The organism is Cupriavidus sp. FW305-F7 (assembly GCF_058782875.1).
The window spans coordinates 55,096-110,440 of the sequence record NZ_JBYSYC010000009.1 but is presented as its reverse complement, the minus strand read 5'-3'; the positions used below and the strand labels follow the sequence as shown (position 1 = coordinate 110,440).

Here is a 55,345-nt window from a genome sequence, read left to right as displayed (position 1 = left end):
GTGAGCGAGGGCGGGGCGCAGATGCTCGGCCAGATCGCCGCCGAACTCGCGTACGGCGAAGGCCTGCAGGCCCACGCCCGCAGCGCGGAATATCGTTTCAACAAACGCAGTTGATCTACTGACCCACGCTGCCTGATAACGCAGCCAACTTTGGAGTTCCCATGTCAGCCGTAGAGCCCTCCCTGATCGAACGCATCATCCGTGACGACGTACGCGCCATGGGCGCCTACCACGTGCCGGATTCGCACGGTCTGGTCAAGCTTGACGCGATGGAGAACCCGTACCGGCTGCCGCCCGATCTGCGCCGCGAACTGGCCGAGCGCCTGGGCGAGGTTGCGCTGAACCGCTACCCGGTGCCCAGCAGCGAAGCGCTGCGCGCGAAGCTGAAGACCGTGATGCAGGTGCCCGCCGGCATGGATGTGTTGCTCGGCAATGGCTCGGACGAGATCATCAGCATGCTGGCGCTGGCCGCGGCCAAGCCCGGCGCCAAGGTGATGGCGCCGGTGCCGGGCTTCGTCATGTACGCGATGTCGGCGCAGTTCGCCGGCCTGCAGTTCGTCGGCGTGCCGCTGCGCGCGGACTTCACGCTCGACCGCGCCGTCATGCTGGCGGCGATGGCCGAGCACCAGCCCGCCATCATTTACCTGGCCTACCCGAACAACCCGACCGGCAACCTGTTCGATGCCGCCGACATGGAGGCCATCGTCCGCGCCGCCCAGGGCGAGGTCTGCAACAGCCTGGTGGTGGTCGACGAGGCCTACCAGCCGTTCGCGCAGCACAGCTGGATGCCGCGCCTGACGGAATTCGGCAACCTGCTGGTGATGCGAACCGTATCCAAGCTGGGCCTGGCCGGCATCCGGCTGGGCTACCTGGCCGGCGCGCCGGAATGGCTGTCGCAGCTCGACAAGGTGCGCCCGCCCTACAACGTCAATGTGCTGACCGAAGCGACAGCGCTGTTCGCGCTGGAGCATGTGTCGGTGCTGGACGAACAGGCCGCGCAGCTGCGCGCCGAACGCACCCGCGTGGCCGACGGCATGGCCGCCCACGCGGGGGTGACGGTGTTCCCCAGCGCCGCCAACTTCCTGCTGGCGCGCGTGCCGGATGCTGCACAGACGTTCGACCGGCTGCTGGCCCGCAAGGTATTGATCAAGAACGTGAGTAAAATGCACCCGTTGCTGGCCAATTGTCTGCGCGTCACGGTCAGCACCCCCGAAGAAAACGCGCAGTTCCTTGAGGCATTCGCAGCGTCGCTGCAGGATTAACACCATGCGTGTTGCAGAGGTCACCCGCAATACTTCGGAAACGCAAATTCGCGTTTCCCTGAATCTCGACGGCAGCGGCCGCCAGAAACTGGCGTCCGGCGTGCCGTTCCTTGACCACATGCTGGACCAGATCGCCCGGCATGGCATGTTCGACCTGGAGGTCGAAGCCACCGGCGACACGCATATCGACGACCACCACACGGTGGAAGACGTGGGCATCACGCTCGGCCAGGCCGTGGCAAAAGCCATCGGCGACAAGAAGGGCATCACCCGCTACGGCCACAGCTATGTGCCGCTGGACGAATGCCTGTCGCGCGTGGTGATCGATTTCTCCGGCCGCCCCGGCCTGGAATTCCACGTGCCGTTCACGCGTGCGCGCGTGGGCAGCTTCGATGTGGACCTGACCATCGAGTTCTTCCGCGGCTTCGTCAACCATGCGGGCGTGACCCTGCATATCGACAACCTGCGCGGCATCAATGCCCACCATCAGTGCGAGACCGTGTTCAAGGCCTTTGGCCGGGCACTGCGCATGGCGGTGGAGCTGGACCCGCGCGCGGCGAACACGATCCCGTCGACCAAGGGTACGCTCTGACCTTTCCACCACGGTAGGCGTGCCGGCTGGTTGCGGCGCCCGCTGACCTTCCAAGCCTGAACCTGGCCAGCGATGCTGGCGACCCGCAACCGATGGATACGCTCAAGTCGTTTATTTCGCTGCTGGCGCTGATCAACCCGATCGGGGCGATCCCGTTCTTCATCAGCCTGACCAGCCTGCAGACGGAAGCGGAAAAGCTGCGTACCATCAAGATCGCATCGGTTTCGGTGGCGATCGTGGTGGCGGTGTCGGCCTTGCTGGGGCAGCAGATCATCGAGTTCTTCAATATCTCGGTGGCGTCGCTGCAGGTGGGTGGCGGGCTCATCATGATCATGATGGCCATGAACATGCTGAACGCGCAGACCAGCCGCACCAAGGCCACGCCGGAAGAAGAGGACGAGGCCGAGGTAAAGTCCAGCATCGCGGTGGTGCCGCTGGCGCTGCCGCTGCTGACCGGGCCGGGCTCGATCAGCACGGTGATCGTCTATGCCGGCAAGACCCAGCACTGGTACCAGTTGCTGATCCTGGTCGGCCTGGGCGTGGTGATCGGTGCGGTGGTGTACCTGGTGTTTCGCGCGGCCGACCCGATTGCCCGGGTCATCGGCCGCACCGGCATCAATATCGGCACGCGCCTGATGGGGCTGATCCTGTCGGCGCTGGCCGTGGAATTCATTGTGGACGGGCTGAAGACATTGTTGCCTGTTTTGAAATCATGACTACCATAGCAATTGTGGATTACGGCATGGGCAACCTGCGCTCGGTGGCGCAGGCGCTGCGTGCCGCGGCGCCGGAAGCGGACGTGCGCGTGGTGAATGCCCCCGAAGGCATCCGCTCGGCCGACCGCGTGGTGCTGCCCGGCCAGGGCGCGATGCCCGACTGCATGTCGGCGCTGGGCGCGTCCGGGCTGCAGGAGGCGGTGGTGCAGGCCGCCGCCAGCAAGCCGATGCTGGGCGTGTGCGTGGGCGAGCAGATGCTGTTCCAGTTCAGCACCGAAAGCCGGGCCGGCGTGGACCGTACGCCGGCGCTGGGCCTGATGCCCGGCCAGGTGGTGCGCTTTGCGCTGGACGGCATGACGCAGCCCGACGGCTCGCGCTACAAGGTGCCGCAGATGGGTTGGAACCGGGTTCGCCAGGCCAGGCCGCACCCGCTGTGGGACGGTATCCCGGACGACAGCTGGTTCTATTTCGTCCACAGTTACTATGTGCAGGCGCAGGACCCGGCCCATGTTGCCGGTGAAACGGAATACGGAGTCGTATTTACCAGCGCGGTAGCGCGCGATAATATTTTCGCGACGCAGTTCCACCCCGAGAAGAGCGCGGCCCTGGGCCTGCAGCTGTACCGGAACTTCGTCCACTGGAATCCCTGACCCGATTCGTTTTTTTACCGATCATCGACCGCTAACTCGACCCGTCACCCGACCTGTTTCCGATCGACTATCGACCCGACCTGACCGGCAGCGCCGGTCTCGCTCAATCTCTATCACTCAACCACGCTCGTCACGCATATGTTGCTCATTCCGGCCATCGACCTGAAGGACGGTCAGTGTGTACGCCTCAAACAAGGCGACATGGACCAGGCCACCGTCTTTTCCGAAGATCCCGCCGCCATGGCACGGCACTGGGTGGAGCAGGGCGCCCGCCGCCTGCACCTGGTGGACCTGAACGGCGCGTTCGTGGGCAAGCCCCGCAACGAGGAGGCCATCAAGGCCATCATCGCCGAGGTCGGCGACGAGATCCCGGTGCAGCTGGGGGGCGGCATCCGCGACCTGAACACCATCGAACGCTGGCTGGATGACGGCCTGTCGTACGTCATCATCGGCACGGCCGCGGTGAAAAACCCCGGTTTCCTGAAGGACGCCTGCTCGGCCTTCGGCGGCCATATCATCGTCGGCCTGGATGCCAGGGACGGCAAGGTGGCGACCGACGGCTGGAGCAAGCTGACCGGCCACGAGGTGGCGGACCTGGCACGCAAGTATGAAGACTACGGCGTCGAGGCCATCATCTACACGGATATTGGCCGCGACGGCATGCTGCAGGGGATCAATATCGATGCCACCGTCAAGCTGGCGCAATCGATGTCGATTCCGGTGATCGCCAGCGGCGGGCTGTCCAACCTGGCCGACATCAACAACCTCTGCGCCGTCGAGGGCGAAGGTGTCGAAGGCGTCATTTGCGGCCGAGCGATCTACTCCGGGGATCTCAACTTTGCCGCCGCGCAGGCACTGGCGGACAAGCTGCGCGACGGGCAATAAGGCAACGCGCCGCGGGCGCAGCCGCCGCCAGGCCGGAACTGGCGGCGGACAAGGAATCTCATGCTAGCCAAACGTATCATCCCCTGCCTGGACGTGACCAACGGGCGGGTGGTCAAGGGCGTCAACTTTGTCGAGCTGCGCGACGCGGGCGATCCCGTGGAAATCGCGCGCCGCTATGATGAGCAGGGCGCCGATGAAATCACATTCCTGGACATCACCGCGACCAGCGACGGGCGTGACCTGATGCTGCACATCATCGAGGATGTGGCGTCGCAGGTCTTTATCCCGCTGACGGTGGGCGGCGGCGTGCGCACGGTCGAAGACGTGCGGCGCCTGCTCAATGCCGGCGCGGACAAGATCAGCGTCAACTCGTCAGCCATCGCCAATCCGCAGCTGGTGTCGGACGCGACCGCAAAGTACGGCTCGCAGTGCATCGTGGTGGCGATCGACGCCAAGCGCAGTTCCGCCCCGGGCGAAGCGCCGCGCTGGGAAGTCTTCACCCACGGCGGGCGCAAGGCCACCGGCCTGGATGCGGTCGAATGGGCGCGAGAGATGGCCGCGCGCGGCGCCGGCGAGATCCTGCTGACCAGCATGGACCGCGATGGCACCAAGAGTGGTTTCGACCTGGAACTGACCCGCGCCGTCAGCGACGCCGTGCCGGTGCCGGTGATCGCCTCGGGCGGCGTCGGCGGCCTGCAGGACCTGGCCGACGGCATCACCCAGGGCCGCGCCGACGCGGTGCTGGCCGCCAGCATCTTCCACTACGGCCAACACACCGTAGGCGAAGCCAAGGCATTCATGGCCCGCGAGGGCATTCCCGTGCGGATCTGATCATGGCAAAGAAGTGGCTCAACAAGGTCAAATGGGACGATAACGGCCTGGTGCCGGTGATCGTGCAGGAAGTCGGCTCGAATGACGTGCTGATGTTCGCCTTCATGAACCGCGACGCGCTCCAGCGCACCGTGGAGCTGGGCGAGGCCGTATTCTGGTCGCGCTCGCGCAAGCGCCTGTGGCACAAGGGCGAAGAGTCCGGCCACGTGCAGAAAGTGCATGAGATCCGCCTGGACTGCGATGAAGACGTGGTGCTGCTCAAGGTGACCCAGATCGACAATATCGCCTGCCATACCGGACGCCATTCCTGCTTCTTCCAGAAGTTCGAGGGCGATGTGGAAGCCGGCGACTGGCACACGGTCGAGCCGGTGCTGAAGGACCCTGCCCAGATCTACACCAAGCCATGAGCGACACCCAACTCAGCAGCAATGATGTCCTGGCGCGCCTGGCCGAAGTGCTGGAATCGCGCAAGCCCGCCAACGGCGGCGACCCTGACAAGTCCTACGTGGCGCGCCTGTTCAGCAAGGGCGACGATGCCATCCTGAAGAAGATCGGCGAGGAAGCCACCGAGACCGTGATGGCCGCCAAGGACGCGCGCGCCGCCGGGCAGAGCGGCGCCGAGGCCGGCAAGGTGGTCTATGAAGTGGCCGACCTGTGGTTCCACAGCATGGTATTGCTGGCCAACTTCGGTCTGACCCCGGCGGATGTGGTCAACGAGCTCGCGCGGCGCGAGGGGCTGTCTGGCCTCGAGGAAAAGGCCCGGCGCAAGGACTAGCTGGCGCAGGCGCCGGCCGGTCTTCCGCCTGCCCGCAAGGCAGGTTTCCAACCAAGGGCAATGATGGCGAACGACTACACCGGGCAAGTCACCACTCCAAGCGGCGAACAGTTGAGCAGCCTGCGCAAGCTGCTGCACATCCTGTATGCCCTGTATGCGATCTTCTGGCTGACCGGCGGCATCACCGCGCTGATCGCCATCGTGATCGACTACGTCAAGCGCGACGACGCGCGCGGTTCGCTCTATGCCTCGCACTTCGCCTGGCAGATCCGCTCGTTCTGGTGGTCGGTGGTGTGGGGCGTGCTGGGCGGGGTGCTGTTTGCGACAGTTGTGCTGATACCGCTGGCCTTTGCGGTCTGGGGCGTGCTGTCGCTGTGGATGCTGTATCGTATCGTCAAGGGCTGGCTGTACCTGAATGACAGCAAGCCGATGTACCCGGATCAGCAGTTCTGATGCCGGGCAGGCCGGGCGCGCGAAAGTGACAGTGGGTGCCGCGGCCGTCGCAATGAAATCTTCATGAACGCTCAGGATAATTGCATCTTCTGCAAGATCGTGGCCGGCCAGCTACCGTCGCGCAAGGTCTATGAAGACGACGACATGGTGGCCTTCCACGATATCCATCCCAAGGCCCCGGTACACTTTCTGGTTATTCCCAGGTTGCATGTCGACTCGCTGGCCGATTGCGGCGCCGGCGAAGGGGCGGTGCTTGCTAGAATGATGCTGAAGGTGCCTGAACTGGCGCGCGCGGCAGGCTGTGCCAACGGTTTTCGGACGGTGATCAATACCGGCCCGGACGGTGGGCAAGAGGTCTACCACCTGCACCTGCATGTGCTGGGTGGGCCGCGCCACGCGTGGAAGGCACCGCTGCCCTGACCGGGCAGCCTTGGCATGGGAGCGCCCGCGGCGGAAACGCCCCGGGCAGAAGCTGCGCCGGCAACCGTCGCCCGGCGCGGCCATAACGGGACGGAACAACGGGTCCGGGCATATCTGATTGCGCCCGCGGCTTCATCAGGAGCAAGAAATGGGTTCGTTTAGCATTTGGCACTGGCTGATCGTGCTGGTGATCGTCATGCTCGTGTTCGGCACCAAGAAACTGCGCAATATCGGCCAGGACCTGGGCGGCGCGGTTAAGGGCTTCAAGGATGGCATGAAGGAAGGCGAAGGCAAGGCGGCCGCCGATCCTGCCCAGTCCAAGGAACTGCGCGACTCCAACACCATCGACGTCGAAGCCAAGGAAAAGACCCGCCAGCAGTAATCCGGCGGTGTGCCATCCCTTCTACGCAAACCTCGCTGCCCGCGTGTCGTCCCGCGCCTGCGCTTTTCCGCATATTGTCCGCATGATGTGTCCGCATGATTGATCTCGGCATTTCCAAGCTGGCGCTGATCGGCGCCGTGGCACTGATCGTGATCGGTCCCGAACGGCTGCCCAAGGTTGCGCGCACGGTGGGCGCGCTGGTCGGCCGGGCGCAGCGCTACATCAACGACGTCAAGGCCGAGGTCAGCCGCGAGGTTGAACTGGAAGAACTGCGCAAGATGCGCACGGAATTCGAGGACGCCGCGCGCGATGTCGAGCGCACCATCCACAAGGAAGTCAGCGAGCAGACCCAGGCGCTGAACGAAGCCCTGGGTGGTGCCGAGGGAACCAGCGGCGGCAGCGCCGACGCCAGTGGCGGCTTTGTGCCAAGCTGGGATGCGGCCCACAAGGCGCACAACGGGCGCAAGAGCTGGCGCGTCAAGCAGGGCGCCCGCCCACTCTGGTTCAAGCGCCAGCACAATGTCCGCGTCTGGGTGCAGTCAGGCGCGGCGCGGGTCAAGCGCCACCGGCCGGTCACCCGGCCATCCCGATCCTTCTTCGAGTGAGCATGCGCCGCGGCAACACCTTGCCGGCCGTCGTTCCGGCCGCTGCCGTCGTGGCCGCAGTCCTGGTCGCACTCGCGCGCCGCCGCGTTGCGGCCCCATCGATCCCCCTTGCCAGCCCCCGCGGCTGAGCGGTTCACGCCATGAGCGACACCCGGTCCCCAGATCCCCAAGACCCGCAAGACGAGTCGCAGCAGGAAACCTTTATTTCCCACCTGGTCGAGCTGCGCCAACGCCTGGTCAAGGCGGTGGCCGGCATCATCCTGGTCTTCGTCAGCCTGGTCTACTGGGCGCCGCTCATCTTCAACCTGTTTGCCGCGCCGCTGATGGAGTCGCTGCCCAAGGGCGGCAAGATGATCGTGACCGATGTCACCGGCTCGTTCTTCGTGCCGATGAAAGTCACCTTGCTGGTGGCCTTCCTGATCGCATTGCCGTGGGTGCTGTACCAGATCTGGCAGTTTGTCGCGCCCGGCCTGTACCAGCATGAGAAGCGCCTGATCCTGCCGCTGGTATCGAGCAGCTATTTCCTGTTCCTGTGCGGCGTGGCATTCGCGTATTTCCTGGTGTTCCCCACGGTGTTCCATTTCATGGCGCACTACAACGCCCCGTTGGGGGCGGAGATGTCGACCGACATCGACAAGTACCTCAGCTTTGCCATGACCACCTTCCTGGCCTTCGGCATTACCTTCGAAGTGCCGGTGGTGGTGATCGTGCTGGTGCGCTTTGGCGTGGTGGAACTGGAAAAGCTCAAGCAGATCCGCCCCTATGTAATCGTGGGGGCGTTCATCATCGCGGCCATCGTGACCCCGCCCGATGTGCTGTCGCAGCTGCTGCTGGCCGTGCCGCTGGTGGCGCTTTATGAACTGGGACTACTGCTGGCGCGCTTTGTGGGCCGCCCGGCACCTGAAGCCACCGCTTCAGGGGAAACGCAGCCGGACTAATTCGGCTGAGGTAGGAGATCTTGTCGGCCTGCCATCCCTGTTTTGCACCAAAACGGGGATTTTTCTACCCATTCCTGTTGCTCCCCGACAACAAAAACCGCCAGTGGGCATGGTTTACGCCGAAAAAGCCTTCTGACGGCCGGGGGGGCTGGCACATAATACGCAACAGACGTGAACGTTAATGCGTCGCCCAAGTACTTGGGCAACCAAGATTTCCCAATCAGTTGACAAGGAAAGTGTCGATATGAAGATGAAACTGTTTGCTGCTGCCGTCGCCGCTCTGGCCGCTGGTGGCGCCTATGCCCAATCGAGCGTAACCCTGTACGGCGTGGTCGATGCCGGTATCGAATACCAGCAAAACCAACCGAATGGCCACGACGTGGTTCGCATGACCTCGGGTAACCTGTCGGGCAGCCGTTGGGGCCTGCGTGGCGTGGAAGACCTGGGCGGCGGCCTGAAGGGCGTCTTCGTGCTGGAAAGCGGTTTCAACCTGGACGACGGCAAGTCGGGTAACGACAACCGCCTGTTCGGCCGCCAAGCCTACGTCGGTCTGGCTAGCCAATATGGCCAGCTGAGCCTGGGTCGTCACCAGACCCCGTTCTATGACTTCGGTCTGCAGTTCGACCCGATGGCCATTTCGAACAAGTACTCGATCACCGCTCAGGACGCCGCTTTCGCCAGCCGTGCTGACAACTCGGTCAAGTACATTGGCACGTTCGGTGGCCTGACCGCCAGCGCCCTGTACAGCGCTGGTGCAAACACCGGCGCCGGCGCCCTGGGCGAAGTCCCGGGTTCGGCCAAGCTCGGCCGTGAATTCGGCGCGAACCTGACCTACGCTGCTGGTCCGTTCGCGGTCGGTGCTGCCTATGACGAAGTCAACCTGGCTTCGGCAAACGCCGTGGGCACGGTCGTGAACCCGGACGCTACGATCCGCCGCGCTTCGGTGGCTGGCTCGTACGGCTTCGGCCCGGCTAAGGTCTACGCTGGCTACCGTTGGGCAAAGGGTGTGGATCTGGGCGCGCTGCCGTTCCAGGGCCAGAACATCCAGGCTATCACCGGTGCCAAGGCATCGTCGAACCTGTACTGGCTGGGCGTTGGCTACCAAGTGACCCCGGCTCTGTCGCTGACCGGCGCTGCTTACTACCAAGACTTCCGCGGCCAGAAGGGCGATCCGTGGAGCTTCGTGGCTTCGGCTGACTACGCTTTCTCGAAGCGTACCGATGCCTACCTGAGCCTGGGTTACGTTCTGAACAAGAACAACTCCAACCTGGGCCTGGACGGCTTCGGCAAGGTTAGCACCAACGCCAGCGGCGAAGGTGACAACCAGTTCGGCGCCGTGGTTGGTCTGCGCCACAAGTTCTAATCTGACGCGAGCGTAAGCTCGCTTAGGATTGGCTTGAACCAAGAGGCCGGCATCCGTAAGGATGCCGGCCTCTTGTCTTGTGGGGCTGCCAAGAGCAGGCACAGGCCGGGTTGTGCATGTTGCCGTGCTTCGCGTGTCATGTTGCGCATCGGCAGCCGGGCAGGGAGGGGGAGCGGGTGGCTCGCGGCGCGCAGGGAATTCTGCTTCGTCTTGCTGACGATCGGGAAGGCGTTGCCGGCGCGGATTGCGGCCCGCCAGCACGTGGACAGGATTCGAGGGGCTGCCCTGCCTACGACCCTCACGGGCATTGATGTGGGCCGCCATGCCATCGAGGCGCGGTGTCTGCCGCTCAGGTCCATTGTTTCCCGTCGCATCACCGTGACGCGGCGGGCTGCCTGGCCACCGGGCACAAAAAACCCCGCCAAGGCGGCGGGGTTCTTTCTTCAGGCCCGTGTCGTGCCGAGCCTCACTCTTCCTCTTCAAACGGCAGTGCGCGGCGCGGCGGCGGAGGCCGTTTGCCGATCGTCACCGTCAGGTCCGTTGCCTTGCCGCGGCGGATCACGGTCATCTTGATGTCCACGCCTGGCTTGAGTTGGGCAATCGCATTGAGCAGCGCGGTCGTGTCCGTGATCGACAAGCCATCCACCTTGGTCAGCACATCGCCGGGCTTCACGCCTGCCTTGTCGGCCGGCCCGCCCTGGACCACTGCGGCGATCAGTGCGCCTTCCTTGGCATCGAGGCCGAACGATTCGGCGATCTCGGGCGTCATGTCCTGCGGCTCGACCCCGATCCAGCCGCGCGTCACGCTGCCGGTGGAGATGATCGATTCCATCACCTGCTTGGCGGTCGACACGGGAATGGCAAAGCCGATCCCCAGCGAGCCGCCCGAACGCGAGTAGATCGCCGTATTGATGCCCAGCAGGTTGCCCTGCGCATCCACCAGCGCGCCACCCGAGTTGCCCGGGTTGATGGCCGCATCGGTCTGGATGAAGTTCTCGAAGGTATTGATGCCCAGGTGGCTGCGGCCCAGCGCCGAGACAATGCCCATCGTCACCGTCTGGCCGACGCCGAACGGGTTGCCGATGGCTAGCACCACGTCGCCGACCTTCACGTTCTCAAGCCGGCCCAGCGTGATCGCGGGCAGGTCCTTGAGCGTCACCTTGAGCACGGCCAGGTCGGTTTCCGGGTCGGAGCCCACCACCTTGGCGTTGGCCTTGCGGCCGTCGGTCAGCGCGATCTCGATTTCATCGGCGCCGTCGACTACGTGGTGGTTGGTTAGAATGTAACCCTCGGCGCTGACAATGACGCCAGACCCCAGGCTGGAGACCGGCTCCTGCCGCTCAGGCAGGCGGTCGCCAAAGAAGAAGCGGAACCACGGATCCTCGGCCTGCGGGTTGGGCGAGCGCTTGTTGCCGTTCTTGCTGGTAAAGATATTGACCACCGCCGGCATGGCCACCTGGGCGGCTTCGCTGTAAGACCCTTCGGCCGCAGGACCGGACACGTTGGGCACGACTTCCTTGAGCGCCACGATGGGCGAACCGGACTGGACCGCGACGCGCCCCCTCTGCAGCCAATCAGGCTTGAGCGTTGCCACGACGAACCAGACCGCCAGCACGACGGTGACAGCCTGGGCAAAGAACAGCCAAAAGCGCCGCAACATATTGGAGTTTTGAGCAGAAAATGAAAACAAAAGAGCTTGAATTGTACTTGAACGACCTGTTGGAAGTTTCCCGCTACAAGGACTATTGTCCCAACGGGCTGCAAGTGCAAGGTCGCTCGGAAGTCACACACGTCGTGACGGGAGTGACGGCAAGCCTGGCATTGGTCGATGCCGCGATCGAAGCGGGGGCCGACGCCATCCTCGTCCATCACGGCTACTTCTGGAAAAACGAAGATGCGCGCGTGGTCGGGCAGAAGCACGCGCGTCTGAAGCGCCTGCTGGGCGCGGACGTCAACTTGTTCGCCTTCCACCTGCCCCTGGATAACCACCCTGAGTTCGGCAACAACGCCCAGCTCGGCCTGCAGCTCGGCTTTACGCCGACCGGCCGCTTCAGCGACGACCAGCTCGGCTGGACCGGCACGCTGCCCGCGCCGATGCCGCTCTCTGCGCTGGCCGCGCACGTTGGTGGCGTGCTGGGGCGCGAGCCGCTGGCCATCGGCGAGCCGGACCAGATGATCCGCACCGTCGGCTGGTGCACGGGCGGGGCGCAAGGTTATTTCGATGCCGCGGTGGCCGCGGGTGTCGATGCCTATCTGAGCGGCGAAGTCTCGGAGCAGACCACGCACCTGGCGCGCGAAAGCGGCGTGGCGTATCTTGCCGCCGGTCATCACGCCACCGAGCGCTACGGCATCCGCTCGCTTGGCGAGCATGTGGCCGAACGCTTTGGCCTGCGCCACACGTTTATCGATATTCCTAATCCCGTCTGATCTGACGCAAAACAAAACGGCCCCATCGGGGCCGTTTTATCTTCCGGGTTCGGCGCGCATATGGCGCACCAATCAGCGGGTCTTCAGGCTGTCGCGGATTTCACGAAGCAACACGACTTCCTCAGGCGGTGCGGCGGGCGCTGCTTCCGGTTCCGCGGCGCGCATCCTGTTAAAGGCACGCACCATCAGGAAGATGATGAAGGCCAGGATCAGGAAGTTGACAACGATGGTCAGGAAATTGCCGTAGGCAAAGACGGGCACGCCGGCCTTCTTCAGGGCATCGAACGTAGTGGGTGTTCCCGGTGGGGGATCCGCCAGCACGATGAACATACTGGAGAAGTCCAGCTTGCCGATCACGCGGCCCACCAACGGCATGATCAGGTCGTTGACCACTGAATCCACGATCTTGCCGAATGCCGCGCCGATGATCACACCGACCGCAAGGTCGATCACGTTGCCGCGTACGGCGAAGGTTCTGAATTCCGAGATCATGCCCATGGGGGGTTCTCCTTCTTGTCACTAGCGATGAACGGTTTCAAGCTCGAAGCCTGCCGCATCACTCACCGGAAAGCAAGCACCGAAGCCGCTTTCCGGGTTGCACGTCCGATAATCGCGCATGGCCGTGGCATTTTCTGCCTATCTAGTGCGCTGGTGTCTAAGGTACACTTTATGGTTGACGCAAAATCTAAATTGACTTCCCCTGGGGTTTGGAATGAGTGACCAGCAAGACGTGAAGAGCGTGGATAAAGGTCGCCGCAATTGGTTGATCGCGACATCCGTCGCTGGCGGCGTCGGAGGCGTAGCGGTAGCGGTTCCTTTCGTCAGTACTTTTGCACCATCGGAGAAGGCCAAAGCCGCGGGTGCTCCAGTCGAGGCGGATATTGGCGCGCTGAAGCCAGGCGAGATGATGACTGTCGAATGGCGCGGCAAGCCAGTCTGGATCATGCGGCGCACGGACGAACAACTGGCGTCGCTGAAGAAGACGGACGGCGAGGTGGCCGATCCCAATTCCGACGTGCCATTCACCATGAAAACGCCTGAGTACTGCAAGAACGAAACCCGTTCGCGCGCAGACCACAAGGACGTCCTGGTCGTGGTGGGTATCTGTTCCCACCTGGGCTGCTCGCCTTCGGGCCCCTTCGGCCCCGGTGCCAATTCTCAGCTCGGCACTGATCCCGGTTTCCTTTGCCCCTGCCACGGGTCGACCTTCGACCTCGCCGGGCGCGTCTTCAAGAACAAGCCGGCTCCGCAGAATCTCGATGTTCCCCCCTACCAGTTCCTGACCGACAGCAAGATCGTGATCGGCAAGGACGAGAAAGGAGAAGCCTGATCATGGCGGCCGAAAAACAAGTCAAGACGACCGGCCTGCTGGGCTGGATCGACGCCCGCTTCCCCGCAACCCAACTGTGGGAAGACCACCTCTCCAAGTACTACGCGCCGAAGAACTTCAACTTCTGGTACTTCTTCGGTTCGCTGGCGCTGCTGGTGCTGGTGATCCAGATCGTCACCGGCATCTTCCTGGTGATGAACTACAAGCCCGACGCCACGCTGAACGCCGCCGGCATTCCCGTGGCCTTCGCCAGCGTGGAATACATCATGCGCGAAGTCCCCTGGGGCTGGCTGGTGCGCTACATGCACTCGACCGGCGCCTCGGCCTTCTTCGTCGTGGTCTACCTGCATATGTTCCGGGGCCTGCTGTACGGTTCGTACCGCAAGCCGCGCGAGCTGGTCTGGATCTTCGGCTGCCTGATCTTCCTGTGCCTGATGGCGGAAGCCTTCATGGGCTACCTGCTGCCATGGGGCCAGATGTCGTACTGGGGCGCCCAGGTGATCGTGAACCTGTTCTCGGCGATTCCCGTGATCGGCCAGGACCTGTCGCTGTTCATCCGTGGTGACTACGTGGTGAGCGATGCAACGCTGAACCGCTTCTTCTCGTTCCACGTCATCGCCGTGCCGCTGGTGCTGCTGGGCCTGGTCATTGCCCACATCATCGCGCTGCACGAAGTCGGTTCGAACAACCCGGACGGCGTCGAGATCAAGGCCAAGAAGGATGAGAAGGGCATCCCGCTGGACGGCATCCCGTTCCACCCCTACTACTCGGTGCACGACACGCTGGGCGTTGCCGGCTTCCTGCTGCTCTTCTCGGCCGTGATCTTCTTCTTCCCGGAAGTGGGCGGCTATTTCCTGGAACACAACAACTTCTTCCCGGCTGACCCGCTGAAGACCCCGCCGCATATCGCGCCGGTGTGGTACTTCACGCCGTTCTACTCGATGCTGCGCGCCACCACGTCGAACTTCCTGCCGATCCTGTGGGTGTTCTTCGCGCTGCTGCTCGGCATGGTGTTCCTGCGCAGCAAGGACGCACGCATCAAGGTCGGCGCGATCGCCATCGCGGTGATCCTGGCCGTGGGCTTCTACTTCATCGACGCCAAGTTCTGGGGCGTGCTGGTGATGGGCGGCTCGGTGGTGATCCTGTTCTTCCTGCCGTGGCTGGACTGCTCGCCGGTCAAGTCCATCCGCTATCGTCCTGCCTTCCACAAGACCATCCTGACCGTCTTCGTGGTGGTGTTCCTGGTGCTCGGCTATCTTGGCGTGCAACCGCCGTCGCCGGTCGGTGAGAAGGTGTCGCAGCTCGGTACGCTGCTGTACTTTGCCTTCTTCCTGACCATGCCGCTGTGGAGCCGTGTCGGCGAGTTCAAGCCGGTCCCGGAGCGTGTCACGTTCCACCCGCACTGAGCGAAGCGAACCCCGACAAGAGCACAAGGACACAAGATGAAAAAGCTGCTTTCGATCCTCGCGCTGGCCGGCGCCTGCTTTGCCGGCGCGCCTGCCATGGCATCCGAGGGGGGCTTCCCCCTTGAGCCGGCACCGGTGAACACTGCTGACCTGTCGTCGCTGCAGCGCGGCGCCAAGGTGTTCGTCAACTACTGCCTGAACTGTCACGGCGCATCGATGATGCGTTACAACCGGCTCAAGGACATCGGCCTGACCGACGACCAGATCCGCGAAAACCTGCTGTTCAGCGCGGACAAGGTCGGCGAGACCATGACCATCGCCATGCAGCCGAAGGAAGCCAAGGCCTTCTTCGGTGCGCAGCCGCCGGACCTGTCGGTGATCGCCCGCGCCCGCGGCGACGACTGGCTCTACACCTACCTGCGCACGTTCTACCGTGACGACAGCCGCGCCACCGGCTGGAACAACCTGGTGTTCCCGAGCGTCGGCATGCCGCACGTGCTGTGGGAACTGCAGGGCCAGCGCGCCGCCAAGTTCACGGAAGTGGAAGAGCACGGCGAGAAGGTGCACAAGTTCGCCGGCTTCGAGCAATTGAGCCAGGGCAAGCTGAGCAAGGTCGAGTACGACCAGGCCACCGCCGACCTGGTCGGCTTCCTGGACTGGATGGCCGAGCCCGCGCAGAACCACCGCAAGCGCCTGGGCGTCTGGGTGCTGCTGTTCCTGGGCGTGTTCACCGTCTTTGCCTGGCGCCTCAACGCCGCGTACTGGAAAGACGTGAAGTAAGGCATGCCAGGGGCCCGAATCCGGGCCCGGACAGGACAAAGGCCAGGGGTGGCCGCTGCGAAAGCAGCACCGCCCCTGGCCTTTTCCCTTGGAAAGCCTGCAGAAGCGCACCAGTAAAGTGCGCTATTTGCCACTAATTTGCTTTCTGGTGGCCGACTTTGGCAGAATGTCAGACCTTACTGTCCGACCCTGCTTCGGCTAAGCCCAAGGAATCCAACCATGATGGTGTTGTATTCGGGTACGACTTGCCCGTTTTCCCAACGTTGCCGCCTTGTCCTGTTTGAAAAGGGCATGGATTTTGAAATCCGCGACGTCGACCTGTTCAACAAGCCCGAAGATATTTCGGTGATGAACCCGTACGGCCAGGTCCCCATCCTGGTCGAGCGCGACCTCATTCTGTATGAGTCGAACATCATCAACGAATACATCGATGAGCGCTTCCCGCACCCGCAGCTGATGCCGGCTGACCCGGTGCAGCGTGCCCGCGCCCGCCTGTTCCTGTTCAACTTCGAAAAGGAACTGTTCACCCACGTCTACACGCTGGAGAACGAAAAGGGCAAGGCCGCGGAGAAGAACCACGAACGCGCCCGCGCCGCGATCCGCGACCGCCTGACGCAGCTTGCGCCGATCTTCGTCAAGAATAAGTACATGCTGGGCGAAGAGTTCTCGATGCTCGACGTCGCCATCGCGCCGCTGCTGTGGCGCCTGGATCACTACGGCATTGAGCTGTCGAAGAACGCCGCGCCGCTGCTGAAGTATGCTGAACGCATTTTCAGCCGTCCCGCGTACATCGAAGCGCTCACCCCGTCCGAGAAGGTGATGCGCCGCTAACCGGCACCGGCCCGAAAGCATCCGCCCTCGGGCCACCACGGCGCCATTGGAAGCACAATGCCTGAAACCTCCACCAAGCCCTACCTGATCCGCGCCATCTATGAATGGTGCACGGACAACGGCTTCACGCCGTACATCGCCGTCTTCGTCGACGCCAACACCAGCGTGCCGCGCGAGTTCGTCAAGAACAACGAGATCGTGCTCAACGTCAGCTTCGACGCCACCAGCGGCCTGGATATGGGCAACGAGTGGATCGCCTTCAGCGCACGCTTCGGCGGCGTTTCGCGCAAGATCGACGTCCCTGTCGAGAACGTGCTGGCCATCTACGCCCGTGAGAACGGGCAGGGCATGGCCTTCCCGGTCGAACGCAGCCTGCCGGAAACCCAGGCCGCCACCGAGCGCGAAAACAACCCGCCGCCCAAGCTGGCCCCGGTGGAAGCCGAGACCTCGGCAAGCACCGCCGACACCGGCCCCGGCGACGACGACACGCCGCCCCCGGTGCCCCGCATCGGCAGCAAGAAGCCCGCACTGAAAGTGGTGAAGTAAGCCACCCCAAAGCGGACCGCAATGCAGTAGAATCGCGGTCTGCACCAGATATGCCGGCTTAGCTCATCAGGTAGAGCAGTTGATTTGTAATCATCAGGTGGCGGGTTCGAGTCCTGCAGCCGGCACCAGAATTTGAAAACGGGCTACGCAATCTTGCGTAGCCCGTTTTGCTTTTGGCGTGATCTTGCACGAACGACTGAGCATTTCACTTCCCCTATTTCTGACGTTGGAAGAAAGCGATGCGGAGCAGGGCGGTCTGCCACCACAGTTTGCCCGGCGTCGAGAAATGACTTGTTTGCATAGTCATTTTGGCGTAAATTCCTGACTGGTAGCAATGACTGGGAGGCAATCCATGCCCGGCAACCAGATTTCCAAGACCGAGTTCAAGGCGCGCGCGCTCGAGTATTTCCGCCAGATCGAAGCCTCGGGCGATCCGGTCATTGTCACGGACCACGGCAAGCCCACACTCGAAGTGCGTCCCTATCGCGGGCTGGAGCGTGACCCCCTTCAGGTGTTGCGCGGCACCGTGCTGCGCTACGATGCACCAACGGAGCCAGTGGACGTTGAGTGGGAGGCCGGGCAGTGATCGTGCTGGATACCCATGCCTTGGTCTGGTGGGCAACTGGGAGCGACGAACTGAGCGACCCCGCGCGGGCGGCGATTGATCGCGAGCTACAGGATGGCCAGATTATCGTGTCGGCCATCTCCGCGTGGGAAGTCGCCATGCTGGTCGAGCGCGAGCGCCTGGTACTGGCCATGGACGTCGACACTTGGCTGGCGACGATCGCTGACATCGATGCGATCAGCTTTGTCCCCGTCGATACCGAGATTGCAACCAAATCGGTCCACCTGCCGGGGGACTTTCACAAGGATCCCGCGGATCGCATGATCGTTGCTACGGCGCGCAAGCTGGCCGTGCCGCTTGTTACCCGCGACGAGAAAATCCGCGCGTACTCGCACGTGAAGACGATCTGGTAGAAGACACCTCTAGGATCGCATAGACGGCGAGATACCATCTCGAATGCAACGCCATTGGACGGAGCTGAGCGCCCAGCTAGGCCGCCCCGAAACGCCAAGTTCCTTGCCGCTCGCTGCACGGAATTCCAGTGGGCCAACAAGCTACTGCTGCAGGCGCCCAACCGCGTCCCGCAGCTTCCCAACAAACCGCGACCCATCCCCAAACGTCATCACCAACTGCCGCGTAGCCCGCGTCATTGCCACATACATCAGCCGCGCTTCGTCTTCATCCGCCTCATCATGCTTATGCGGCATCCCCGTGGCCGGAATGCACACCAGCGGAAACTCAAGCCCCTTGCTGCTATGCATGGTGATCACCTTGACGCTGTCCGCGCCGGGCGTAAATCGCTTGGTGACTTGGGGGCATTCGAATGGAATACCCTTCCGGGTCAGCGCACTAGTGACGTGCCCGACCGTATCCCAATGGCGATAGAGCACTGCCATCTCTGACCAGGGCGTGCCTGCCCGGTTCTCGTCAGTCAGGATCTGCGCAATGCGCTCAGCTTCCGCCTCTACGTTTGGCAATTCGATTAGCAGCGGCTTGTTGCCGCGGCGGCCAGCACCGACAGGTTGCACGGTAGGCGCTTCGTCTTCGGCTGCCTCAGTCGGCCGCAGCAACTCATCCGCGAAGCTGCGTGCGACGGCCAGTATCTCCTGCGTATTGCGGTAGTTCAGCTTGAGGATGGTCGTACGGCCTCGGGCCTGGATGCCCACACTGGCAAAGGTCATCCCGCGCTTCCTGGCGCCGCCATAAATGGACTGCGCGTCATCGTAGAGCACCAGCAGCGAATTGCTCTCGGGATTCACCATCTGCACGACCAGCTTGAACCACTCCGGCCGGAAGTCGTGCCCCTCATCGATCAGCACAGCGTCGTACTGGCCGGCCGGGATCGCTTTCCGGTCCACGCCCTGGATGACCCGATTCACCATTTCCTCAAACAGCGCATCGCTGGGGCGCCCCTTCGGCCGGTCAATGTTGTAAGTCTCTAGTTGCCGCGAGCACCACGCGTGGAAGTTATAGACGTGGACCTTCTCTTCGATGCCTTTCTCGATCATCGTCGCCGCCAGCTTGGCCGCGAGGGTCTTGTTGTAGCAAAGCACGAGAACTGGCCGTGTGACGATCTTTGCCAGATGCTCAGCCCGGTAGCCGAGGATCATCGTCTTGCCAGAGCCGGCGACGCCATGAATGACCCGGTGGCCTTCGCCGAGACTGCGTGCCAGCTGCTCCTGCTGGAGATCCATGACGCGAAGGATGTCAGGCATATCCAGCGGCTCAGCGGCATCCTCCGGAAAGAGCGCGCGTTGCTCCGGCATGCGGATCTGCGGGAACAGGTGCCAGCGGATCCGCTCGATCTGCGGCAGGGAAAGCTTGAAGGTGAACTTGACCGGGAACATCTCCCACAGGCGCTGCTGGAAGTGTTCTGCGTCGACCGTCTCGTACATCTCGTCCTGGCAGATCACCAGGTGCGGCGGCAGGACGTCACCGAGGTTGGTCTTGTCGAACTGGGCACGCGTGATGTTGGACAGGACGACGCCGCAGCCGTAGGGAAAGAAGGGTTTGCCTTTCAGTGAGCCGCTGGGCCAGACCAGTTGCGGATCACGCTGCAGCAGGTTGGTGACATAGAACATGTACTGCCGGGCTTGCTCAAGGGGGGTCATCTCCCGCACCTGCCCGCGATCCGTCAGCAGCGTGACATCGCGCTGGTCGATCTCCCGGATGGTATCCAGCCGCCAGTCCTTGACCTCCAGCACCAGCAGACCCCGGCTGGGATGGAAGACGATGAAATCCGGATGCCTGGTCTTCTCTCCGATGGCGACGTCATACCAGCACAGGTAGTCGTCCTCCAGCTTTGTCTCCAGACGCTCGGCGAAGCGTCTCTCTCCACTGGTCATGCGCGAAGTGACCGAACCCAGCGCGGGAATCAGCGTGGCCATGCGTTGTTGCTCTTCTTATTGCCCGTTCAGGAGCTGCGCTGACCACGGTTGGTGCCGCGGACCCGGTGCGACGGCGGTCAGGCAGGTTTGTTATGGGGCAATTGTAGGCACAAAACGGTAACGGTGGCTATTTCGGTAGTTTTGGTGATTTGCTGGTTGGCGACACTGGCGAGCCGGCGGCTCCGGGGGGCTGCCAAGCGGTCTGCGCCTGCTTTCCGGCGATCCGCGCCGCCGATCCGTCGATTCCCGCCACCCCCATGTCAGAGCCCGGATCGCAGTGGTAACCTCCCGCTATCTCCGCCCCCAGCCACCCGCCCGTGCACTCCCCAGACTCCCGCATCTGGCGATCCGCCCCAGAGCAGCGCGCCTACGAAGACGCCCGCCGCCGCGTGCGCGCGCTGCGCTTCTTCTATATGCACGCCATGGTCTACGTGGCGGTCAATGCATTGCTGATCGGCTTCCATCTGGTGGGATCGCCGCATCGGCCGTGGTCCGGTGGGCCGCTCATGGGCTGGGGCATCGGCCTGGCGATTCACGGCGTGATGACCTGGGGGCGCGTCGGCCTGCTCGGGCGGCAGTGGGAAGAACGTAAGATCGCGCAATACATGGCGCAGGAACAGGTGCGCACGCTGTCGACGGAGAAGCAGCTGGTCGAAGCCCGCATGCGCCTGCTGCAGGCCCAGATCGAACCGCACTTCCTGTTCAACACGCTGGCCAACGTGGTCAGCCTGATCGAGCCAGCGCCGCAGAAGGCCACGCTCATGCTGGAGCATTTCATCGCCTACCTGCGTGCATCGCTTGCAGCCAGCCGCGCCACGCAAGGCACGGTGGCGCAGGAGGCGAAGCTGCTGCGAGACTATCTGGCGCTGATCCGCATCCGCATGGGGGACCGGCTGCACTACTCGGTCGATGTCGAACCCGAACTCGAATCGATGCCGCTGGCGCCGATGCTGCTGCAGCCCGTGGTCGAGAATGCGATCAAGCATGGGCTGGAGCCCAAGATCGAAGGCGGGCGGCTGCTGGTCCGGCTTGAGCGGCGCGGCCCGCGCATGCTCGCAACCATCGAGGACGATGGCATGGGCTTTCGCCCCTCGGCCGGCGCCGGCGTCGGGCTTTCGAACCTGCGTGAACGGCTGGCTGTGCTCTATGACGGTGACGCCCAGGTACGCATTGAAGAACGCTCGCCCGGCACCGCCGTGCTGATTGAAATCCCGCTGCCGCGTGCATCCTGAAACGGAGACGCCCTATGACGCCCACCGCCCTGATTGCCGACGATGAAGAGCACCTGCGCGCATATCTGCGCGGCAAGCTGGAACGCCTTTGGCCGGAACTGCAGATCGTTGCCGAGGCGACCAACGGCATCGAAGCTGCCGACGCCATCGCACGGTTGTCGCCGAGCGTAGCCTTCCTCGACATCAAGATGCCCGGCCTGTCCGGCCTGGAGGTGGCGCAAGGGATTGAAACCGATACGCGGCTGGTGTTCATCACGGCCTATGACGAGTTCGCGCTCGATGCGTTCGAGCGCGCGGCAGTTGACTACCTGGTCAAGCCGGTCAGCGAGGAACGGCTCGGCCGCACCATCGAGCGGCTGCGCAAGGCGTTGCAGGAAGCGGCGCCTTTGCCGGAACTGGCACAGCTACTGAACCAGCTCACGCGCGCCCAGCCGCGCGCGGAAACCGGTGGCCAGTTGCGCTGGGTACGCGCCAGCCGTGGCAATACCACCAGCCACGTGCCGATCCAGGAGGTGATGTATTTCCAGAGCGACGACAAGTATGTGGTCGTGCATACCCGCGATGGCGAACACCTGATCCGCACACCGCTGGCGGAGTTGATTGCCGGCCTCGATCCCGAGGTGTTCTGGCAGATCCACCGCTCGTCCATCGTCAACATGGAATACGTGGCCGGCACGCGCCGCGATGAGTCGGGACGGCTTTTTGTCCGGATGCGCGACAGCGAAGCCGAACTGCCGGTATCGCGCGCCTACATGCATCGTTTCCGGCAGATGTAAGGCAGCCAGCGGCGCCACTGCGCCGCCGGCTGAGGGATTCACTGGCGATCCATGAATTCCTGGATCTTGCGCTGTTCCCAGTCACGTCCGCGGCGTGACAGCCGCGTCCAGACCAGCAACCCATGCACCGCCAGCGCCAGGCCCCAGGCCAGGGTGGTGGTCAGCGGCCACGGCCAGCCGGTGCTGGCATAGTGCGACCACCGCGGCGAGGGAAAGTAGAAAAAGCGGAACCACAGCCAGCCATTGACGACAGCGTAGACCAGCAGGTGGATGTACCAGCCGCGCAGGGCACGCACCATGCGGCGCGCGCGCCAGTAGGCCATGGCGTTGGGGTCGTCGTTGGGCGGGAGGGCGTGGTGCATGGGATACCTCGTGATCACGATGGTTGGCTTGCCTCAGGTATAGGCCACTGCAAAGCGCCTCTCCAGCCCCATGGGCCGAATCGACGGATTTCGTTCGCCGGTGTGCGCCCGGATAGTGCGAATGTCGGCAGGTCCGACACCTCCATGTCCCCCGACATGCTGCGACCTGATCAGCTTTTCGCCCCGCCGCCGGGAATACCCGCATAGGAAAAGCCCAGTCCTTCACCATAATCATAGTAATTATGATCATAAATACGAAGCGATGGACTCCAAGCCCACTCCTCAGATAGAGGGCAGCAGACGCGTGAAGCGTTCGGACCAGGTAGTCAACGATATCAAGCGCTGGATCGTGCAGACGCACCAGAATGTCGGAGACAAGCTGCCGCAGGAAGCAGCGTTGATCGAACAGATGGGCGTCGCACGCGGGACGGTGCGTGAGGCGCTTGCCTCGCTGCAGGCGCAGGGGCTGGTCAAGGTCAGCACGGGGCCGAACGGCGGTGCCACTCTGACGCAGCCGCCTTATGAGCGATGCCTGGAGGCAGTGTCCAACTTCCTGTACTTCCAGTCGGTCGACATCGTCACGCTGTACGCCCTGCGCCGCGCGGTTGAGCCGGAGCTGGCAGCCAACGCCGCCTTGCGCCTGACCGATGCCGATATCGCCGATCTGGAAGCCCTGGTCGGGCTGAGCCACCCGGAACATGGCGGCAGCACGGACTGGAACGAGCGGCGCGAAGCCGACCTGCTGTTCCACGACCGCCTGGCCGACGCCTGCAGCAGCCCGATGCTGGCGTTGTTCTGCCGCCTGCTCAACGACATCATCCGCCGCGTCATCGTGGTACGGAATGCGCAGGATGATTTCGACGACTTTGATGAAGAGATCTTCCACAGCCACAACGCGCTGATCGAAGCCTTCCGGTCGCGCGACCCGGAGCGTGCGCGTGCCCTGATGCAGGAGCACATGGAGCATGCCGAATCCCTGGCCCTGGAGGCCGAATCCCGGGTGGACCGCGGGAGCTTGCTGATGAGCCCGGGCGACTGATCCCCTGACGCGCTAGCGTCCCCCCTTTTCTGCACACCCAACCGCCATCGTCGCATCCGACACGGCGGGTGGGATTCCTATTGCCTGAATCCTGGGAGCCTTGACGTGAAACCTGCTGATTTGCTTTGGCGCTGGAGCGCCGTCGATATTGCCGATGCCGTGCGGCGGCGCGAGATTTCCTGCCGCGAGGTCACGGCCAGCGTGCTGGCCCGCATCGACGCCCTTAACCTTCGTCTGAATGCGTTGCCGGAGGTGCTGGCAGAAGAGGCGCTGGCCAGCGCGGATGTTGCAGACCGCCAGGTCGCCGAGGGCGCAGAACTGGGGCCGCTCCATGGCGTGCCGGTCACGATCAAGATCAATGTCGACCAGGCGGGCCATGCCACCACCAACGGCGTGATCCCGCTGAAGCACAACATCGCGCGTGAGGATGCCCCCGTGGTCGCAAACCTGCGCAGTGCCGGGGCCATCATCGTCGGACGCAGCAATACGGCTACCTATTCCTCGCGCTGGTTTACCGACAACGGCCTGCATGGGCGCACGCTGAACCCGTGGGATGCGGATATCACGCCCGGTGGGTCCAGCGGCGGTGCCGCGTCCGCGGTCGCTTCCGGCATGGGAGCGCTGGCGCATGGCAATGATATCGGCGGCTCCATTCGCTATCCGGCCTATGCCTGCGGTGTCGTCGGCTTGCGGCCGACGACGGGGCGGGTGCCCGCGTACAACCCGTCGGCCACTGCCGAGCGCAGCATCACGCCACAACTCATGTCCGTGCAGGGGCCGCTTGCGCGCAGCATTGCCGACCTGCGGCTCGGCTACCACGCCATGGCCCGTTATGACGGGCGCGACCCGGCATGGGTGCCGGTGCCGCTGGAACTGCCGTTGCCGCCGGGACCGATACGCGTCGCGCTGTTCCGGCGTTGTCCGGGCATTCCCGTCGATCCCGCGGTCAGCGCAGCGCTGGACAGTGCCGCGCAATGGCTGCAGCAAGCGGGCTACGCCGTCGAGGAAGCCAGCCTGCCTGATTTCATGGAAGCGGCAGCGCTCTGGCGCACGCTGACGGTCGACGACAGCCGCCGCAACATCATCGCAGGCGTTGACCAGCATGGCGACGAGGCCATGCGGCAAAGCCAGCGCAACATGCTGGACGGGATGCAGGAAACCGATCGCGATGGCTTTCTGGATGCCCTGGCGCGGCGCCAGGCGATCGCACGAAGCTGGTCGCTGTTCATGCAAACCTATCCGCTGGTGCTGATGCCGGTGTCGTGGCAGCGCCCGAGCGTGCAAGACGCGGATATCCGCACGCCAGAAGAGAACCGGGCCTTGCTGGACGCACAGAGCCCCATGCTGGCAACGGCGATGCTCGGCATGCCGGGGCTGTCCGTGCCGACGGGCATGGCCGGCGGCGTGCCGGTCGGCGTGCAGCTGATGGCATGGCGCTTCCGGGAAGACCTGTTGCTGCGCGCCGGCCAGGCCATTGAAGACGCGACGCGTTTTACCCCTTTCACCGACGTGCAAACCGGCATCTAGTCCCAGGAGCTTCCCATGAACGAACGCAAACCTGCTTACGCCCCGCGGCTGTCGCGCCGCGCCATGCTGGCCGGCACCGCCGCCGCCCTGTGTACCGGTGGCCTGCTCTCCAGGACCGCATGGGGGCAGACCGTATCGCGCATCATCGTGCCGTTCCCGCCGGGAGGGCCGGCCGATTACATGGGCCGCCTGCTGTCCGAGAAGCTGAAAGACACAATGGGCCGCACCGTCATCGTCGACAACCGGCCCGGTGCCGGGACGCGCGTGGCGGCCGAATTCCTGAAGAACGCGCCGGCCGACGGCACCACCGTGCTGCTGGCCCCCGTCGATCCAATGTTCATCGGGCCGCTGATCTACAGCAATATGCGCTTCAACCCCGCCACCGATTTCACGGCGATCACCGATGTGACGGGCGTCCAGTTCGGTATCGCGGTCAGCGCCAGCTCACCCATCAAGACACTGGCCGACTTCGTCAAGGCCGCCAGGGCCAAGCCGGCTGACTATTCGATCGGCATCAGCACGGTTGGCTCGCTGCTGCATTTCCTTGCCGTGGAGTTCGTCAGCCAGTCCCGCACCGGCAGTACGCTGGTGCCGTATCGCGGTGGCGCGGCGATGGTGACGGAAATAATGGGTAACCAGGTCGCGGCGGGCATGGACGCCATTACGACCTTCACCGAGCTGCATCGCGGCGGCAAGCTTCGCGTGCTGGCCGTGGCAGGGGAAAAGCGCGCCGATGCCTTGCCGGATGTGCCTACCTTTGCGGAGTCTGGCTTTCCCAACCTGGTGACGTCGTCGCGCTATCTGCTTTACGTCCGCGCCAACACGCCGCCCGACGTGACAACGCAGTGGTATCAGGCCGTGCGCAAGGTGCTGGCCATGCCGGATGTGCGCGAGAAGCTGGCGCGCGCTGGCTATGACATCTTGCCGGGCGGCACTTCTGATGAGGTTGCCAGGTATGCGAGCGCGCTCTCGGCACGGTGGACCCCGGTGATCAAGGCGTCGGGTTTCAAGGGGGATTGAGCGGAATTCCGTAGCCGCAGCCAGACTCGGCTGGAGACGATTTCTATTTGTGTTAGCTTGCTGGAGAATTCCCGCGGCACCCTCCTCCTGTAGGGTGCCGCCTTGTATTAAGCATGTCCGCCCCAGTGTCGTAATTAGCCTCAGAAGACAACCCGGCCGGCGCCAAGGGAAAGTGCCAATGGCGCCGCATCGTGCCGACTGGCGCAATTGCTGTGGGGCGCAGCCACACAGGCTGCGAGCCATACACCCGAGGGTTCCAGCCATGACCGCCTTCTCTTTCCGCGCCCGCCGCCTGTGGCTCGCCACAGGCTTTAGCCTGGCACTCTCCGCCTGCGCCCCAATGATCGCGACCACCCCGGCAACGGTGGAGCTCATGCAGCCAGCCGCCACGGCCAAGCGCGTTCAGCTTCTGGCGCCGGCACAGGTCAAGCTCGACACCGGCTATTCCCGAGACCTCGCTGCCAAGTCGACCTGGTCGCAGGTCGGGCGCCTCCCGCAAGGCGATGTCTACCGCCCCGTCGGCACCATTCTCACAATCGAGGGCCGCCATGTTCACGAGGCCTACCTGGTCGTTCGCAACAAGACGCTGGTGGGCTTCTATCTGCCTGGGGAGCAGAACTACTCCCCGCTAACGACAGCAGTACCTTTGAACTTGGGAGAATCGGAATGAAACGGATTGCGCGCATGCTGATCGCCGGACTGGCGGTGTCGTCGCTGCTGGCGGGATGCGCTTCGGGCGTGAAGCACGCCGAGATGGCGGCATCGATGCCCACGCTGAAGCCGGGCGAGGGCCGGATCTATTTCCTGCGTTCGGCGTCGATGTTCGGGGCGGCCATCCAGCCAGATATTCGCCTGAATAGCCAGGTCGTGGGCGAATCCAAGCCCGGCGGTTTCTTCTTCGTGGACCGCACGGCTGGCAAGTATGTCGCGGCGGCTTCGACCGAAACCGAGAAGACGCTCAGCTTCATGCTGGATGCCGGCGAGACGAAGTACGTGCGCAGCTCCCCGTCGCTGGGGCTGATGGTGGGCCGCGTGGTGCTGGAGCTGGAAACGCCTGAGAAGGCGAAGGAAGAGCTGGCGTCGCTGAGCTATACCGGTGATCAGGTGAAGGCTGCGGCAAAGTAAGCATTACAAGCTTGCTCAGGTTGACGACGCAATGCGTCGTCAACCGAAGGCGTCCGGATCAAGCGGCTGAATCCTCTGCCAACAAACTCTCCAGCTGCGCCTTCACCAACCCCAACAAACAAAACGCACTAAAGCAGGCCTCCGACTGCTCGCTATGCTGTTCCAGCAGCACAAGCACCCCTTCCATACCTGTTGCCACCGTCTCAAGACTGTACCGCGCCGTGGATAGATCGACTTCCGACATAGGACCTCCTACCGTTGGATGAAGGTCCGCCGCGCGACATAAGAGGAGGGCGGCGGGCCTGACAGCGAGGGTGGAAAACCGGTGCCAAAGCCAATGCCGGTCAGCCTTGCGGCTACCTCGCCCGGCCCGCCATTGCAGGATGGCTTGCTCGTATGGGCGGGACCGATCGTCAAGTACGACCGGTCCGGCTTTGGCCTTCGAGTTTCCACACTCGGTCACCGTTGTTCGATGACAGCCCCAGTCTCCCGCGTCGTGGCGCTCGACTCGATAAGACACTTCGCATTCCAATACGGACGCCGCATCCTGCCCGACCTCCGCCCGCCAGCAAATAGCCAAACGCCTAAACCACCCTCAATCCACCAGCGTCACCAATGCCTCCCGAGCCTCCCGACGCAGCTTCTCCAGATCCAGTCCCACGATCGCGCCATCGCGCACGACCTGACGCCCGCGCACCAGCACGTCCCGCACCGGCGTAGGCTCGCCAGCCGCCACCGGTGCCGTGCCGATGTCGTGGAAGCCATGGAACCGCAGCCCGCTGACGTCATAGATCGCGAGGTCGGCCGACTGCCCCGTCGCGAGCGTGCCGATCCCTGGCAGCCCCAGGACCTGCGCACCGCCTGCGGTGCCCCAGTGGATGACCTCTTCCACGCGGGTTTGCGCGGCCCCGCCCAGCGCCCGGTGCACCAGCCACGCGAAGTTGGCTTCATGCACCATGCTGCCCGACTCGTTGGATGCCACCCCATCCACGCCCAGTGAGATCGGCACGCCCGCATCGGCCATCGCGCGCACTGGCGCAATACCGCTGCCGAGCCGCGCATTGCTGACGGGGCAGTGCGCCATGCCGGTGTTGGTCACGGCGAGCATGCGGATCTCTTCGGGATTCACGGTGACCAGGTGCGCGAACCAGACGTCAGGCCCCAGCCAGTCGTGGTCGGCCACGAACTGCACCGGCGTGCACTGGTACTTCTCGCGGCAGAACTTCACGTAGTTGTCGGTCTCCGACAGGTGCGAATGCAGCCGCAGGTCCATGCCGCGACCGAAGGCGGCCAGCTCGCGCAGCAGTGCCGGCGGCAGGGAGAAGGTCGGCGTGGTCGGCGCGACTACCACGCGCCGCAGGCCATCCGCGGAGGCATCGTGATAGCGGGCCTTCAGCCGTTCGATATCGGCCAGCATTTCGTCCAGCGTCTCGGGCACCAGCGCGGTGACGCGCATACCCGGATGATCTGAGGCTGACTGAATGGCACCACCGCGGCACAGCACCAGGCGCATGCCAAGCTCTTCCGCTACTTCGAACAGCACGTCGCCAGTCTCCGCGCCGTGGCCGTGGTGGTAGAGGTAGTGATGATCGGCGCATGTGGTGGTGCCGGACAGCAGCAGCTCGGCCATGCCCAGCCGCACGGCGGTGCGGAAGATCTCCGGCGTGAAGCGCGCCAGGCGCGGGTAGGCGACGGAGGCCAGCCATTGTTCCAGCCCCACGTTCATGCCGCTGGGTACGGCCTTGAGCAGGTTCTGGAACAGGTGGTGGTGGGTGTTGACCCAGCCTGGGTAGACCACGCAACCGGTGGCGTCGAGTGCCGCTTCGCCGTCGTGGCGCTGCAGGCTGGCGCCGATCTCGGCGATGCGGCCGTCGCGGATGCGGATGTCGGCGGCGCCCGCTCGCGCGTCATGGCCGGTGCGGCCGGTCATGACGGCAGCGGCGTTGCGGATCAGCAGGTCGCCGGCGGGCGCGTTGGTGGTGGCGTTGGTGTTCTGCACCATGTTTCAGACCCCTTGGACGTTGTCGGCACTGGCGGGCAGCTCGTCGGCTTCACGAGCGGGCACGCCGTTGAGAATCAGGTTGAGGACCACGGAGACCACACAGGCGATGATCACGCTGCTGTGGACAAAGGGCTGCAGGAAGCCGGGCAGCTTCTCCAGCATGCCGGGCAGCATCACGGGCATCATCGCGCAGCCGAGCGTGATGGAGACGATGGAGAGGTTGTTGGGGTTGCGCTCGTATTCGACCTCGCCCAGCGTCTTGATGCCGGCGGCCACGACTACGCCGAACATGACCATGGTGGCGCCGCCCAGCGCGGCGGCCGGGATCGAGGCAAACAACGCGCCGATCTTGGGCACCAGCGCCACGGCGCACAGCATCGCGCCGCAGGTGGCGACCACCCAGCGGCTGCGCACGCCGGTGACGATGACCAGCCCCACGTTCTCCATGAACGCGATATACGGGAAGGCCGCGAACATGCCGCCGATGGCGCTGGCCAGGCCGTTGGCGCGCAGGCCGCGGGTGGCGTCGCGCTCGGTCAGGGGGCGCTTGACGATGTCACCGACGGCGATGAACAGCCCCATCGATTCCACCATCTGCACCACCATCACGATCACCATGGTGGTGATGGCGCCCACGTTGAAGGTGGGCATGCCAAAGGCAAAAGGCGTCACCATGGTGAACCACGGCGCGCGCGCGACTTCATCGAAGCTGCCCATGCCCAGCATCCACGCCACCGCGCCGCCGACCAGCAGGCCAATCACGACGGACAGGTTGCGGATCAGCTCGCCCCCGTGCCGGTTGATGAACAGGATCAGTGCCACTACGCCGAAGGCGACGATGAAAAAGATGGGGGCGCCGAAATCCGACGCCCCCCTTCCGCCTCCAAACCAGTGAAACGAAACCGGGAACAGCGACAGGCCCACCGCGGTGATGGTGCAACCACTGACCACCGGCGGAAAGAAGCGCTTGAGCTTGCCGATGATGGGCGCAAGGAACATCGCGATCACGCCCGCGGCGATGATGGCGCCGCAGACGCCGTTGAAGCCCAGCGACGGATCGGTGCCGATGGCGATGACGGGGCCCACTGAGCTGAAGGCCACGCCCTGCATCAGCGGCAGGCGCACGCCGAACTTCCAGAAGCCGACGGTCTGCAGCAGGGTGGCGATGCCGGAGGTGAACAGCGCGGTGCTGATCAGCATGGTGGTCTGCGCCGGCGTCATCTTGAGCGCGCCGGCCACGATCATCGGCACCGCAATGGCGCCGAGATAACTGACCAGCATGTGCTGGAAGCCGAGCGACGCCATGGCGCGTGCCGGCAGGATCTGGTCGACGGGGTGAACCGCTGCTTGCATGATGTTGTCTCCTGCCGCGTGCTGGGGGAAAGTGCGCCATGCCGGCGGCGGCTGGCCCGGTCTGTGGTTGCCGGGCTCGGTCCGTCACGGTGCCATGCGCGGCGCATGGCCGACGCATGCCTTGCACAGTAGTGATGCACGGGAGGCCGTCATAGCGTTATTGCGAAGGCCCTGGCACCGGACCGCAATCGCGTTTGCAAAATGCGCGCCTGGGACATCAGGGGTTTCCCTTGGGTTGCGTGAGGGCGGGGGTGGTCATAGGATGGATGCGCTCCTTCATTGCTATCCGAATGCGCTGGAAGCGAAGACGTATTTCCGGCTCTTTCCACCACTTTCCCAACGCCATGTCACCCAGCGCAGGATGGTTTGCTGCAGCCTCCCGCTCGCCAGTCAGCCGCGGCGGTGACCTGGATCGCATCCAGTCGCTTTCCGGCCGCGTGTTCGGCCCTACGCGGCTGCGCGCGACCGAAGCCGAAGCGGCGCTCGATGCCCGTATCGACACCAGCACCATCGGCCGGCTGACGCTGGTCACCATTGCCTATAACCAGGCAGTGCAGATCGAGCCGCAGCCCAACAAGGATGAGTTCGTGATCCAGACCGTGCTGGCGGGTACGTGCCGCGTGGAGACCCCGCGCGGTGCGATGCTGATGTCGCCGGGGGCGACCTTTGTGTTCTCGCCCACCGTGCCGGCCACGTTGTCGCTGGACCCTGGCTGCGAGCGCTTCAGCGTGGTGATCCGCCGGCAGCTGATCGACGAGGCGTTCCGCCAGCAGTTCAGCTTCGAACCGCCGGTGCCGATTGAATTCGACATGCAGCCGGTGGCGGACGATGGCCGTGCCGCGCGCTGGCAGGCGCTTGTGAGCTATCTGCGCGCGGAAACGCGGGTGCGGCGCGAAGGCAGCGGCGTGCCGGCGGTGGATGGCAGCATCGAGCGCATCGTGCTGTCGACACTGCTGCTCGACCGCTTTGCTGCGGACGGCAATATGCTGCCGCGCCGGTTCGAGGCGGTGCTGCCGGACTATGTGCGCAATGCCATCGCCTACCTGCGCGCCAATCTTGACCAGCCGCTGACGCTGGAGCAGATCGCCACACATTGCGGCGTATCGGCGCGCACCTTGCAGCTGGGCTTTCGCAAGAGCAAGAACACCACGCCGATGGAGTACCTGCGTCTGCTGCGCCTGCATGGCGCACGCGCCGACCTGCAACGGGCGCGGCAAGAGAAGGGGATGGTCAGCGCGATTGCGCTGCGGCACGGCTTTACGCACCTGAGCCTGTTCTCGCGCGAGTACCGGCGCGAGTTTGGCGAGCTGCCGTCACAGACCTTGCGGGCGGCAGCGGAGCAGGGGGGCTGAGGGCGAGCCAGCCCTCTGTTGCCCAGTACCATCTGGCTGCCGGCGCCACCAGCAGCCTGACCTTCAGCACTCAGATCGTGCCCGCGGCCGCCAGGGCTTCGATCTCTGCCTCGTTCATGCCGAGTGACTTCAGGACAAGGGCGGAGTGCTCGCCGACTGCCGGCACATTCCCCATGGCAGCCGGTACGCCCGACAGCGTTGCAGGCGGCAGAAGTGCCTGGATGGCGCCACCCGGCGTCTGGACTTCCCGCCAGCGATTGCGTGCGGCGAATTGCGCGTGCTGCCACACATCATGCATGTCGTTCAGGGGCGAGTTGGCAATGCCTCCGCGATCGAGCCGCTTGACCAGCTGCTCCCGGGTCATGGACCGAAGATGATTGGCGATCTCCTGGTCCAGCGCCGCGCGATTGGCTACGCGTTGGAGATTGGAGTTGAAGCGGGCATCCGCCGCCAGGGCCGGGTCCTCCAGCACCTCGGTGCAGAAGCGCTCCCATTCCCGTTCATTCTGCAGCCCGAAGATGACGCTGGCCCCATCGCCGGTCTGGTACTGGCCATAGGGGGCGATACCCGGATGCGCAACGCCGTTGCGTGCCGGCGGCGTGCCGCCATAGTGAGCGAAGTTCAGGGGATATGACATCCATTCGCTCAACGCCTCGAGCATGGTGACTTCAACCCTGAGGCCGGCGCCAGTCCGTGCGCGTTGCAGCAAGGCGGACAGGATGCCGGTATAGGCGTACATGCCAGCGGCAATGTCCGCGATGGAAATGCCGGTGCGCGACGGCGCAGGTTCCGAACCGGTTACCGAGATCAGGCCCGCAGCGGCCTGGATCAACAGGTCATAGGCCTTCTTGTCGCGGTATGGCCCGCTGTCACCATATCCTGAGATATCGCAAACGATCAGCTCAGGATAGTCAGCATGCAATGACTCGAAGTCCAGCCCCATGCGTTGGGCGGCGCCCGGCGCCAGGTTCTGGATGAACACGTCCGCTTTGGCGAGCAGCTTGTGCACGATCGCCTTGGCCTCGGGCTTCTTGAGATCGAGCGTGAGGCTTTCCTTGCCGCGATTTGCCCAGATAAAGAACGACGACTGGCCGTGCACTGAATGATCATAGTCGCGGGCGAAATCGCCGACGACCGGGCGTTCCACCTTGATGACGCGGGCGCCGAGGTCGGCGAGCTGGCGGCTGGCAAAGGGTGCCGCTACAGCGTGCTCAAGCGCCAGAACGGTGATGCCATCAAGGGGGCGTAGGTTGGGTTTCATGGAGGGGGAATGAAGGGACCTGGTGGCACACGGGCCGGACGACAAAGTATAGGAACGGTCCTCTTCTCCCGAACAGTCGAGAATTCCTAAGGCGGCTTCGAAGTCTTCGAAACTGGCCGCTTGCGTGGCCTTACGGCGCGGCGTCCGGTGCGCCCCATTCGGCGACATAGCGGATAAAGTCGCGCGTATAGGCCGGGAGCGCCTTCTGGCTCCGCACGACAATCCGCTGCTCGCGCCGGGCCCATGGCTCATCCAGGGTGACCCCTTCCACCACCCCTTGCTCAATCAAGGGACCCGCTACGGAACGTGGCACGAGCGAGATGCCGGCGCCTTCCTGTACGCAACGCATGGCCGCGGCAAAGTCGGGTGCATGCACGCGAACGCGTGGCTTGATGCCGGCACGCGCGGCCATGTCATTGAGGAAGAGGAAATTGCTGCTTTTGCTGCCGACGGATACCAGGTCGTACGCCAACGCCTGTGCAAGGGACATCTTGTCGAGCAACCCTGACTGGTGGCGTGCCGGAACCACGAACATCAGCTCATCGACGCCGTATCGAATGAACTCCAGGCCCCGCATGTCGATCGCGCCGGCCACCAGTCCGACGTCGGCACGGTCCTCGATCACGGCCCGCACGCTGTCCTCGCTGAGGTGCTCCTCCAGATCGACATTGACATTCGGGTACGCCGCCAGGAACCTGCTAAGTGCCGCGGGCAGGCTGGCCATGGTGCTACTGTTCGCGTAGACACGGATATGCCCTTCAATGCCGTCGGTATGGCGCCGCATCTCCGACTGCAGGCGTTCGACGTTCTCCATGATTGCCTCGGCATAGCGCAGTACTGTCTCGCCCGCCGGCGTCAGGGCCATGCCCTTCTGCGTCCTGTTGAACAACGGGACGCCCATCGCCTGTTCGAGGTTCTTGAGGCGGTAGCTGGCCGAAGGCGCCGTCAAATGCATATCTGACGCTCCTGCCGTCACACTCTTGGCCTGCGCAATGGCGAGGAATACTCGCAGATCGGTGAGTTCGAAACGCACGCTTGTCTCCGTTGGCCGACAGTTCCCGGGGTGCTTAGAAAAATTCTAACGACACCCCAGGAGCTTTCGACTGGTGTCCTCGTAGGGTCCGATTCTATATTTCGGTTCGTCACCGCAGCTACCGCTGTGCTACGCAAAAAAGAATCGGAGACCAACATGACCATACTCTTGCGCAGGATCGCCAGCGCGCTGGGCAGTGCCGCGACACTCCTGGCCTGTGCGTCCCCTTCGGTGGCGCAGACAGACTACCCGGTGCGGCCTGTCCGACTCATCGTTCCGTATCCCGCTGGCGGACCGACGGACACCTTCGCCCGATCGCTGGCTGCAAGCTGGGGCCGCAAGCTGAACACCTCGGTGGTTGTCGAGAACAAGTCGGGGGCCGGCACGATAGTCGGCACCGAGCTCGCGGCGAAAGCCGCACCGGACGGCTATACGTTGCTGCTGACCACTGTCGCGCATGCCGTGAACCCAAGCATTCACGCCAGCCTGCCGTATCGCACGATCGAGGACTTTGCGCCAGTCGGGCTGGCGGCTCGTGCGCCCCTGGTGCTGGTTGTGAACAAGGGCGTTCCGGCGAAAACACTGCCGGAATTCATCGCGTATCTGAAGTCGCGTCCCGGTCAGGTCAACTATGGTTCGGCGGGAGTTGGCAGTGCCCCGCATCTCGCCGGGGAACTGTTGAACTACACGGCGGGAACGAAAGCGGTCCACGTCCCATATCGGGGGAGCGCGCCTGCCATGGCCGATCTTATCGGTGGCCATGTCGAATTCATGATCGACAGCGCACCGACAGGGCTGGCGCAGGTGCGCGCGGGAACGGTGCGATTGCTGGGAACGTCGATGGGAAAACGCCTGCCGCAGACCAAGGAGACGCCGGCGATTGCGGAAGCCGTGTCAGGCTATGAGGCGTACACCTGGAATGCGGTATTCGTGCCAGCCCGAACACCGTCGGCCGTTGTCCAGAAGCTGGTCTCGACCCTCGGCGATGCACTCAGCGATCCCGCCCTGCAAAGCAAAGCCTTCGAACTCGGATTGCAGCTGGAGACCCAGCCTACACCAGCGGGGCTCGACAAATTCCTGCGCGCGGAACTGGAGAAGTGGAAGCGGGTGGCCGTCGCCACGAATATGAAAGCCGACTGAGCGAAGTCTGCGCACGCCAGCGCCGGAACCAACCATCAGGAACACGGAGAAGCCATGAATGCCTATCAACTTTGTCCGCAACGCTACTTTGAGGATTTCGAACTCGGAGAGCACTTCAATCTGCCGTCCCGCACCATGACCGACGCGCTGTTCGCTGCGTTCCAGCTGGCAAGCGGGGACAACCATCCGGTTCACTACGATGTTGAGTACTGCCGTGCTCACGGCATGCCGCACATGCTGGCACACGGCTTCCAGGTCGTGATACAGACTGCCGCGGGGGCAGGCCTGTTCCCCCATATGGTCGAGGAGTCCCTGAAGGGCTTTATCGAGCAGAGCAGCCGCTTCCTCGCACCTGTCTTTGTTGGAGATACATTGTACTGCCGCCTCACCGTCACCGAGCTGGTTCCCGGCCGTACGACTGGCGTGCTGGCGATGCGGTCGGAGGTGCGAAACCAGAACGACGTCTGCGTCATGGAGGGGACGCAAAGGTACTTGCTGCGCAAGCGCGTGCCAGCGCGGGTCGGCAGCGGGGGCTGACGGGAAGTCAGCCCCCGCTGCTGGTCAGGACCGTCAGGCTGCCTGGGCCACGGGCAGGCAGACCTTCAGCAGCGTCTGCAAGCGCAGCTTGTCGAGGTGCCGGCCGATAAACACGAATTTGCTTTGCGCGGCATCCGCGCCCCACGCATCGGCCGGATGGAAATCCATCAGCCGGTGCACCGCTTGCAGCACGTAGCGGCGGTCATCGCCCTCCACCGCCACGATCCCCTTCATCCGGAACACATCGTCGCCCTGCGCCGCGAGCAGGGCCTTCAGGCCGTGCTCCAGGCGCTGGCGGTCGAACGGCTGGTCGAACACCAGCGATACGGACGTGACCGATGGATCATGGCGGTGGCCATGCGCGTCGTCATCGTGCACGTGGTCGCAATGCTCGTCGCACACATGGTCGTGATGGTCGTGGTCGTGCGCGTGATCGTGGTGGTCATCGTGCGCGTCTGCCTGGATCGTGCCCGTGGTAAAGCCGCCGATGCCGAGGATCTTGCCCAGGTCCACCTGCGCAAAGTTGGAACGCAGGATCTGCGCGCCCTCGTTCAGCCGGTGGATGCGTGCCTCCAGCCTGTCGAGCTGCGCGGCGTTCACCAGGTCGGTCTTGTTGAGGATCACGCGGTCGGCCGCCACGATCTGGTCGACGGCCTGGTTGTCGAAGCCGGTCAGCTGGGGATCATCGAGGTGGCTTTCAATATGCACCGCGTCCACCAGCGTCAGGATGCCGTCCAGCGTGACCTGCTTGGCGACTTCGTTATCCATGAAGAAGGTGGCGGCCACCGGCGTGGGATCGGCCAGGCCGCTGGTCTCGACCAGGATATGGTCGAAGCGCTCGGGCTGCTCCAGCAGCTTCTGCAGGATGCGCACGAGGTCGGTGCGCACATCGACCACGCAGCAGATGCAGCCGTTGGTCATCTGGTAGATCTCTTCGTCCGAGGTCATCACCAGGTCGGAATCGACATCGACCTCGCCGAACTCGTTCTCGATCACGGCGATGCGGTGGCCGTGCTTCTGCGTCAGGATGTGGTTGAGCAGCGTCGTCTTGCCCGAGCCGAGGAAGCCGGTAAGGATGGTGACCGGGACGGGCGGCTGTTGTGCGACGGCAGGTGCGTTCATGTTGTCTCCTGATTGGGTACTGCGTTCCCCGCTATCGCGGGGCGAAAGTTCTCTTGTTCCCTTCAGGCGGTAGCGACGTTGGGGCGCAAGCCTTCCCAGCGTTCCACCAACCCGTCGTGCGGCACGTCGAACAGGTCCAGCACGCGCCCCACGGTGTGGTTGACGATGTCGTCCACTGACTGCGGATGTGTGTAGAAGGCCGGCACCGGCGGCAGCACGATGGCGCCCATCTCGGTCACCGTGGTCATGTTGCGCAGGTGCACCAGGTGGAAGGGCGTCTCGCGCGCCAGCAGCACCAGCCGGCGGCGCTCCTTGAGCATCACGTCGGCGGCGCGGGTGACGAGGTTGTCGGCAAGCCCGGTGGCGATAGCGGCCAGCGTGCGCATGGAACACGGCGCCACCACCATGCCATCGCAGCGGAACGAGCCGCTGGCGATGGTGGCGCCGATATCGCGCACGTTGTGCACCACGTCGGCCATGGCTTCGATCTGCGGGCGCTGCAGGCCCAGTTCATGGTGCGCGGTCAGTAGGCCGGACGGCGAGCAGACCAGGTGGGTCTCCCAGCCGTCCAGCGTCGACAGTGCCCGCAGGATGCGCACGCCGTACACCGCGCCGCTGGCGCCGGTGATGGCGACCACCAGGCGTTGCTTGCGGGTCATGAGGCGGCGCCTTCCTTCGCTGCCTTCTCCGCCAGTGCCTGCAGCACTTGCTCCGGCTTGATCGGGTAGTGCCGAAAGCGCACGCCGACGGCATCGAACACCGCATTGGCAATCGCCGGCCCGATCGCGACGATCGGGTCCTCGCCCACGCCCTTGGCGCCGAACGGGCCGCCGGGGTCGGGGGCCGCTTCCAGGATCACCGTGTGGATGGGCGGCATGTCCATCGCCAGCGGCATCTTGTAGTCGACGAAGTTGGCGTTGAGCGAGCGCCCGGTGCGCATGTCGATCTGGTAGTCCTCATACAGCGTATGGCCGATGCCTTGCTGGATGCCGCCTTCGATCTGCCCCGCGGCCGCGACCGGGTGGATCACCTTGCCGACGTCATGCACTGGCACCACCTGCTGCACGGTGATGAAGCCGGTTTCGGTATCGACCGCCACCTCGACAAAATGCGCGGCGAATGAATACGACTTGGTCGGGTGATAGGTGGCGGTACCCACCAGCTGCGCGGCGGGGATGCCCTTGCGCGGCATCACGGCCTCGCGCACGGTCAGGGTCGGGCCGTCGCGGTCGCGCACGGCGATCACGCCGGCGGTGAGCGTCAGGGCCTCAGGCTCGCATTCCATCAGCTTCGCGGCGCGATCGAACAGCTGGCGCTTGATCTCGCCCGCCGCCATCTGCGCGGCCTTGCCGACCATATAGGTGGTGTGGCTGGCAAAGGCGCCGATGTCCCAGGGCACGACGTCGGTATCGCCGTGCACGACCGCCACCGCTTCGAACGGCAGGGTCAGTTCTTCTGCCACGATCTGCGCGAGGGCGGTATGCGCACCGGTACCCAGCCCGGCCGCGCCGGTCAGCAGCACCACGGTCCCATCCTCATTCATCTTGATGATGGCGTTGCCTTGTTCCTTGATGCCGGGATAGGCGCTGCTGCCGTGCATCTCGCAGCCCAGGCCCCAGCCGGTGCGGATCGGGCCGCTAGTGTCGCGCGGGCGGCGACGCAGCGCGGGCCAGTCGACAAGTTCCATGCCCTTCTCGATGCAGGCCTCCAGGCCGTGCCCGATCAGCGGATGGTTGGACGGTGCAATGTCGCCTTCGCGCACGGCGTTCTTCAGCTTCAGCCCGGCGGGGTCCAGGCCCAGGTGTTCGGCGGCCTCGTCCATCTGCACGTCGAGCGCGTAATAGGTCTGCACCACGCCATAGCCGCGGAAGGCGCCGGCGATGGGGCTGTTGGTGTAGACGCAGCGGCCTTCCAGCAGGACGTTGTCGCAGCGGTACAGCGAGACCATGGCGGCGGTGCCGACATTGGTTACGCCCGGGCCATGCGAGCCATAGGCGCCGGAGTTGAACACCACTTTGGCCTGGCGCGCGGTGATGGTGCCGTCGTTGCGGAAGCCCTGCTTGAGCCAGATCCTGGCCGGATGGCGCGTGCGGCCGCCGAGGAAGGTTTCCTCGCGCGTGTATTCCATGCGCACCGGTCGGCGCGTCTCGCGCGCCAGCAGCGCGCACAGGAACTCCTGCTGGAACAGGTCCTGCTTGGCGCCGAAGCCGCCGCCCATGTGGTCGACCAGCACGCGCACCTTGTGCAGCGGCAGGCCTAGCACCTCGGCCATGATGCCGCGCACCATGAAGGCGGTCTGGGTGGAGATCCACACCGTCAGGTTGCCGTTGCCGTCCCAGCTGGTGGTGCAGACGTTGGGCTCCATGTAGGCGGGGGTGGGGCGGCCGCCTTCGTAGATGCCTTCGAGGATGAAGTCCGCCTCGGCAAAGCCCGCTTCCACGTCGCCGCGCTTGATGATCACCGGCGGCAGTACCAGGTTGCCGCCGGGTTCGCGGTCGTGGATGCGCGGGGCATCGGAGCGCTCGGCGTCCTCGGTGGTGAAGACGGCGGGCAGCGTTTCATATTCGACTTCGATCAGCTCGACCGCGCGCTCGGCGATCTCTTCGCTGATGGCGGCCACCGCAGCCACGCCTTCGCCCCAGTAGCGCACCTTGTCGTCCAGGATGTACTGGTCGCAGGTCACCGAGGCGGAGCGCGGGTGGGGCGAGCCGGCGTGCAGCACGCGCGGCACGTTCTCATGGGTCAGCACGGCCTTGACGCCCGGCAATGCCAGCGCACGCGCGGTGTCGATGCGGCGGATTCTCGCGTGCGCGACGTTGCAGCGCTTCATCTTGCCGAACAGCAGGCCGGGGAAGGGCATGTCGGCAACGTATCTGGCGTTTCCGGTGACCTTGTCGAGCAGGTCGGTGCGCTTGACGCTGTGTCCGATCACGGCGTGGGTCATCATGCCTCCTCGCTGGCGCGGGTCTTGCAGCCCGCGAAGTCCATGGCCTCGGCGGTTCTCTCGATGGCCTCGATGATCTTGGTGTAGCCGGTGCAGCGGCAGATATTGCCGGCAATGGCAAAGCGGATTTCGTCGCGCGTGGGACGCGGGTTCTCATCCAGCAGCGCCTTGGCCATCACCACGAAGCCCGGCGTGCAGAAGCCGCACTGCGCGGCGCCGCACTGCATGAACTGCTCCTGGATCGGGTGCACGGTGTCGGGCGTGGGCTGAACGCCTTCGATGGTGGTGATGTGGCAGCCGTGCGCTTCGGGCGCCAGCACCAGGCAGGAATTCATCGGCTGGCCGTCCATGATGACGGTGCACGAACCGCATTCGCCCACGTCGCAGCCCTTCTTGGTGCCGGTCAGGCACGCGTCGTTGCGCAGGGCGTCGAGCAGCGTGCCGTGCGGTTCCACCGCCAGTTCGCGCGGTTCGCCGTTGATGACGAGTTCAATTATCTTTCGCATGTTGCGGCCTCCAGGGCTTGTTCCAGGGCGCGGCGGGTCAGCACGCTGACCATCTGCCGCCGGTACGCTTCGCTGGCGCGCACGTCGCTGATGGGGCGCGCTTCGCCCATGGCAGCGTGCGCGGCCTGCAGGATCAGCGCGTCCGTCACGCGCTGGCCGCGCAACACCTGTTCGGCACGCACGGCGCGTACCGGGGTGGGGCCGACCGCTGCGAGCACGATGCCGACCTCGGCGCAGTAGCCGTTCTCGACCGTCAGCGATACCGCCACGCCGACGGTGGCCAGTTCCATCTGCACGCGGCGGCCATGCTTGAGGAAGACCTTGCCGGTGTGGGGGCGCGGCGCCGGCACGGTGATGCGGGTGACGATCTCGTCCGGCGCGATGGCGGTCTTGCCAACGCCGGTGACGAAGTCCTCCACGCGCAGCTCGCGCGAGCCGGACAGGCCATACAGGTGCACCGAAGCACCATCCGCCACCAGCGGCGCGATCGAATCGGCCGACGGCGACGCGCGGCAGACGTTGCCCACCACCGTGGCGCGATGGCGCACCTGGATCGAGGCGAAGTCCGTCACGGCTTTCGCCAGGCTGGCGTAGTGGCGCTGCACGAAGCCTGAGGTCTCCACCGCGCGCGTGGTCACCAGCGCGCCGATGCGCAGGCCGTTGACGGGGTCGAACGTCAGCACGTCCATGCCGGGGATCTTCTTGATGTTGATCACCTGCTCGGGCTTGCGCACGGACTCCTTGATCTGGACCAGCAGGTCCGTGCCGCCGGCCAGCACGCTGGCCTTGCCGCCGCACCGGTGCAGCATGGCCGAGGCTTCCGCCAGCGTTGCCGGTTCGAAATATTCAAACGCTCTCATTGCTCCTCCTGGTCTGTGCCATCGGCGGCGTCTTGCCTGTCGTGTGGGGCCGCACCGTTGAAGTCATCATGGGCGGATGGCCTTCATCGGTAAAGGCCCGGAAACGGATTAATTGATCGTGTTACCCTCTGAATCAGACGCGCCGGCCAAACCTGGCAAAGCAAGAGCGCACCCCGACATTCCGGAGGCAGACAACGTGCCCAACATCAGCAACATGAACGTGTCGCTGCGCCAGCTGCGTGCGTTCATCGCCGTGGCGCAGGAGCGCCACTTCACCCGCGCGGCCGAGAAGCTGGACCTGTCGCAGTCATCGGTCAGCGCGCTGATCCATGAACTGGAAGGCAACCTCGGCCTGAAGCTGTTTGACCGCCACACGCGCCAGCTGCACATCACGCAGGCGGGCGCGGAGCTGCTGCCGCTGGTGAAGAAGGCGGTGGCCGATATCGACAGCGTGATCGAGAACTCCAGCGAGCTGCGCACGCTGGGGCGCGGGCGCGTGTCGATCTCGGCCTCGTCGATCCAGGCGGCGCTGATGCTGCCGCGCGTGATCCGCGAGTTCTGCGTGAGCCATCCCGGCGTGAAGGTGGAACTGCACGACGTGTCCGAGCATGAGGTGACCAAGATGGTCAGCTCGGGCGAGGTGGATTTCGGCATCGGCACCATCCCCGAGGGCCAGCCCGAGCTGAGCGCGCACCGGCTGATGTCCGATCCCTTCGTGATCGTGATGCCGGCGCATCATCCGCTGCGGCGGCGCAAGACGCTGCGCTGGGAAGACGTGGCGGGCCTGCCCGTGATCGGGCCGCACAAGGGCAACCCGATCCGCGACTGCCTGGATACCGCGCTGGCCGCGCGCGGCATTTCGCTGCAGCGGGTGCACGAGGTGTTCCTGCCGCTGACCATGGTGGGCATGGTGGATGCCGGGCTGGGCATCGCGGTGATGAGCGCGGCGGTCACGCGGCTGACTTCCGCGCTGGGGCTGGCCACGGTGATGCCGACCGATCCGGTGATCCACCGCGAGATCTCGCTGCTGGTGCACGCGGACCGGTCGCTGTCACCGCCGGCCCAGGCCTTCCGCGATCTGCTGATGCGCTATCGCGCCAAACTGGCCGACGCAGCCTAACTACGTCATGCCGGCTCCTTCGCCAGCCCGTGGGCCTGGGGGACCGGCGAGCGGGCGTTGAACAGCAGGTTCAGCAGCACCGCGGTCAGCGTGCCGAGCAGGATGCCGTTCTGGCAGAACTTGGCCAGCAGCTCCGGCATCTGCGCGAAGAACTTGTCCGACACCAGCGGGATCATGCCCAGCGCCACGCTGACGGCGACGACATAGGCGTTCTTCTTGTTCTCGACAAAGTCCACATGGCCGAGGATGCGCACGCCGGTGGCGGCCACCATGCCGAACATCACCAGCGCGGCGCCGCCCAGCACGTATTGCGGGATCGATGCGGCAAAGAAGGCCAGCTTGGGCAGGCAGCCCAGCACGATCAGGATGCCGCCGGCGGTGGCGCAGACCCAGCGGCTGCGCACGCCGGTGACCTGCACCAGCCCCACGTTCTGCGCGTACGAGGTGTAGGTGAAGGTGTTGAACACCGCCCCCACCAGTGCGCCCACGCCGTCGGCACGCAGGCCGCGCGCGAGGTCGTCGCAGCCCACCGGGCGGCCCACGATCTCGCCCAGCGCCAGGAACTGGCCCACCCCCTCGATCATGATCACGATCATCACCACGCACAGGGTGACCGCGGTCATGGCATCGAAGGTGGGCCAGCCGAAGTGGAAGGGCGTGATGAGTTCCACCCAGTGCGCGTTGTGCAGGCCTTCGAAGTTGACCTTGCCCAGCGACAGCGCGATCCCGAAGCCCACCGCAATGCCGATCAGCACCGCCACGTTGCACAGGAAACCCCTGGCAAAGGCCACCAGTGCCAGCACTGTGCACAGCACCGCGGTGGCGATGGCGATGTTCACCGGCAGGCCGAAGTTGGGATTGGGCACGGGACCGGCCGCCGTGTTGATGGTCGGGTTGCCGCCCGCCGCCCAGTTGATGCCGACGCGCATCAGCGAGACGCCGATCACCAGCACCACGGTGCCAGTCACTACCGGCGGGAACCAGCGCACCATCTTGCCGACATAGGGCGCGGCCATGTAGGTGAAGATGCCCGCCACCATCACCGCGCCGAACACGGCCGGCAGGCCCAGCGACGGATTGGAGCCGGTGGCGATGATCGGCGCGATCGCGGTGAAGGTGACGCCCATCATCACCGGCAGGCGGATGCCGATCTTCCAGATGCCGATGCTCTGGATCATCGTCACCAGGCCGCAGCAGAACAGGTCCGCGGCGATCAGGAAGGCCACCTGGTCCTTGGGCAGTTTGAGGGCGCCGCCGATGATCATCGGCACGGCAATGGCGCCGGCATACATCACCAGCACGTGCTGCAGGCCAAGGGCCAGCAGGCGGGGCGGGGGCAGGACCTCGTCGACGGGATGCGCGGGGGCATTCCCTTGCGTAGGCAGGGTGGGGTTCATGCTGTCTCCTTTGGTCGGTACCACGCCGGTCGCGCATTGCGCTAACGTGTCGCCAAGGTCGCCGGCGTTTCCTCTGTGGGATGGTCGTGCCATCCTCTCGTGCGAAGCCCGCGCCTGTCCTGTCTTGTCAATCCAGCATGACAGCGGCGGCGGGAGGGTACAACGTGTGCGGCGGATTTATCGATCGGGTTAAACGATGAATCCGCCGTTTCCAGCGGGTTATCCCTTACGGCATATGGGAACCCGCACGTTCCAGCCGCTTCAGCAGTGCTGCCGCGCGCGCCATCGCGGCAGGGTCGATGCGCGCGCGGATACCGTCGAAGGCAGGTCCGCGCGTGGCGTCCAGCCCCATGCGTGACGTGGTGCCCGCACCCGATGCCGAGGGGTCGAGTGCGCTGCCAGGCAGTCCGTCGACCATCACCACATCCAGGTGCGGTTGCAGGTGCGTGGCCATTGCCCACAGCACCTCTGCATCGCGGGTGATGTCGACGTCCTCATCCACCGCGACTACGGTCTTGAGGTAGGGATCCCAGCCGAGCAGGCCCAGCATCACCTGGCGCGCCTCGCCGGGGCGGCTCTGGCGCAGCGCCACGTAGGCGTGGAAGTGCGTGCCGGAGCTGGGGTAGTGCACGGCGGTGACGCCGGGGAAGCGCTCCCTGAGCTTTTCGACCATCTCCGATTCGCGCGGGATGCGGCCCAGGTTCAGGTGTTCGGCCGAGTTGCCGCCGACCACGTCGACCAGCCATGCATCCGTGCGGCGCATCACGCTTTCCACGCGCAGCAGGTTGTTGGTCGAGCGGTCCGACGAGTAGCCGGTGAATTCACCGAAGGGGCCTTCCTCGACGCGCGCGTCGGGATCGATCACGCCTTCAAGCACGATCTCGGCATGCGCCGGCACCAGGATGCCGTGGCGCGGCGTGCGTACCACTTCCAGCGGCGCGCCGAACAGGCCGCCGGCAACGTGGCGCTCGTCCACGCCGAACGGCAGCCGCGCGGCGCCGGCCAGCATGAACAGCGGATGCGCGCCGATCACCATGGCCACCGGCAGCGGCCGGCCCAGTTCGGTGGCGCGCTGCTGCATTCGCCACAGGTGCCCGCGCGAATGCAGGCTGGTGGCGATCTCGGTCGGCGAGTGCAGCATCGAGCGGTGGTAGCTGGCGTTGCCGATGCCGGTGTCGGGGTCTTCCGCGATCAGGATCGCGTTGGTGATGTAGGGGCCGCGGTCGGTGGCGAAGTGCTTGATCGCCGGGATCGTGCGCAGGTCGATAGGTTCAGTCTCGACATGGCCGGTGACGGCACCGCTGTCCAGCACGCGCGGCGCCACCATGCGGCGGCTGCGGGCCTGGTATTCGGCATGGATGCCGGCGGGCGGCACGCCGCCCAGCATGCGCCCCACGCGCTCGCGCGAGGCAAAGAGGTTGGTTGCCAGCGACGTGCCCAGTCCTTCGACATGGTCGAACAGCAAGGCCGGATGGCGGCCCTGCGCGGCCAGCGCCCACACCAGCGCGGTCGGGTCCTGGTCGGCGCCGACCGGCTCGCGGATATGCAGCACGTCTTCGGGAAAGGCCTCGCGGTAGGCGGCCAGGAACTGGTGGAAGTCCTGCGAGGTGTCGTGGAAGGGCTTGCGCGCCGATGCCGCTGAGGCGAAGGGCGCTGAGGGTGAGTTCATGGATCGGCTCCTGTGGTCAGGGTTGGCCAGGGCGAAGGCTGCCCCGGCGGCCGGGAATGCTCCCGGCCGCCGTGCCGTGCCTGCCTGCCGAACAGCTAGCGGCTAGCGACTACACGTCAGCGCGTGCTGGCGTACGTATCCTTCAGCCGCGCCAGTGCCTCTTGCTGCGTCTTGGGCGGCGCCGTGGTCTCGATGCCGACCAGCCGGGCGATGTTGTTGCCCATGTAGTCCTCCAGCCCGTCCTCGTCCAGGTCCATGCCCTGCGGCGCGGGGCCGCACAGCATCTCCAGCTCGCGCAGCCACATGCCGGGCTCGTTGGGCGGGGTGTCGGTGCCGAACACGATCTTGTCGCGCGGCAGCTGGCGCGCGAACTCGACGATGCGCGACTGAAAGCACCAGCCCGATTCGCAATACACGTTGGGCGTGTCCATCGCCATCCAGAAGGCCTCGAACGAGTAGTTGCCGCCGGTCTGGATGCCGAAGTGGCCGATGATGAAATTGACCATCGGGAACTCGCGGATGATCGGGTAGAACATCGTCGGGATCGTGTACGGGCCGTCGCCGGTGTGGATCAGCACCACCACGTTGTACTTGGCACAGACCTTCATCGCCGGGCGCAGCCAGTCCAGCGCGCGGTCGGGGCGGTAGCCGTGCATGTTGGCATGCAGCTTGAGCATCTTGAAGCCATATTCCTTGACGTGGAATTCCAGCTCCTGCGCGCCTTCTTCCGGGCCCCAGCGCGGGTTGAAGGTGAAGTTGCCGATAAAGCGGTCGGGATACTTCTGGCAGAGCTCCGCGATGTAGGCCATGTAGTCGCGGATGCCTTCGCGTCCGCGGCGGTTGCCGTCGCGGTAGCCGGTGTTGCCCGGGGGCGGCTGGATAAAGCCCATGTCGATGCGGCGCGGCTTGCCGTTGATCATGTAGGGGCCGTCCATCATCTTGAGCATGCGCTCGCCGTTGAAGGGCTCGCCGGTGTGGCGCCAGGCTTCGTCGACGAGATTGGTCGGGTGCAGATGGGTATCGATAATCATGTTGTGTGCTCCGGAGTCCGTTGTCGGTGGCGCGGGCTTGTGTGCGCTTACGCGGCCAGGCGCGCTTTCGCTTCTTCGAGCGTGCGCGGGACCGGCGTCGGCTCCAGGCCGATCATCCGGGCGACGTTGTTGCCGAGGTAGTCCTCCAGCGTGTCTTCATCCAGGTTCAGGCCCTGGGGCGGCTCGAAGCACAGCACTTCCAGCAGGCGCAGCCACATGCCGGGCTCGTTGGGCGGGGTGTCGGAACCGAACAGGATCTTGTGCCTGGGCAGCACCTTGGCGAACTCGACGATGCGCGACTGCAGGCACCAGCCCGATTCGCAGTACACGTTGGGCATGTCCATGGCCATCTGGAACGGCTCGAAGCAATACACGCCGCCGGTCTGCACGCCGAAGTGGGCCATGATGAAGTTCACCGTCGGGAACTCCTTCATCATCGGCACCCATTCGGTCGGGATGCTGTAGGGGCCGTCGCCGGTATGCAGCTTTACCAGCACGCCCAGCTCGGCGCATTTCTTCAGCGCCGGGCGCAGCCAGTCGAGGGCGCGGTCCGGGCGGTAGGCATGCATGTTGGCCTGGAACTGGACCATCTTGAAGCCCAGCTTCCTGACGTAGTGCTCCATGGCGTTGACGCCGTTCTCGACGCCGCAGCGCGGGTTGTAGACGAAGCAGCCGATAAAGCGCTCCGGGTACTTCTTCACCATCTCCGCGGTGTAGGCCATGTACGCGTCAATGGACTCGCTGCCCGACTTCACGCCGTCGGTGTAGGTGTAGATGGTATTGCCCTGCGGGGGCTGGATAAAGGCTTTGTCGATGCGGCGCGGCTTGCCGTTGATGGTGAACGGGCCGTCCATCATCTGGATCAGGCGCTCGCCGGTGAATGGGTCGCCGTCGTGGCGCCAGGCCAGGTCCACCAGGTTGGTCGGATAACAGCTGGTGTCGATGATCATGGGAGATCCCCTAACAATGACTAGGTTGGACACGCATGCGGCGGGCGTGCGCGAACAACGCCGCGGGGCCGGCCTTGCATGCTGCTATCGGGAGTCTTTGTCAGGGGAGCTGTTGGACCACTGCGCCACCGACGAAACACTCCGTCAGTGAGCAATCTCCAGTTGAACCTCGCGGCATTGCACCGCTGCTGTCCAATCGACCGCTTCTACCCACGCGCTCTTTATACATAGCGCCTCAGCGTTGCGTCAAGCGCATCATGTGTTGCGCCGCACGAACAACGGGCGCATGGGCATTCCAAACCATGGTACCAATCCGCTACATTGCATAAACCACAGCGGCAGGCCCGCCGCTGCAGGGCGGGGACAACATGGGCCGATTGCTTTTCAACGGGGTTTACGACAAGGAAGGGGGAAATCATGCACGGCAAATATGCAGCCATGGCGGGGGCCATGCTGTCTGTTGCGCTGTCAATGGCGCTGGGCGGCTGCGGCGGGGACGGGGACGCGACGGAGATGGCGTCGCCGGCCGCAGCAACGGCAACGGAAGCCACAAAGTACGGCACCACGGCTACCACTGTCACCAGCACAACCACGCGCTGGATGCCCGCGATCACCGACACCTGGCAGATCCAGCTCACCGGCAAGCTCAATACCAGCTACCCGGTCGTGATGTACAACTTCGACCTGTTCGACACGCCGCAGGCCACCATCGACGCGCTGCACGCCAAGGGCCAGCGCGTGGTCTGCTATTTCTCGGCCGGCAGCGCGGAAGACTGGCGTCCAGACTACAGCCAGTTCACCGCGAGCGATCTGGGCAGCCCGCTGTCAGGCTGGGCCGGCGAGCGCTGGGTGGATACGCGCTCGGCCAACGTGCGCCGGATCATGCAGGCGCGCATGAACCTGGCCGTGTCCAAGCGCTGCGATGGCGTGGATGCGGACAATGTCGACGGCTATACCAACAGCACGGGTCTGCCGCTGACGGCCGACACGCAGCTGGACTACAACCGCTTCCTGGCGACCGAGGCGCATGCGCGCGGCCTTGCCATCGGCCTGAAAAATGATATCGACCAGGTCGGGCAGCTGGCGGCGGACTTTGATTTCGCCGTCAACGAGCAGTGTTTCCAGTACCAGGAGTGCGGCGCCTATTCGGCGTTCACCGGCCAGGGCAAGGCGGTCTTCAACATTGAGTACAAGTCGAGGTACAAGACCGTGTCCCAGCGCAATGCGCTGTGTGCCGCGGCCAGGGCAGCGAACCTGCGCACGCTGGTGATGCCGGCCAACCTGGACGGCAGCTCGCGCTACGCCTGCGACTGAGTAATTGCCGGGGCGGGGGCGGCCGCCGTCCCCGCCTTGTCCAGTTCGCGCCACGCCAGCCACAGGCGGGTGTCGAATTCCAGCTGGTGGTAGCGCGGCTCCATGTGTTCACAGAGCCGGTAGAAGGCCTTGTCGTGATCGCTCTGCTTCAGGTGGGCGAGCTCGTGCACGACGATCATGCGCAGGAATTCCGGCGGCGCCTCTTTGAATAGCGACGCCACGCGGATTTCCTTCTTTGCCTTGAGCTTGCCGCCCTGCACGCGCGAGATCGCGGTGTGCAGGCCCAGCGCACGCTGGGCCGAATCGAGGCGCGCATCGAAGCCGACCTTGTGCAGCGGCGGCGCGCTGCGCAGATACTCCTGCTTGATGTCCGTGGTGTACTCGTACAGCGCGCGGTCGGTCTGCACGGTATGGCGCCCGGGGTAGCGCCGGGCGATATGGTCCCCGAGCCGGCCGGCGGCGATCAGCTCGCGCACCTGCTCCAGCACGCCGGGCGGGTAGCCGCCCAGGAAGCGCGTCGGGTCCTTGCCGGCGGGGCGCCAGATTTCACTCACGGCAGTGGCCTGCTCAGTGGTGGTGGTGATGGTGGTGCATCCAGCTGTTGTCCAGCGAGTTGACGAAGGACTCGACTGCGTCCTTGTCGCCGGTGGCGTGGCGCATCATCTCGCCGCACTTGCAGAAGCCCTGGTACGGGGTGATGTGCGAGCAGGCCGACGTCTTCTGCAGGTACAGCGTGACGGGTTTGGTGCACTTCTTGCACTTGAACTTCAGGGTCAGGGCGGGTTTGCTCATGGCGATGGCTCGGGAAATCGGCGAAAAATCGAACCTGTCATTGTACCGGCCAGGGCGGAATCGAGCAGGAGCGCCTCAGCGCGCCGCGCCTGCCTGATACACTCCCGCCATTCCCGAACAACCCTCCAACACGCACCCATGGCACAGTACGTTTTCACCATGAACCGCGTGGGCAAGATCGTCCCGCCCAAGCGTCACATCCTGAAGGACATCTCGCTGTCGTTCTTCCCCGGCGCCAAGATCGGCGTGCTGGGCCTGAACGGCTCGGGAAAGTCCACGGTACTCAAGATCATGGCCGGCCTCGACAAGGAAATCGAGGGCGAAGCCACGCCGATGCCCAACCTGAACATCGGCTACCTGCCGCAGGAACCGCAGCTCAACCCCGAGCAGACCGTGCGCGAGTCGGTGGAAGAGGCGCTGGGCGGCGTGTTCGAGGCGCGCAAGAAGCTTGACGAGATCTACGCGGCCTATGCCGAGCCGGACGCCGACTTCGACGCGCTGGCCGCCGACCAGGCCAAGTACGAAGCCATCCTGGCCGCCAGCGATGGCAACAACGTCGAACTGCAGCTGGAAATCGCCGCCGACGCGCTGCGCCTGCCGCCGTGGGACGCCAGGATCGAGCATCTCTCCGGCGGTGAAAAGCGCCGCGTGGCGCTGTGCCGCCTCTTGCTGTCGCGCCCCGACATGCTGCTGCTGGACGAGCCGACCAACCACCTGGATGCGGAATCGGTGGAATGGCTGGAACAATTCCTGACGCGCTTCCCGGGCACCGTGGTGGCCGTGACCCACGACCGCTACTTCCTCGACAACGCTGCCGAATGGATCCTGGAACTGGACCGCGGCCAGGGCATTCCCTGGAAGGGCAACTACAGCTCGTGGCTGGACCAGAAGGAAGCGCGCCTGAAGCAGGAAGAGGCCAGCGAATCGGCCCGCCAGAAGGCGCTGCACAAGGAACTGGAGTGGGTGCGCCAGAACCCGAAGGGCCGCCAGGCCAAGTCCAAGGCACGTCTGGCCCGCTTTGACGAGCTCAACAGCCAGGACTACCAGAAGCGCAACGAAACCCAGGAAATCTTCATCCCGGTGGGTGAGCGCCTGGGCAACGAGGTGATCGAGTTCGAAGGCGTGAGCAAGGGCTACGGCGACCGCCTGCTGATCGACAACCTCAGCTTCAAGGTGCCGCCGGGCGCCATCGTCGGCATCATCGGCCCGAACGGCGCCGGCAAGTCGACCTTCTTCCGCATGCTGACCGGCAAGGAACAGCCCGACAGCGGCGAGATCAAGATCGGGCCGACCGTGAAGATGGCCTTTGTCGACCAGAGCCGCGACGCGCTCGACGGCACCAAGACCGTGTTCGAAGAGATCTCGGGCGGCTCCGACATCCTGACGGTGGGCAGGTACGAAACGCCGTCGCGCGCCTATATAGGCCGCTTCAACTTCAAGGGTGGCGACCAGCAGAAGCAGGTCGGCACGCTGTCGGGCGGCGAACGCGGCCGCCTGCACATGGCCAAGACCCTGATCGCCGGCGGCAATGTGCTGCTGCTGGATGAGCCGTCCAACGACCTTGACGTGGAAACGCTGCGGGCGCTGGAAGACGCGCTGCTGGAATTCGCGGGCTGCGTGATGGTGATCTCGCACGATCGCTGGTTCCTGGACCGGATTGCTACGCATATCCTGGCGTTCGAGGGGGACTCGCATGTGGAGTTCTTCCCGGGCAACTACCAGGAATATGAGGCGGACAAGAAGCGGCGGCTGGGTGAGGAAGGGGCCAAGCCCAAGCGGATTCGGTATAAGCCGATTGTGCGGTGAGCGTTGTGTAGCGGAGTTAATTCGTCGTTCGCGCTTTCGTGCAAACGACAAATCACAGACTTTGCACAAAAGGCATTCAGTGCGATGGACTTGCAAGGAAAGCAGCACTGACCGTCGCCAAAACAAAAAGCCCCGCTCAATTTGAGTCGGGGCTTTTTGCTGCACCATGCCTGCGACTATTCTTCGGCCTTCTACGGCAATCTCTTAGCCCGCTTTCACCAGCCTCACCCGCGTAATCTCCGACGGCGCCCCAAACCGCTTCGGCGGCCCCCAATACCCGGTGCCACGGCTGATATAAATCCACAGCGAGCCATGCCGCACCAGTCCGGCGGTGTATGGCTGCTGCATCGGCACGAACAGGTTCCACGGCCAGAACTGGCCGCCGTGGGTATGGCCGGACAACTGCAGGTCGAAACCTGCTTCCGCCGCGGCGGCAGCGGTGCGTGGCTGGTGGGCCAGCAGCACGCGCGCGCCGGCGTGTGCCGGGGCGCCGGCGATGGCGCGGTGCGGGTCGCTGCGGTGGCTTTCGTGGAAGCGGCCGGCGGAGTAGTCGGTCACGCCGCCGAGTACCAGCGCGTCGCCGTCGTGCTGCAGCACCACGTGTTCGTTCATCAGCACGCGCACGCCCAGGCGGCGCAGCTCAATGATCCACGGTTCCGCGCCGGAGTAGTACTCATGGTTGCCGGTGACGAAGTAGGTGCCGTGGCGCGCCTGCAGCCGGGCCAGCGGCGCGGTGTGGGCGGACAGTTCGCGCACGGTGCCGTCGACCAGGTCGCCGGTGATGGCGACGGCGTCGGCCTGCAGGCTGTTGACGCGGTCGACGATGCGGTCGAGGTAGGGCCGCTTGATGGTGGGCCCGACATGGATATCGCTGATCTGGGCGATGGTGAAACCGTGCAGGGCGTCAGGCAGGCCGGCCACGGGCACGTCGACTTCGACCACGCGTGCCAGCCGGCGGGCATTGATATAGCCGGCCAGCGTGACCAGCAGCGCCAGCAGCGGCACCGCCGCGGCACTGCCCGCGGACAGGCCGGGCGCGTGCCAGCCGAGGAGCCGTTCCGCCGGCCAGGCGGCGGCCAGTGCCACGTCGCGTACCAGCGTCAGCACCAGCAGGGATGAGAAGAATCCCATTGCCAGCATGCCGATCCACGAAACCAGGTCCGACCAGGGCTGGCTGACGCGCCGCGCCAGCAGCCCGGCCGGCAGCAGGGCGCAGGACAGGGCCAGCCAGGCGACGGCCAATGCCTTGACCGCCATCGGCACCGGCATCGCCGGCAGCAGGCGCAGCCCGATATAGCCGTGCAGCAGGGCTGTCACGAGGGCGGCGGTCAGGATGGTGGTGCGTGGAGGCATGAGGGCGGGGCCAGGGGGGAGTCTTTCAAGATGAGGCCGCGGGGGGCGGCTTCAAGGGGCGATGGGGTGGCATCAGGCCAAGCAAGATGCACACCCGCCTCGCCTGCGCGTGTCGCAACGGCGCGTCGCGGCTTGACATGGCGGCGCGCCGCCCCGACTCCTTCTTGTACGAAGGCCGCTGTCGAGGCCGGCTGATCTGTCTTTTTTCTGGCAGATCCTGAATGTTTTCAAATCAGATTGTTCGCCTTTGCGGCCTAATTTAGATTCGCGGGATGGGCCGCCTGTTGTGCAGCATCGTGCCCGCGGTGCCGGCCCGCCGGCGCAGGCAGCTTCCTCCCGGAGAAACCCATGTCTTTTCGCCTGAAGCAGACCAGCGCCCTGATCGCCGCGGCGTGGCTTGCATTCGCCCCGCTCAGCCCGCAGGCCGCCACGCCGTCCAGGCCAACCGCGGCTGCCCTGAGTTGGCCGCGCAATTTTGACGCCGCCACCGATCATGTGGAGCTGTACCAGCCCCAGATCGAGACCTGGGACGGCAACCGGCTGTCCGGGCGCGCGGCGGTGGCGGTGGGCGAGAAATCGGGTTCGCCGACCTACGGTGTGGTGCATTTCTCGGCCACCGGCGATATCGACAAGCCCTCCGGGCTGGTGCAGCTGACCCGGATCACGGTGGACAGCGTCGAAGTCCCGACCCGGCCCGACGCCGCCGACCGGGTGCGCCAGGCGCTGGTGTCGCGCCTGCCGGCCAACGGGCTGACGGTGCCGCTGGACCAGCTGCAGGCCAGCTACGCGGTATCGCAGCAACTGGCCAAGGCTGGCCGCGTGGCGGTGCGCAACGACGTGCCCCAGATCCTTTTTGCCACCACGCCGACACTGCTGGTGCTGGTCGACGGCGAGCCGGCCTGGCGCGCCGTGCCGGGCACGCAGTACGAACGGGCGCTGAACAGCCGCGCGCTGCTGCTGCGCGAATCCGGTGGCGAGCTGCACCTGAAGGCGGCCGGCTACTGGTATCGCTCCGAATCGGCCGGCGGCGCCTGGGAAGTGATGACGACCGTGCCCAAGGCGCTGGAGAGCGCGGCCACCAAGGCGGCGGCCGGCATGAAGCCCGATTCGATGCTGCCGGCCGACGGCAAGCGGCCGGCCAGGGCGCCGGCGATTCTCTTTGCCACGCAGCCGACCGAGCTGGTCATGACCAGCGGCGCGCCGCAGATGACGCCGGTCAGCGGCGTCGGCCTGCTGACGATGTCAAACGCCGACCATGCGGTCTTTGTCGATCCGGCCGCCAACCAGTATTACGTGCTGGTCTCGGGCCGCTGGTTCCGCGCGCCGATGCTGACCGGGCCGTGGGAGTACGTGCCCGGCAGCCAGCTGCCGGCAGACTTCGCCAGAATCCCGGCGACCGACCCCAAGGCCAATGTGCTGGTCTCGGTGCCCGGCACGCCGCAGGCACGTGAGGCCGAGATCGCCGCGGCCATCCCGCAGACCGCCACGGTGTCGCGCAGCAAGGCCAGCCTGGCGGTGGAGTATGACGGCGCGCCGCGCTTCACGCCGATCACCGGCACTTCGCTCAGCTACGCGGTCAACAGCGGCACCCCGGTGATCGAGGTCGACAGCAGCCACTACTACGCGGTCGCCAACGGCGTCTGGTTCACGGCGCCGGCGCCGTCCGGCCCGTGGCATGTGGCCACCGAGGTGCCGTCGGCGATCTACACCATCCCGCCGACTTCGCCGGTCTACTACGTGACCTACGTGCGCATCTACTCGGTCGCGCCGGAGACCGTGGTGGTGGGCTACACCCCTGGCTATATGGGCGTGGTGGTCAGCGCCGACGGCACGGTCGTGTACGGCACCGGCTATGTCTATCCGCCCTATGTGGGCGCGGTCTACTACGGCTACCCGGCCACCTATGGCTACGGCGCCGGCTTTGGCATCGGCATGGCCGAGGGCTTTGCCTTCGGCTTCGCCGCGGGCGCGTTCTGGGGGGCGGCGTCGCCGTACTGGGGCCCTTATTGGTGGGGCGGGGCGTACAACTGGAACTACGTCAACGTGAACCAGGCCAATTTCTACGGCCGCTGGGGCCAGGGCACCGTGACCCACGCCCAGGGCTGGAACGCCTGGACCGGCACCGAATGGCGCGGCACCGCCGGCGCCGGCTACAACCCGGCCACCGGGGCGCGCTACCAGGGCAGCCGCGGTGCGGCGTTCAATCCCTATTCCGGCAACTATGCGGCGGGCCGCCAGGGCTCGTTCGCCAATCCGTCGACCGGGCGCGAGGGCGCGGCGCGCGGCGGCGTGGCCGGCAACACCTACACCGGCAACTATGCCGCCGGCCGCCAGGCGGCGGGCTACAACGCGCAGACCGGCCGCGTCGGCGCGGCCGAAGCGGGCATTGCCGGCAATACGCAGACCGGCCAGCACACTGCCGGCAGCCGTGGTTTTGTCGCCAATCCGGACAAGAACAATGCGGTGGTGTGGAACAACGGCAACGTGTATGCCGGCCACGACGGCTCGGTGTACCAGCACACCGACGACGGCTGGCAGAAGCACACCCCCAGCGGCTGGCAGCCGGTGCAGTCCGGCA

At 64.9% G+C, this 55,345-nt stretch carries 58 protein-coding genes and 1 tRNA gene (2 of these 59 running past the window's edge); 38 read left to right on the top strand and 21 right to left on the bottom strand.

The annotated features are described in order from the left end of the window. The 15 genes from hisD to AC3WL8_RS10880 all read left to right on the top strand — a co-directional run. Positions 1–114, top strand: the 3' portion of a protein-coding gene (gene hisD / locus AC3WL8_RS10950) for a histidinol dehydrogenase (RefSeq protein WP_013958205.1). 1,227 nt of this gene lie to the left of the window's left edge; 114 of the gene's 1,341 nt are visible here — the last part of the coding sequence; the start codon falls outside the window, past its left edge; the stop codon is at positions 112–114. Positions 115–161: 47 nt separating this feature from the next. Further along, positions 162–1,262, top strand: coding sequence for a histidinol-phosphate transaminase (hisC, locus tag AC3WL8_RS10945; RefSeq protein ID WP_492378266.1), 1,101 nt, complete (start codon positions 162–164; stop codon positions 1,260–1,262). Positions 1,263–1,266: 4 nt separating this feature from the next. Continuing rightward, positions 1,267–1,854 carry an imidazoleglycerol-phosphate dehydratase HisB gene (hisB, locus tag AC3WL8_RS10940; protein WP_013958203.1) on the top strand — a complete coding sequence of 196 codons (588 nt, stop codon included), beginning with the start codon at positions 1,267–1,269 and terminating at the stop codon, positions 1,852–1,854. Between the two features lie 92 nt (positions 1,855–1,946). Beyond that, the gene (locus AC3WL8_RS10935) at positions 1,947–2,570 is read left to right on the top strand and encodes a YchE family NAAT transporter (protein WP_010812329.1); all 624 of its coding nucleotides are present in this window, start codon (positions 1,947–1,949) and stop codon (positions 2,568–2,570) included. Next, positions 2,567–3,220, top strand: a complete 654-nt coding sequence (gene hisH, locus AC3WL8_RS10930) for an imidazole glycerol phosphate synthase subunit HisH (protein WP_013958202.1) — start codon at positions 2,567–2,569, stop codon at positions 3,218–3,220. The genes AC3WL8_RS10935 and hisH overlap by 4 nt, the downstream gene beginning before the upstream one ends. Before the next feature lie 138 nt (positions 3,221–3,358). Further along, positions 3,359–4,105, top strand: a complete 747-nt coding sequence (gene hisA, locus AC3WL8_RS10925) for a 1-(5-phosphoribosyl)-5-[(5-phosphoribosylamino)methylideneamino]imidazole-4-carboxamide isomerase (RefSeq protein ID WP_153955125.1) — start codon at positions 3,359–3,361, stop codon at positions 4,103–4,105. 60 nt (positions 4,106–4,165) lie between these two features. Further along, positions 4,166–4,936, top strand: a complete 771-nt coding sequence (gene hisF, locus AC3WL8_RS10920) for an imidazole glycerol phosphate synthase subunit HisF (RefSeq protein ID WP_013958201.1) — start codon at positions 4,166–4,168, stop codon at positions 4,934–4,936. 2 nt (positions 4,937–4,938) lie between these two features. Continuing rightward, on the top strand, positions 4,939–5,343 hold the full coding sequence (hisI, locus tag AC3WL8_RS10915; RefSeq protein WP_013958200.1) for a phosphoribosyl-AMP cyclohydrolase: 405 nt from the start codon (positions 4,939–4,941) through the stop codon (positions 5,341–5,343). Next, positions 5,340–5,711, top strand: coding sequence for a phosphoribosyl-ATP diphosphatase (locus AC3WL8_RS10910; RefSeq protein ID WP_013958199.1), 372 nt, complete (start codon positions 5,340–5,342; stop codon positions 5,709–5,711). Before hisI ends, AC3WL8_RS10910 begins: the two co-directional genes overlap by 4 nt. Positions 5,712–5,771: 60 nt before the next feature. Next, the gene (locus tag AC3WL8_RS10905; RefSeq protein ID WP_041228198.1) at positions 5,772–6,164 is read left to right on the top strand and encodes a DUF4870 family protein; all 393 of its coding nucleotides are present in this window, start codon (positions 5,772–5,774) and stop codon (positions 6,162–6,164) included. Between the two features lie 63 nt (positions 6,165–6,227). Continuing rightward, positions 6,228–6,584 carry a histidine triad nucleotide-binding protein gene (locus tag AC3WL8_RS10900; RefSeq protein ID WP_013958197.1) on the top strand — a complete coding sequence of 119 codons (357 nt, stop codon included), beginning with the start codon at positions 6,228–6,230 and terminating at the stop codon, positions 6,582–6,584. Positions 6,585–6,732: 148 nt separating this feature from the next. Continuing rightward, entirely contained in the window at positions 6,733–6,966 is a 234-nt protein-coding gene (gene tatA / locus AC3WL8_RS10895) for a Sec-independent protein translocase subunit TatA (RefSeq protein WP_492378265.1), read from the top strand. Between the two features lie 95 nt (positions 6,967–7,061). Then, positions 7,062–7,571: a Sec-independent protein translocase protein TatB gene (tatB, locus tag AC3WL8_RS10890; protein WP_013958195.1), complete on the top strand. Its 510-nt coding sequence runs from the start codon at positions 7,062–7,064 to the stop codon at positions 7,569–7,571. A gap of 140 nt (positions 7,572–7,711) precedes the next feature. Continuing rightward, positions 7,712–8,509 carry a twin-arginine translocase subunit TatC gene (gene tatC, locus AC3WL8_RS10885; RefSeq protein ID WP_153955126.1) on the top strand — a complete coding sequence of 266 codons (798 nt, stop codon included), beginning with the start codon at positions 7,712–7,714 and terminating at the stop codon, positions 8,507–8,509. A gap of 244 nt (positions 8,510–8,753) precedes the next feature. Continuing rightward, positions 8,754–9,872, top strand: coding sequence for a porin (locus AC3WL8_RS10880; protein ID WP_041228196.1), 1,119 nt, complete (start codon positions 8,754–8,756; stop codon positions 9,870–9,872). A gap of 466 nt (positions 9,873–10,338) precedes the next feature. Here AC3WL8_RS10880 and AC3WL8_RS10875 read toward each other — a convergent pair whose 3' ends face one another. After that, on the bottom strand, positions 10,339–11,532 hold the full coding sequence (locus tag AC3WL8_RS10875; RefSeq protein WP_013958191.1) for a Do family serine endopeptidase: 1,194 nt from the start codon (positions 11,530–11,532) through the stop codon (positions 10,339–10,341). Positions 11,533–11,552: 20 nt separating this feature from the next. On the opposite strand from AC3WL8_RS10875, the gene AC3WL8_RS10870 reads away from it, so the two are divergent. Continuing rightward, entirely contained in the window at positions 11,553–12,299 is a 747-nt protein-coding gene (locus AC3WL8_RS10870) for a Nif3-like dinuclear metal center hexameric protein (protein WP_013958190.1), read from the top strand. A gap of 72 nt (positions 12,300–12,371) precedes the next feature. Here the strand turns inward: AC3WL8_RS10870 and mscL are convergent, their stop codons facing one another. Then, on the bottom strand, positions 12,372–12,797 hold the full coding sequence (gene mscL / locus AC3WL8_RS10865) for a large conductance mechanosensitive channel protein MscL (protein WP_153955127.1): 426 nt from the start codon (positions 12,795–12,797) through the stop codon (positions 12,372–12,374). A gap of 214 nt (positions 12,798–13,011) precedes the next feature. Between mscL and petA the strand changes: the two genes are divergently transcribed. The 8 genes from petA to AC3WL8_RS10825 all read left to right on the top strand — a co-directional run bounded on the left by petA (position 13,012) and on the right by AC3WL8_RS10825 (position 18,170). Then, complete coding sequence (gene petA / locus AC3WL8_RS10860) at positions 13,012–13,629, top strand: ubiquinol-cytochrome c reductase iron-sulfur subunit (protein WP_013958189.1); 618 nt, start codon at positions 13,012–13,014, stop codon at positions 13,627–13,629. Between the two features lie 2 nt (positions 13,630–13,631). Further along, positions 13,632–15,035, top strand: coding sequence for a cytochrome b (locus AC3WL8_RS10855; protein ID WP_013958188.1), 1,404 nt, complete (start codon positions 13,632–13,634; stop codon positions 15,033–15,035). 36 nt (positions 15,036–15,071) lie between these two features. Further along, positions 15,072–15,815 carry a cytochrome c1 gene (locus AC3WL8_RS10850; protein ID WP_013958187.1) on the top strand — a complete coding sequence of 248 codons (744 nt, stop codon included), beginning with the start codon at positions 15,072–15,074 and terminating at the stop codon, positions 15,813–15,815. A 219-nt stretch (positions 15,816–16,034) separates the two neighbouring features. Continuing rightward, on the top strand, positions 16,035–16,646 hold the full coding sequence (locus tag AC3WL8_RS10845; RefSeq protein ID WP_010812311.1) for a glutathione S-transferase N-terminal domain-containing protein: 612 nt from the start codon (positions 16,035–16,037) through the stop codon (positions 16,644–16,646). 57 nt (positions 16,647–16,703) lie between these two features. Beyond that, positions 16,704–17,192, top strand: coding sequence for a ClpXP protease specificity-enhancing factor (locus AC3WL8_RS10840; protein WP_013958186.1), 489 nt, complete (start codon positions 16,704–16,706; stop codon positions 17,190–17,192). A 52-nt stretch (positions 17,193–17,244) separates the two neighbouring features. Continuing rightward, positions 17,245–17,320 (top strand) — tRNA-Thr (locus AC3WL8_RS10835). Positions 17,321–17,544: 224 nt separating this feature from the next. Beyond that, positions 17,545–17,778, top strand: coding sequence for a type II toxin-antitoxin system Phd/YefM family antitoxin (locus tag AC3WL8_RS10830; protein ID WP_013958166.1), 234 nt, complete (start codon positions 17,545–17,547; stop codon positions 17,776–17,778). Further along, positions 17,775–18,170, top strand: coding sequence for a type II toxin-antitoxin system VapC family toxin (locus tag AC3WL8_RS10825; RefSeq protein ID WP_013958165.1), 396 nt, complete (start codon positions 17,775–17,777; stop codon positions 18,168–18,170). The genes AC3WL8_RS10830 and AC3WL8_RS10825 overlap by 4 nt, the downstream gene beginning before the upstream one ends. Positions 18,171–18,311: 141 nt before the next feature. Here AC3WL8_RS10825 and AC3WL8_RS10820 read toward each other — a convergent pair whose 3' ends face one another. Then, positions 18,312–20,144 (bottom strand): DEAD/DEAH box helicase, encoded by a 1,833-nt coding sequence (locus AC3WL8_RS10820; RefSeq protein WP_153955128.1) that lies wholly within the window; start codon positions 20,142–20,144, stop codon positions 18,312–18,314. Between the two features lie 317 nt (positions 20,145–20,461). Between AC3WL8_RS10820 and AC3WL8_RS10815 the strand changes: the two genes are divergently transcribed. Further along, a complete protein-coding gene (locus AC3WL8_RS10815) occupies positions 20,462–21,376 on the top strand; it encodes a sensor histidine kinase (RefSeq protein ID WP_249678798.1) in 915 nt (304 codons plus the stop codon). A 14-nt stretch (positions 21,377–21,390) separates the two neighbouring features. Further along, positions 21,391–22,152, top strand: a complete 762-nt coding sequence (locus AC3WL8_RS10810; protein ID WP_153955129.1) for a LytR/AlgR family response regulator transcription factor — start codon at positions 21,391–21,393, stop codon at positions 22,150–22,152. Positions 22,153–22,190: 38 nt separating this feature from the next. Here the strand turns inward: AC3WL8_RS10810 and AC3WL8_RS10805 are convergent, their stop codons facing one another. Beyond that, on the bottom strand, positions 22,191–22,514 hold the full coding sequence (locus AC3WL8_RS10805; protein WP_013958161.1) for a 2TM domain-containing protein: 324 nt from the start codon (positions 22,512–22,514) through the stop codon (positions 22,191–22,193). 304 nt (positions 22,515–22,818) lie between these two features. Between AC3WL8_RS10805 and AC3WL8_RS10800 the strand changes: the two genes are divergently transcribed. The 5 genes from AC3WL8_RS10800 (at position 22,819) to AC3WL8_RS10780 (ending at position 27,225) form a co-directional block, all read left to right on the top strand. Beyond that, the gene (locus AC3WL8_RS10800; RefSeq protein WP_238553008.1) at positions 22,819–23,553 is read left to right on the top strand and encodes a FadR/GntR family transcriptional regulator; all 735 of its coding nucleotides are present in this window, start codon (positions 22,819–22,821) and stop codon (positions 23,551–23,553) included. Between the two features lie 105 nt (positions 23,554–23,658). Next, the gene (locus tag AC3WL8_RS10795) at positions 23,659–25,080 is read left to right on the top strand and encodes an amidase family protein (RefSeq protein WP_492378264.1); all 1,422 of its coding nucleotides are present in this window, start codon (positions 23,659–23,661) and stop codon (positions 25,078–25,080) included. A 15-nt stretch (positions 25,081–25,095) separates the two neighbouring features. Next, entirely contained in the window at positions 25,096–26,100 is a 1,005-nt protein-coding gene (locus AC3WL8_RS10790) for a Bug family tripartite tricarboxylate transporter substrate binding protein (protein ID WP_153955132.1), read from the top strand. Between the two features lie 262 nt (positions 26,101–26,362). Next, positions 26,363–26,770, top strand: coding sequence for a hypothetical protein (locus AC3WL8_RS10785; RefSeq protein WP_153955133.1), 408 nt, complete (start codon positions 26,363–26,365; stop codon positions 26,768–26,770). Beyond that, positions 26,767–27,225 (top strand): DUF2846 domain-containing protein, encoded by a 459-nt coding sequence (locus AC3WL8_RS10780; RefSeq protein WP_013958156.1) that lies wholly within the window; start codon positions 26,767–26,769, stop codon positions 27,223–27,225. Before AC3WL8_RS10785 ends, AC3WL8_RS10780 begins: the two co-directional genes overlap by 4 nt. Before the next feature lie 58 nt (positions 27,226–27,283). On the opposite strand, the gene AC3WL8_RS10775 is transcribed toward AC3WL8_RS10780, so the two are convergent. The 3 genes from AC3WL8_RS10775 to AC3WL8_RS10765 form a co-directional block, all read right to left on the bottom strand. After that, positions 27,284–27,469 (bottom strand): DUF1484 family protein, encoded by a 186-nt coding sequence (locus AC3WL8_RS10775; RefSeq protein WP_211980358.1) that lies wholly within the window; start codon positions 27,467–27,469, stop codon positions 27,284–27,286. A gap of 351 nt (positions 27,470–27,820) precedes the next feature. After that, positions 27,821–29,227 (bottom strand): amidohydrolase family protein, encoded by a 1,407-nt coding sequence (locus AC3WL8_RS10770; protein WP_153955437.1) that lies wholly within the window; start codon positions 29,225–29,227, stop codon positions 27,821–27,823. A gap of 3 nt (positions 29,228–29,230) precedes the next feature. Further along, positions 29,231–30,580, bottom strand: coding sequence for a nucleobase:cation symporter-2 family protein (locus tag AC3WL8_RS10765; RefSeq protein WP_153955438.1), 1,350 nt, complete (start codon positions 30,578–30,580; stop codon positions 29,231–29,233). Between the two features lie 344 nt (positions 30,581–30,924). Between AC3WL8_RS10765 and AC3WL8_RS10760 the strand changes: the two genes are divergently transcribed. Next, positions 30,925–31,932 carry an AraC family transcriptional regulator gene (locus tag AC3WL8_RS10760; protein ID WP_153955439.1) on the top strand — a complete coding sequence of 336 codons (1,008 nt, stop codon included), beginning with the start codon at positions 30,925–30,927 and terminating at the stop codon, positions 31,930–31,932. Between the two features lie 70 nt (positions 31,933–32,002). On the opposite strand, the gene AC3WL8_RS10755 is transcribed toward AC3WL8_RS10760, so the two are convergent. Continuing rightward, complete coding sequence (locus AC3WL8_RS10755; RefSeq protein ID WP_153955466.1) at positions 32,003–33,193, bottom strand: CaiB/BaiF CoA transferase family protein; 1,191 nt, start codon at positions 33,191–33,193, stop codon at positions 32,003–32,005. A 130-nt stretch (positions 33,194–33,323) separates the two neighbouring features. Beyond that, on the bottom strand, positions 33,324–34,226 hold the full coding sequence (locus AC3WL8_RS10750; RefSeq protein ID WP_249678668.1) for a LysR family transcriptional regulator: 903 nt from the start codon (positions 34,224–34,226) through the stop codon (positions 33,324–33,326). A 156-nt stretch (positions 34,227–34,382) separates the two neighbouring features. Here AC3WL8_RS10750 and AC3WL8_RS10745 point away from each other — a divergent pair, with 156 nt between their 5' ends. Further along, positions 34,383–35,366 carry a tripartite tricarboxylate transporter substrate binding protein gene (locus AC3WL8_RS10745; protein ID WP_194946878.1) on the top strand — a complete coding sequence of 328 codons (984 nt, stop codon included), beginning with the start codon at positions 34,383–34,385 and terminating at the stop codon, positions 35,364–35,366. Positions 35,367–35,420: 54 nt separating this feature from the next. Next, entirely contained in the window at positions 35,421–35,903 is a 483-nt protein-coding gene (locus tag AC3WL8_RS10740) for a MaoC family dehydratase (protein ID WP_153955440.1), read from the top strand. 33 nt (positions 35,904–35,936) lie between these two features. Here AC3WL8_RS10740 and AC3WL8_RS10735 read toward each other — a convergent pair whose 3' ends face one another. The 5 genes from AC3WL8_RS10735 to AC3WL8_RS10715 form a co-directional block, all read right to left on the bottom strand. Continuing rightward, entirely contained in the window at positions 35,937–37,025 is a 1,089-nt protein-coding gene (locus tag AC3WL8_RS10735; RefSeq protein ID WP_153955441.1) for a CobW family GTP-binding protein, read from the bottom strand. Positions 37,026–37,087: 62 nt separating this feature from the next. Continuing rightward, complete coding sequence (locus AC3WL8_RS10730) at positions 37,088–37,684, bottom strand: UbiX family flavin prenyltransferase (protein WP_153955442.1); 597 nt, start codon at positions 37,682–37,684, stop codon at positions 37,088–37,090. Beyond that, a complete protein-coding gene (locus AC3WL8_RS10725) occupies positions 37,681–39,969 on the bottom strand; it encodes a xanthine dehydrogenase family protein molybdopterin-binding subunit (protein WP_153955469.1) in 2,289 nt (762 codons plus the stop codon). The genes AC3WL8_RS10730 and AC3WL8_RS10725 overlap by 4 nt, the downstream gene beginning before the upstream one ends. Further along, positions 39,969–40,475 carry a (2Fe-2S)-binding protein gene (locus AC3WL8_RS10720; RefSeq protein ID WP_153955443.1) on the bottom strand — a complete coding sequence of 169 codons (507 nt, stop codon included), beginning with the start codon at positions 40,473–40,475 and terminating at the stop codon, positions 39,969–39,971. Before AC3WL8_RS10720 ends, AC3WL8_RS10725 begins: the two co-directional genes overlap by 1 nt. Next, positions 40,463–41,335 (bottom strand): FAD binding domain-containing protein, encoded by an 873-nt coding sequence (locus AC3WL8_RS10715; RefSeq protein WP_492378263.1) that lies wholly within the window; start codon positions 41,333–41,335, stop codon positions 40,463–40,465. Before AC3WL8_RS10715 ends, AC3WL8_RS10720 begins: the two co-directional genes overlap by 13 nt. Positions 41,336–41,531: 196 nt before the next feature. Here AC3WL8_RS10715 and AC3WL8_RS10710 point away from each other — a divergent pair, with 196 nt between their 5' ends. Further along, positions 41,532–42,455: a LysR family transcriptional regulator gene (locus tag AC3WL8_RS10710; protein ID WP_475681369.1), complete on the top strand. Its 924-nt coding sequence runs from the start codon at positions 41,532–41,534 to the stop codon at positions 42,453–42,455. Between the two features lie 5 nt (positions 42,456–42,460). Here AC3WL8_RS10710 and AC3WL8_RS10705 read toward each other — a convergent pair whose 3' ends face one another. The 4 genes from AC3WL8_RS10705 to AC3WL8_RS10690 form a co-directional block, all read right to left on the bottom strand. Then, positions 42,461–43,852: a nucleobase:cation symporter-2 family protein gene (locus AC3WL8_RS10705; RefSeq protein ID WP_211980353.1), complete on the bottom strand. Its 1,392-nt coding sequence runs from the start codon at positions 43,850–43,852 to the stop codon at positions 42,461–42,463. A 226-nt stretch (positions 43,853–44,078) separates the two neighbouring features. Continuing rightward, positions 44,079–45,521 carry a UbiD family decarboxylase gene (locus AC3WL8_RS10700; RefSeq protein WP_153955446.1) on the bottom strand — a complete coding sequence of 481 codons (1,443 nt, stop codon included), beginning with the start codon at positions 45,519–45,521 and terminating at the stop codon, positions 44,079–44,081. 116 nt (positions 45,522–45,637) lie between these two features. Continuing rightward, complete coding sequence (locus AC3WL8_RS10695; RefSeq protein WP_153955447.1) at positions 45,638–46,552, bottom strand: amidohydrolase family protein; 915 nt, start codon at positions 46,550–46,552, stop codon at positions 45,638–45,640. Between the two features lie 47 nt (positions 46,553–46,599). Continuing rightward, a complete protein-coding gene (locus AC3WL8_RS10690; RefSeq protein WP_153955448.1) occupies positions 46,600–47,502 on the bottom strand; it encodes an amidohydrolase family protein in 903 nt (300 codons plus the stop codon). Between the two features lie 417 nt (positions 47,503–47,919). On the opposite strand from AC3WL8_RS10690, the gene AC3WL8_RS10685 reads away from it, so the two are divergent. Continuing rightward, positions 47,920–48,816 (top strand): endo alpha-1,4 polygalactosaminidase, encoded by an 897-nt coding sequence (locus AC3WL8_RS10685; RefSeq protein ID WP_013958155.1) that lies wholly within the window; start codon positions 47,920–47,922, stop codon positions 48,814–48,816. On the opposite strand, the gene AC3WL8_RS10680 is transcribed toward AC3WL8_RS10685, so the two are convergent. Next, entirely contained in the window at positions 48,801–49,370 is a 570-nt protein-coding gene (locus AC3WL8_RS10680) for a M48 family metallopeptidase (protein WP_211980352.1), read from the bottom strand. The genes AC3WL8_RS10685 and AC3WL8_RS10680 overlap by 16 nt on opposite strands. A gap of 13 nt (positions 49,371–49,383) precedes the next feature. Then, positions 49,384–49,608: a hypothetical protein gene (locus AC3WL8_RS10675; RefSeq protein WP_010812270.1), complete on the bottom strand. Its 225-nt coding sequence runs from the start codon at positions 49,606–49,608 to the stop codon at positions 49,384–49,386. Positions 49,609–49,746: 138 nt separating this feature from the next. On the opposite strand from AC3WL8_RS10675, the gene ettA reads away from it, so the two are divergent. Continuing rightward, positions 49,747–51,414 (top strand): energy-dependent translational throttle protein EttA, encoded by a 1,668-nt coding sequence (ettA, locus tag AC3WL8_RS10670; RefSeq protein WP_013958153.1) that lies wholly within the window; start codon positions 49,747–49,749, stop codon positions 51,412–51,414. A gap of 204 nt (positions 51,415–51,618) precedes the next feature. Here ettA and AC3WL8_RS10665 read toward each other — a convergent pair whose 3' ends face one another. Next, complete coding sequence (locus AC3WL8_RS10665) at positions 51,619–52,767, bottom strand: metallophosphoesterase (protein WP_013958152.1); 1,149 nt, start codon at positions 52,765–52,767, stop codon at positions 51,619–51,621. Between the two features lie 348 nt (positions 52,768–53,115). Here AC3WL8_RS10665 and AC3WL8_RS10660 point away from each other — a divergent pair, with 348 nt between their 5' ends. Continuing rightward, positions 53,116–55,345: the 5' portion of a carbohydrate-binding family V/XII gene (locus AC3WL8_RS10660; RefSeq protein ID WP_492378262.1), read on the top strand. It continues 176 nt past the right edge of the window; the window shows 2,230 of its 2,406 coding nt (coding positions 1–2,230); the start codon lies at positions 53,116–53,118; the stop codon falls past the right edge of the window.

Coding starts and splice junctions, on each gene's coding strand:
- hisC (WP_492378266.1), top strand. CDS start 162: ATGTCAGCCGTAGAGCCCTCCCTGATCGAACGCATCATCCGTGACGAC.
- hisB (WP_013958203.1), top strand. CDS start 1,267: ATGCGTGTTGCAGAGGTCACCCGCAATACTTCGGAAACGCAAATTCGC.
- AC3WL8_RS10935 (WP_010812329.1), top strand. CDS start 1,947: ATGGATACGCTCAAGTCGTTTATTTCGCTGCTGGCGCTGATCAACCCG.
- hisH (WP_013958202.1), top strand. CDS start 2,567: ATGACTACCATAGCAATTGTGGATTACGGCATGGGCAACCTGCGCTCG.
- hisA (WP_153955125.1), top strand. CDS start 3,359: ATGTTGCTCATTCCGGCCATCGACCTGAAGGACGGTCAGTGTGTACGC.
- hisF (WP_013958201.1), top strand. CDS start 4,166: ATGCTAGCCAAACGTATCATCCCCTGCCTGGACGTGACCAACGGGCGG.
- hisI (WP_013958200.1), top strand. CDS start 4,939: ATGGCAAAGAAGTGGCTCAACAAGGTCAAATGGGACGATAACGGCCTG.
- AC3WL8_RS10910 (WP_013958199.1), top strand. CDS start 5,340: ATGAGCGACACCCAACTCAGCAGCAATGATGTCCTGGCGCGCCTGGCC.
- AC3WL8_RS10905 (WP_041228198.1), top strand. CDS start 5,772: ATGATGGCGAACGACTACACCGGGCAAGTCACCACTCCAAGCGGCGAA.
- AC3WL8_RS10900 (WP_013958197.1), top strand. CDS start 6,228: ATGAACGCTCAGGATAATTGCATCTTCTGCAAGATCGTGGCCGGCCAG.
- tatA (WP_492378265.1), top strand. CDS start 6,733: ATGGGTTCGTTTAGCATTTGGCACTGGCTGATCGTGCTGGTGATCGTC.
- tatB (WP_013958195.1), top strand. CDS start 7,062: ATGATTGATCTCGGCATTTCCAAGCTGGCGCTGATCGGCGCCGTGGCA.
- tatC (WP_153955126.1), top strand. CDS start 7,712: ATGAGCGACACCCGGTCCCCAGATCCCCAAGACCCGCAAGACGAGTCG.
- AC3WL8_RS10880 (WP_041228196.1), top strand. CDS start 8,754: ATGAAGATGAAACTGTTTGCTGCTGCCGTCGCCGCTCTGGCCGCTGGT.
- AC3WL8_RS10875 (WP_013958191.1), bottom strand. CDS start 11,532: ATGTTGCGGCGCTTTTGGCTGTTCTTTGCCCAGGCTGTCACCGTCGTG.
- AC3WL8_RS10870 (WP_013958190.1), top strand. CDS start 11,553: ATGAAAACAAAAGAGCTTGAATTGTACTTGAACGACCTGTTGGAAGTT.
- mscL (WP_153955127.1), bottom strand. CDS start 12,797: ATGGGCATGATCTCGGAATTCAGAACCTTCGCCGTACGCGGCAACGTG.
- petA (WP_013958189.1), top strand. CDS start 13,012: ATGAGTGACCAGCAAGACGTGAAGAGCGTGGATAAAGGTCGCCGCAAT.
- AC3WL8_RS10855 (WP_013958188.1), top strand. CDS start 13,632: ATGGCGGCCGAAAAACAAGTCAAGACGACCGGCCTGCTGGGCTGGATC.
- AC3WL8_RS10850 (WP_013958187.1), top strand. CDS start 15,072: ATGAAAAAGCTGCTTTCGATCCTCGCGCTGGCCGGCGCCTGCTTTGCC.
- AC3WL8_RS10845 (WP_010812311.1), top strand. CDS start 16,035: ATGATGGTGTTGTATTCGGGTACGACTTGCCCGTTTTCCCAACGTTGC.
- AC3WL8_RS10840 (WP_013958186.1), top strand. CDS start 16,704: ATGCCTGAAACCTCCACCAAGCCCTACCTGATCCGCGCCATCTATGAA.
- AC3WL8_RS10830 (WP_013958166.1), top strand. CDS start 17,545: ATGCCCGGCAACCAGATTTCCAAGACCGAGTTCAAGGCGCGCGCGCTC.
- AC3WL8_RS10820 (WP_153955128.1), bottom strand. CDS start 20,144: ATGGCCACGCTGATTCCCGCGCTGGGTTCGGTCACTTCGCGCATGACC.
- AC3WL8_RS10810 (WP_153955129.1), top strand. CDS start 21,391: ATGACGCCCACCGCCCTGATTGCCGACGATGAAGAGCACCTGCGCGCA.
- AC3WL8_RS10805 (WP_013958161.1), bottom strand. CDS start 22,514: ATGCACCACGCCCTCCCGCCCAACGACGACCCCAACGCCATGGCCTAC.
- AC3WL8_RS10790 (WP_153955132.1), top strand. CDS start 25,096: ATGAACGAACGCAAACCTGCTTACGCCCCGCGGCTGTCGCGCCGCGCC.
- AC3WL8_RS10785 (WP_153955133.1), top strand. CDS start 26,363: ATGACCGCCTTCTCTTTCCGCGCCCGCCGCCTGTGGCTCGCCACAGGC.
- AC3WL8_RS10780 (WP_013958156.1), top strand. CDS start 26,767: ATGAAACGGATTGCGCGCATGCTGATCGCCGGACTGGCGGTGTCGTCG.
- AC3WL8_RS10775 (WP_211980358.1), bottom strand. CDS start 27,469: ATGTCGGAAGTCGATCTATCCACGGCGCGGTACAGTCTTGAGACGGTG.
- AC3WL8_RS10770 (WP_153955437.1), bottom strand. CDS start 29,227: ATGGTGCAGAACACCAACGCCACCACCAACGCGCCCGCCGGCGACCTG.
- AC3WL8_RS10765 (WP_153955438.1), bottom strand. CDS start 30,580: ATGCAAGCAGCGGTTCACCCCGTCGACCAGATCCTGCCGGCACGCGCC.
- AC3WL8_RS10760 (WP_153955439.1), top strand. CDS start 30,925: ATGTCACCCAGCGCAGGATGGTTTGCTGCAGCCTCCCGCTCGCCAGTC.
- AC3WL8_RS10755 (WP_153955466.1), bottom strand. CDS start 33,193: ATGAAACCCAACCTACGCCCCCTTGATGGCATCACCGTTCTGGCGCTT.
- AC3WL8_RS10745 (WP_194946878.1), top strand. CDS start 34,383: ATGACCATACTCTTGCGCAGGATCGCCAGCGCGCTGGGCAGTGCCGCG.
- AC3WL8_RS10740 (WP_153955440.1), top strand. CDS start 35,421: ATGAATGCCTATCAACTTTGTCCGCAACGCTACTTTGAGGATTTCGAA.
- AC3WL8_RS10735 (WP_153955441.1), bottom strand. CDS start 37,025: ATGAACGCACCTGCCGTCGCACAACAGCCGCCCGTCCCGGTCACCATC.
- AC3WL8_RS10730 (WP_153955442.1), bottom strand. CDS start 37,684: ATGACCCGCAAGCAACGCCTGGTGGTCGCCATCACCGGCGCCAGCGGC.
- AC3WL8_RS10725 (WP_153955469.1), bottom strand. CDS start 39,969: ATGACCCACGCCGTGATCGGACACAGCGTCAAGCGCACCGACCTGCTC.
- AC3WL8_RS10720 (WP_153955443.1), bottom strand. CDS start 40,475: ATGCGAAAGATAATTGAACTCGTCATCAACGGCGAACCGCGCGAACTG.
- AC3WL8_RS10715 (WP_492378263.1), bottom strand. CDS start 41,335: ATGAGAGCGTTTGAATATTTCGAACCGGCAACGCTGGCGGAAGCCTCG.
- AC3WL8_RS10705 (WP_211980353.1), bottom strand. CDS start 43,852: ATGAACCCCACCCTGCCTACGCAAGGGAATGCCCCCGCGCATCCCGTC.
- AC3WL8_RS10700 (WP_153955446.1), bottom strand. CDS start 45,521: ATGAACTCACCCTCAGCGCCCTTCGCCTCAGCGGCATCGGCGCGCAAG.
- AC3WL8_RS10695 (WP_153955447.1), bottom strand. CDS start 46,552: ATGATTATCGATACCCATCTGCACCCGACCAATCTCGTCGACGAAGCC.
- AC3WL8_RS10690 (WP_153955448.1), bottom strand. CDS start 47,502: ATGATCATCGACACCAGCTGTTATCCGACCAACCTGGTGGACCTGGCC.
- AC3WL8_RS10685 (WP_013958155.1), top strand. CDS start 47,920: ATGCACGGCAAATATGCAGCCATGGCGGGGGCCATGCTGTCTGTTGCG.
- AC3WL8_RS10675 (WP_010812270.1), bottom strand. CDS start 49,608: ATGAGCAAACCCGCCCTGACCCTGAAGTTCAAGTGCAAGAAGTGCACC.
- ettA (WP_013958153.1), top strand. CDS start 49,747: ATGGCACAGTACGTTTTCACCATGAACCGCGTGGGCAAGATCGTCCCG.
- AC3WL8_RS10665 (WP_013958152.1), bottom strand. CDS start 52,767: ATGCCTCCACGCACCACCATCCTGACCGCCGCCCTCGTGACAGCCCTG.